60 protein-coding genes and 1 tRNA gene (2 of these 61 cut by a window edge) are annotated in these 57,671 nt (G+C 51.0%); 42 read left to right on the forward strand and 19 right to left on the reverse strand.

Translation table 11 applies throughout. The features are described from left to right. Both P8T57_RS05330 and P8T57_RS05335 read left to right on the forward strand, forming a co-directional pair. Positions 1-467 carry the 3' portion of a GntR family transcriptional regulator gene (locus P8T57_RS05330; RefSeq protein ID WP_341364817.1) on the forward strand. The gene continues 217 nt to the left of window position 1, outside the view, so 467 of the gene's 684 nt are visible here — the last part of the coding sequence; the start codon falls outside the window, past its left edge; it ends in the stop codon at positions 465-467. Positions 468-673: 206 nt separating this feature from the next. Continuing rightward, a complete protein-coding gene (locus P8T57_RS05335; protein WP_007090100.1) occupies positions 674-1,369 on the forward strand; it encodes a nitroreductase family protein in 696 nt (231 codons plus the stop codon). Positions 1,370-1,445: 76 nt separating this feature from the next. Here the strand turns inward: P8T57_RS05335 and P8T57_RS05340 are convergent, their stop codons facing one another. The 3 genes from P8T57_RS05340 to P8T57_RS05350 all read right to left on the reverse strand — a co-directional run bounded on the left by P8T57_RS05340 (position 1,446) and on the right by P8T57_RS05350 (position 4,232). Next, entirely contained in the window at positions 1,446-2,744 is a 1,299-nt protein-coding gene (locus tag P8T57_RS05340; protein ID WP_341364818.1) for an ATP-binding protein, read from the reverse strand. An 88-nt stretch (positions 2,745-2,832) separates the two neighbouring features. Then, complete coding sequence (locus tag P8T57_RS05345) at positions 2,833-3,561, reverse strand: response regulator (RefSeq protein WP_065701715.1); 729 nt, start codon at positions 3,559-3,561, stop codon at positions 2,833-2,835. A gap of 155 nt (positions 3,562-3,716) precedes the next feature. After that, positions 3,717-4,232 carry a MarR family transcriptional regulator gene (locus P8T57_RS05350; RefSeq protein ID WP_007090103.1) on the reverse strand — a complete coding sequence of 172 codons (516 nt, stop codon included), beginning with the start codon at positions 4,230-4,232 and terminating at the stop codon, positions 3,717-3,719. Between the two features lie 113 nt (positions 4,233-4,345). Between P8T57_RS05350 and P8T57_RS05355 the strand changes: the two genes are divergently transcribed. Continuing rightward, positions 4,346-5,242 carry a branched-chain amino acid aminotransferase gene (locus P8T57_RS05355; protein WP_341364819.1) on the forward strand — a complete coding sequence of 299 codons (897 nt, stop codon included), beginning with the start codon at positions 4,346-4,348 and terminating at the stop codon, positions 5,240-5,242. A gap of 96 nt (positions 5,243-5,338) precedes the next feature. Continuing rightward, complete coding sequence (locus P8T57_RS05360; protein WP_341364820.1) at positions 5,339-6,022, forward strand: glutathione S-transferase; 684 nt, start codon at positions 5,339-5,341, stop codon at positions 6,020-6,022. Between the two features lie 41 nt (positions 6,023-6,063). Here the strand turns inward: P8T57_RS05360 and betC are convergent, their stop codons facing one another. Further along, complete coding sequence (gene betC, locus P8T57_RS05365; protein WP_341364821.1) at positions 6,064-7,578, reverse strand: choline-sulfatase; 1,515 nt, start codon at positions 7,576-7,578, stop codon at positions 6,064-6,066. A gap of 223 nt (positions 7,579-7,801) precedes the next feature. Between betC and P8T57_RS05370 the strand changes: the two genes are divergently transcribed. Then, the gene (locus P8T57_RS05370; RefSeq protein ID WP_341364822.1) at positions 7,802-8,689 is read left to right on the forward strand and encodes a LysR substrate-binding domain-containing protein; all 888 of its coding nucleotides are present in this window, start codon (positions 7,802-7,804) and stop codon (positions 8,687-8,689) included. A 320-nt stretch (positions 8,690-9,009) separates the two neighbouring features. After that, complete coding sequence (locus tag P8T57_RS05375) at positions 9,010-9,723, forward strand: hypothetical protein (protein ID WP_341364823.1); 714 nt, start codon at positions 9,010-9,012, stop codon at positions 9,721-9,723. A gap of 19 nt (positions 9,724-9,742) precedes the next feature. Here P8T57_RS05375 and hemF read toward each other — a convergent pair whose 3' ends face one another. Together hemF and P8T57_RS05385 are read right to left on the reverse strand one after the other, a co-directional pair. Continuing rightward, entirely contained in the window at positions 9,743-10,633 is an 891-nt protein-coding gene (hemF, locus tag P8T57_RS05380) for an oxygen-dependent coproporphyrinogen oxidase (protein WP_341364824.1), read from the reverse strand. Beyond that, entirely contained in the window at positions 10,633-11,103 is a 471-nt protein-coding gene (locus P8T57_RS05385; RefSeq protein ID WP_007090110.1) for a tRNA (cytidine(34)-2'-O)-methyltransferase, read from the reverse strand. Before P8T57_RS05385 ends, hemF begins: the two co-directional genes overlap by 1 nt. A 394-nt stretch (positions 11,104-11,497) precedes the next feature. Here P8T57_RS05385 and petA point away from each other — a divergent pair, with 394 nt between their 5' ends. The 3 genes from petA to P8T57_RS05400 are packed head-to-tail and all read left to right on the forward strand — an operon-like array spanning position 11,498 to position 14,098. Then, entirely contained in the window at positions 11,498-12,049 is a 552-nt protein-coding gene (gene petA, locus P8T57_RS05390; protein ID WP_007090111.1) for a ubiquinol-cytochrome c reductase iron-sulfur subunit, read from the forward strand. A gap of 11 nt (positions 12,050-12,060) precedes the next feature. Then, positions 12,061-13,329 carry a cytochrome b N-terminal domain-containing protein gene (locus P8T57_RS05395; RefSeq protein WP_007090112.1) on the forward strand — a complete coding sequence of 423 codons (1,269 nt, stop codon included), beginning with the start codon at positions 12,061-12,063 and terminating at the stop codon, positions 13,327-13,329. Beyond that, positions 13,322-14,098 carry a cytochrome c1 gene (locus tag P8T57_RS05400; RefSeq protein WP_007090113.1) on the forward strand — a complete coding sequence of 259 codons (777 nt, stop codon included), beginning with the start codon at positions 13,322-13,324 and terminating at the stop codon, positions 14,096-14,098. Before P8T57_RS05395 ends, P8T57_RS05400 begins: the two co-directional genes overlap by 8 nt. Before the next feature lie 100 nt (positions 14,099-14,198). On the opposite strand, the gene P8T57_RS05405 is transcribed toward P8T57_RS05400, so the two are convergent. Next, positions 14,199-15,032, reverse strand: a complete 834-nt coding sequence (locus P8T57_RS05405; RefSeq protein WP_341364825.1) for a class I SAM-dependent methyltransferase — start codon at positions 15,030-15,032, stop codon at positions 14,199-14,201. A 126-nt stretch (positions 15,033-15,158) separates the two neighbouring features. Here P8T57_RS05405 and gloB point away from each other — a divergent pair, with 126 nt between their 5' ends. Beyond that, positions 15,159-15,929, forward strand: a complete 771-nt coding sequence (gene gloB, locus P8T57_RS05410; RefSeq protein WP_341364826.1) for a hydroxyacylglutathione hydrolase — start codon at positions 15,159-15,161, stop codon at positions 15,927-15,929. Positions 15,930-15,943: 14 nt separating this feature from the next. On the opposite strand, the gene P8T57_RS05415 is transcribed toward gloB, so the two are convergent. Further along, positions 15,944-17,191: an ROK family transcriptional regulator gene (locus P8T57_RS05415; protein ID WP_139189971.1), complete on the reverse strand. Its 1,248-nt coding sequence runs from the start codon at positions 17,189-17,191 to the stop codon at positions 15,944-15,946. A 223-nt stretch (positions 17,192-17,414) separates the two neighbouring features. Between P8T57_RS05415 and P8T57_RS05420 the strand changes: the two genes are divergently transcribed. From P8T57_RS05420 to P8T57_RS05435, 4 genes are all read left to right on the forward strand, one after another. After that, a complete protein-coding gene (locus tag P8T57_RS05420; RefSeq protein ID WP_037987330.1) occupies positions 17,415-18,443 on the forward strand; it encodes a sugar ABC transporter substrate-binding protein in 1,029 nt (342 codons plus the stop codon). Between the two features lie 190 nt (positions 18,444-18,633). Further along, entirely contained in the window at positions 18,634-19,716 is a 1,083-nt protein-coding gene (locus tag P8T57_RS05425; protein WP_037987328.1) for an ABC transporter permease, read from the forward strand. After that, positions 19,713-20,501, forward strand: a complete 789-nt coding sequence (locus P8T57_RS05430) for an ATP-binding cassette domain-containing protein (protein WP_341364827.1) — start codon at positions 19,713-19,715, stop codon at positions 20,499-20,501. Before P8T57_RS05425 ends, P8T57_RS05430 begins: the two co-directional genes overlap by 4 nt. A 4-nt stretch (positions 20,502-20,505) precedes the next feature. Then, entirely contained in the window at positions 20,506-21,135 is a 630-nt protein-coding gene (locus tag P8T57_RS05435) for a nucleoside triphosphate hydrolase (protein ID WP_341364828.1), read from the forward strand. A gap of 14 nt (positions 21,136-21,149) precedes the next feature. Here the strand turns inward: P8T57_RS05435 and P8T57_RS05440 are convergent, their stop codons facing one another. Next, positions 21,150-21,953 carry a class I SAM-dependent methyltransferase gene (locus P8T57_RS05440; protein ID WP_341364829.1) on the reverse strand — a complete coding sequence of 268 codons (804 nt, stop codon included), beginning with the start codon at positions 21,951-21,953 and terminating at the stop codon, positions 21,150-21,152. A gap of 82 nt (positions 21,954-22,035) precedes the next feature. Then, the gene (locus tag P8T57_RS05445; protein ID WP_063093169.1) at positions 22,036-22,905 is read right to left on the reverse strand and encodes a LysR family transcriptional regulator; all 870 of its coding nucleotides are present in this window, start codon (positions 22,903-22,905) and stop codon (positions 22,036-22,038) included. Positions 22,906-23,028: 123 nt separating this feature from the next. Here P8T57_RS05445 and P8T57_RS05450 point away from each other — a divergent pair, with 123 nt between their 5' ends. Then, positions 23,029-23,622, forward strand: a complete 594-nt coding sequence (locus tag P8T57_RS05450; protein ID WP_063093170.1) for a cysteine hydrolase family protein — start codon at positions 23,029-23,031, stop codon at positions 23,620-23,622. A gap of 69 nt (positions 23,623-23,691) precedes the next feature. On the opposite strand, the gene phbB is transcribed toward P8T57_RS05450, so the two are convergent. The 3 genes from phbB to P8T57_RS05465 form a co-directional block, all read right to left on the reverse strand. Next, complete coding sequence (gene phbB, locus P8T57_RS05455; RefSeq protein ID WP_037987321.1) at positions 23,692-24,414, reverse strand: acetoacetyl-CoA reductase; 723 nt, start codon at positions 24,412-24,414, stop codon at positions 23,692-23,694. Between the two features lie 248 nt (positions 24,415-24,662). Next, positions 24,663-25,835, reverse strand: coding sequence for an acetyl-CoA C-acetyltransferase (locus P8T57_RS05460; RefSeq protein WP_341364830.1), 1,173 nt, complete (start codon positions 25,833-25,835; stop codon positions 24,663-24,665). A gap of 204 nt (positions 25,836-26,039) precedes the next feature. Then, positions 26,040-26,501, reverse strand: a complete 462-nt coding sequence (locus P8T57_RS05465) for an Lrp/AsnC family transcriptional regulator (RefSeq protein ID WP_037987319.1) — start codon at positions 26,499-26,501, stop codon at positions 26,040-26,042. Positions 26,502-26,612: 111 nt separating this feature from the next. Between P8T57_RS05465 and P8T57_RS05470 the strand changes: the two genes are divergently transcribed. Next, positions 26,613-27,638: a nucleoside recognition domain-containing protein gene (locus P8T57_RS05470; protein ID WP_240478716.1), complete on the forward strand. Its 1,026-nt coding sequence runs from the start codon at positions 26,613-26,615 to the stop codon at positions 27,636-27,638. Here P8T57_RS05470 and P8T57_RS05475 read toward each other — a convergent pair whose 3' ends face one another. Beyond that, on the reverse strand, positions 27,639-28,715 hold the full coding sequence (locus tag P8T57_RS05475; RefSeq protein WP_341364831.1) for an alpha/beta fold hydrolase: 1,077 nt from the start codon (positions 28,713-28,715) through the stop codon (positions 27,639-27,641). After that, positions 28,696-29,499, reverse strand: a complete 804-nt coding sequence (locus tag P8T57_RS05480) for a hypothetical protein (RefSeq protein ID WP_341364832.1) — start codon at positions 29,497-29,499, stop codon at positions 28,696-28,698. Before P8T57_RS05480 ends, P8T57_RS05475 begins: the two co-directional genes overlap by 20 nt. 323 nt (positions 29,500-29,822) lie before the next feature. Here P8T57_RS05480 and phaR point away from each other — a divergent pair, with 323 nt between their 5' ends. The 5 genes from phaR (at position 29,823) to P8T57_RS05505 (ending at position 32,379) form a co-directional block, all read left to right on the forward strand. Then, a complete protein-coding gene (gene phaR, locus P8T57_RS05485; RefSeq protein WP_007090134.1) occupies positions 29,823-30,437 on the forward strand; it encodes a polyhydroxyalkanoate synthesis repressor PhaR in 615 nt (204 codons plus the stop codon). A 332-nt stretch (positions 30,438-30,769) separates the two neighbouring features. Next, positions 30,770-31,039, forward strand: a complete 270-nt coding sequence (locus P8T57_RS05490; RefSeq protein WP_063093177.1) for a hypothetical protein — start codon at positions 30,770-30,772, stop codon at positions 31,037-31,039. Positions 31,040-31,209: 170 nt separating this feature from the next. Then, positions 31,210-31,605, forward strand: coding sequence for a helix-turn-helix transcriptional regulator (locus P8T57_RS05495; protein WP_007090137.1), 396 nt, complete (start codon positions 31,210-31,212; stop codon positions 31,603-31,605). A 135-nt stretch (positions 31,606-31,740) separates the two neighbouring features. Then, positions 31,741-32,052 carry a hypothetical protein gene (locus P8T57_RS05500; RefSeq protein WP_341364833.1) on the forward strand — a complete coding sequence of 104 codons (312 nt, stop codon included), beginning with the start codon at positions 31,741-31,743 and terminating at the stop codon, positions 32,050-32,052. Between the two features lie 144 nt (positions 32,053-32,196). Then, complete coding sequence (locus tag P8T57_RS05505; protein WP_341364834.1) at positions 32,197-32,379, forward strand: hypothetical protein; 183 nt, start codon at positions 32,197-32,199, stop codon at positions 32,377-32,379. 46 nt (positions 32,380-32,425) lie between these two features. Here P8T57_RS05505 and proB read toward each other — a convergent pair whose 3' ends face one another. The 4 genes from proB to rplU form a co-directional block, all read right to left on the reverse strand. Beyond that, positions 32,426-33,541, reverse strand: coding sequence for a glutamate 5-kinase (gene proB, locus P8T57_RS05510; RefSeq protein WP_110252801.1), 1,116 nt, complete (start codon positions 33,539-33,541; stop codon positions 32,426-32,428). Continuing rightward, positions 33,538-34,575: a GTPase ObgE gene (gene obgE, locus P8T57_RS05515; protein ID WP_007090140.1), complete on the reverse strand. Its 1,038-nt coding sequence runs from the start codon at positions 34,573-34,575 to the stop codon at positions 33,538-33,540. Before obgE ends, proB begins: the two co-directional genes overlap by 4 nt. Before the next feature lie 179 nt (positions 34,576-34,754). Continuing rightward, entirely contained in the window at positions 34,755-35,015 is a 261-nt protein-coding gene (gene rpmA, locus P8T57_RS05520) for a 50S ribosomal protein L27 (protein ID WP_007090141.1), read from the reverse strand. Positions 35,016-35,045: 30 nt separating this feature from the next. After that, on the reverse strand, positions 35,046-35,357 hold the full coding sequence (gene rplU / locus P8T57_RS05525; RefSeq protein WP_341364835.1) for a 50S ribosomal protein L21: 312 nt from the start codon (positions 35,355-35,357) through the stop codon (positions 35,046-35,048). A 293-nt stretch (positions 35,358-35,650) separates the two neighbouring features. On the opposite strand from rplU, the gene P8T57_RS05530 reads away from it, so the two are divergent. From P8T57_RS05530 to P8T57_RS05630, 21 genes are all read left to right on the forward strand, one after another. After that, positions 35,651-35,740 (forward strand) — tRNA-Ser (locus P8T57_RS05530). Between the two features lie 282 nt (positions 35,741-36,022). Further along, on the forward strand, positions 36,023-37,327 hold the full coding sequence (locus P8T57_RS05535; RefSeq protein WP_341364836.1) for a nucleotide sugar dehydrogenase: 1,305 nt from the start codon (positions 36,023-36,025) through the stop codon (positions 37,325-37,327). 2 nt (positions 37,328-37,329) lie between these two features. After that, complete coding sequence (locus tag P8T57_RS05540) at positions 37,330-38,379, forward strand: Gfo/Idh/MocA family oxidoreductase (RefSeq protein ID WP_341364837.1); 1,050 nt, start codon at positions 37,330-37,332, stop codon at positions 38,377-38,379. 1 nt (position 38,380) lies between these two features. Continuing rightward, a complete protein-coding gene (locus tag P8T57_RS05545; RefSeq protein WP_341364838.1) occupies positions 38,381-38,962 on the forward strand; it encodes an acyltransferase in 582 nt (193 codons plus the stop codon). Next, a complete protein-coding gene (locus P8T57_RS05550; protein WP_341364839.1) occupies positions 38,959-40,053 on the forward strand; it encodes a DegT/DnrJ/EryC1/StrS family aminotransferase in 1,095 nt (364 codons plus the stop codon). Before P8T57_RS05545 ends, P8T57_RS05550 begins: the two co-directional genes overlap by 4 nt. After that, entirely contained in the window at positions 40,031-41,842 is a 1,812-nt protein-coding gene (locus P8T57_RS05555; protein ID WP_341364840.1) for an ABC transporter ATP-binding protein, read from the forward strand. Before P8T57_RS05550 ends, P8T57_RS05555 begins: the two co-directional genes overlap by 23 nt. A gap of 29 nt (positions 41,843-41,871) precedes the next feature. Beyond that, the gene (gene pseB, locus P8T57_RS05560) at positions 41,872-42,873 is read left to right on the forward strand and encodes a UDP-N-acetylglucosamine 4,6-dehydratase (inverting) (RefSeq protein WP_341364841.1); all 1,002 of its coding nucleotides are present in this window, start codon (positions 41,872-41,874) and stop codon (positions 42,871-42,873) included. A gap of 4 nt (positions 42,874-42,877) precedes the next feature. After that, the gene (gene pseC, locus P8T57_RS05565) at positions 42,878-44,029 is read left to right on the forward strand and encodes a UDP-4-amino-4,6-dideoxy-N-acetyl-beta-L-altrosamine transaminase (RefSeq protein WP_341365364.1); all 1,152 of its coding nucleotides are present in this window, start codon (positions 42,878-42,880) and stop codon (positions 44,027-44,029) included. Positions 44,030-44,044: 15 nt separating this feature from the next. Beyond that, positions 44,045-44,770 (forward strand): hypothetical protein, encoded by a 726-nt coding sequence (locus P8T57_RS05570; RefSeq protein WP_341364842.1) that lies wholly within the window; start codon positions 44,045-44,047, stop codon positions 44,768-44,770. 55 nt (positions 44,771-44,825) lie between these two features. Then, positions 44,826-45,428 carry a pseudaminic acid biosynthesis-associated methylase gene (locus tag P8T57_RS05575; protein WP_341364843.1) on the forward strand — a complete coding sequence of 201 codons (603 nt, stop codon included), beginning with the start codon at positions 44,826-44,828 and terminating at the stop codon, positions 45,426-45,428. Positions 45,429-45,609: 181 nt separating this feature from the next. After that, positions 45,610-46,542, forward strand: a complete 933-nt coding sequence (locus P8T57_RS05580) for a hypothetical protein (RefSeq protein WP_341364844.1) — start codon at positions 45,610-45,612, stop codon at positions 46,540-46,542. A gap of 661 nt (positions 46,543-47,203) precedes the next feature. Next, entirely contained in the window at positions 47,204-47,701 is a 498-nt protein-coding gene (locus tag P8T57_RS05585) for a hypothetical protein (RefSeq protein ID WP_341364845.1), read from the forward strand. Positions 47,702-47,889: 188 nt separating this feature from the next. After that, on the forward strand, positions 47,890-48,831 hold the full coding sequence (locus tag P8T57_RS05590; RefSeq protein ID WP_341364846.1) for a hypothetical protein: 942 nt from the start codon (positions 47,890-47,892) through the stop codon (positions 48,829-48,831). 100 nt (positions 48,832-48,931) lie between these two features. Further along, positions 48,932-49,954, forward strand: a complete 1,023-nt coding sequence (locus P8T57_RS05595; RefSeq protein WP_341364847.1) for an N-acetylneuraminate synthase family protein — start codon at positions 48,932-48,934, stop codon at positions 49,952-49,954. 208 nt (positions 49,955-50,162) lie between these two features. Next, positions 50,163-51,446: a hypothetical protein gene (locus P8T57_RS05600; protein WP_341364848.1), complete on the forward strand. Its 1,284-nt coding sequence runs from the start codon at positions 50,163-50,165 to the stop codon at positions 51,444-51,446. A 25-nt stretch (positions 51,447-51,471) separates the two neighbouring features. Then, a complete protein-coding gene (gene hisH, locus P8T57_RS05605) occupies positions 51,472-52,083 on the forward strand; it encodes an imidazole glycerol phosphate synthase subunit HisH (RefSeq protein WP_341364849.1) in 612 nt (203 codons plus the stop codon). Positions 52,084-52,086: 3 nt separating this feature from the next. Next, a complete protein-coding gene (locus P8T57_RS05610) occupies positions 52,087-52,842 on the forward strand; it encodes an AglZ/HisF2 family acetamidino modification protein (RefSeq protein WP_341364850.1) in 756 nt (251 codons plus the stop codon). Positions 52,843-52,850: 8 nt separating this feature from the next. Continuing rightward, positions 52,851-54,014, forward strand: coding sequence for an N-acetyl sugar amidotransferase (locus P8T57_RS05615; RefSeq protein ID WP_341364851.1), 1,164 nt, complete (start codon positions 52,851-52,853; stop codon positions 54,012-54,014). Between the two features lie 26 nt (positions 54,015-54,040). After that, positions 54,041-55,630, forward strand: a complete 1,590-nt coding sequence (locus P8T57_RS05620; protein WP_341364852.1) for a hypothetical protein — start codon at positions 54,041-54,043, stop codon at positions 55,628-55,630. Then, entirely contained in the window at positions 55,620-56,753 is a 1,134-nt protein-coding gene (locus tag P8T57_RS05625) for a glycosyltransferase (protein WP_341364853.1), read from the forward strand. Before P8T57_RS05620 ends, P8T57_RS05625 begins: the two co-directional genes overlap by 11 nt. A gap of 24 nt (positions 56,754-56,777) precedes the next feature. Continuing rightward, positions 56,778-57,671 carry the start of a hypothetical protein gene (locus P8T57_RS05630; RefSeq protein WP_341364854.1) on the forward strand. 918 nt of this gene lie beyond the right edge of the window, so only the first 894 of its 1,812 coding nucleotides appear in the window; the start codon lies at positions 56,778-56,780; its stop codon lies beyond the right edge, outside the window.

Raw genomic sequence — 57,671 nt, forward strand, 5'->3', positions numbered from 1 at the left:
TCAGCGTGCGCCACATGACACGACGCGAAGTCGATGATCTGTTTATCGTGCGGGGTGCGCTTGAAGGCCTTGCCGTGCGGCTGGCAACCCCGACACTTCAAAACGATGCGTCGAAATTGCTTGCCATCCAGGCCGAGCTGGACACTGCCGAAACCCGCAACGACCTTGCCGCCATGTCGCGCCACAACCTTGCCTTCCATATGCTGTTTGCCGATGTCACCGGCAACGCGCTTTTATGTGAACAGTTGCGACGGATTTCCAACAGTGTTTATTGGCTGCAATTCCGCGTTCTGGTCGCTGATGACAAGGTCCTGCAAACCAATACCCGGCATCGCGACATTGTTGATGCAGTTCGCAGCGGGGATGCCGCCAAAGCCGAGGCCATCATGATTGATCATGTCGATCATTCGCGCCAATTGGTGCAATCGCTGCCTGACAATCATTTCGCCGAAAGCCCGGCAGACTGACGGCTATTCCCCCTGCCAACCCGATCCCTTGCCGGATGTGCGACCGCATAGAACCCCACCTCACGGCACATCTCCGAACCAGATTACCAGTCTATCGTGGGTCCTTCATCAACTCCCTCATCGGCGCTGGACATGAAACTTGCATCCCCGAATTCCCTCGATTACAATTGTCTGACAATTTAAACAAACAAATATTAGAGAGCACCATGACAACCCGCCCCACCCCGACCACCGAATTTTTGCCAATCCCGTTGCCCGATTATCAGGAACGACCGCTTGACGAGATGCGCCTTGGTGCGCAGGCATTTTATGATGAAATCCGTACACGCCACACGGTACGTGAATTTTCGGATCGGCCGGTGCCACGCGACATCATCGAAACATGCATTCGCGCGGCGGGTACGGCCCCCAATGGCGCCAACCATCAGCCATGGCATTTTTCGGTTATCGGCGATCCGGCGATGAAAAAGAAAATCCGCACCGCCGCCGAGGAAGAAGAACGCGCATTTTATGCCGGCCGCGCTGGCGAAGAATGGATCGAAGCTCTTCGCCCCTTGGGCACGGATGACAGCAAACCGTTTCTGGAAATCGCACCATGGCTGATTTGCATTTTCGGCGAACGTAAAAGTGCGTCGGCTGACGGGAAGTTGCGCAAAAACTATTACGTGCCGGAATCCGTTTCCATCGCAACCGGCTTTCTGATTGCCGCCCTGCATCGTGCGGGGCTTGCGACACTGACACATACGCCAAACCCGATGAGCTTCCTGACCGAAATCTGCCAACGCCCGGACCACAACAAGCCCTATATCCTTCTGGTCACCGGATATCCGGCAGCGGATGCAACGATCCCGAAACACGCGACCGAGAAAAAAGACCTTTCAGAAATCGCGACTTTCTTCTGAAACACCTCAACCCCAAAACAAGAAGCCCCGCGGCACGGCGGGGCTTGGAACTTTCTGCTTACCATTCCAAAGACGCTTAATGCCCGATCGGCAGGACAAGACGGACGCGAAGCCCACCGCCCGGCGCATCTTCAAGGTAGACATCACCGCCATGGCCACGCGCTGAATCGCGCGCAATTGTCATGCCAAGACCGACCCCCCCCGTCGCCTGATTACGCGATTCCTCAAGACGATAGAACGGCTTGAAAACGTCTTCGCGCTTGTCAACCGGAATACCCGGACCATCATCGTCAAAGACAATTTCATAATCCTGCCCGCGACGTCCGGCGCGAACCGACAGGTTATTGGCATAGCGCCCGGCATTGGACATGATATTGGCAAGACAACGCCGCACGGATTGCGGACGCAGTTCCATTTCCAGACTATCGGCGATATGCAGATCAATCTGCTGACCATCGCGCAGTGCTTCCCCAACCTGATCGGTAATCAGCTTGCCAATATCGGTTGGCACGGCCTTTTCGCCTTCTTCGCCGCGCGCAAACGCAAGATAGGCATCGACCATACGTTCCATGTCGACAACATCCTGCTTAAGCGCGTCAACACCGGGCAACGAACCCTGCATCGCCAGTTCCAGCTTCATGCGCGTCAGCGGCGTGCGAAGATCATGCGACACCCCGGCCAGCAAAGCGGTCCGTTGCGACAAGTGCCGTGCAATACGATCACGCATCGAAATGAAGGAAGATGCCGCCAATCGCACCTCGGCCGCACCTTCGGGTTTGAAGGTGTCAACTTCCACACCGCGACCAAACTGATCGGCGGCCTTGGCAAGACGACGGATCGGGCGGACCTGATTGCGCATGAACATCACGGCAACGCCATACAGGATCAGAGCGGAACCCGCGATCCACATAAAGAAGATATAAGTCGTCGAAGAATAAAGACGCTTTCGCGGGGCAATGATGGAAATGACTCCGTCCTTCAATTGTACCCGAATTTCAAGCTGGCGATTATCGATATCAAGATCAAAGAAGAATGGGCGCTCCAGACGCTCATCCAACGCGGTGAACAGCTCCTGCGACACCAGCCCGAAAGGCGGTTGGGTAATCTGCTGCTCAAGGATTTCATCGGGCTCAAACAGGATATCAAGCTGCAAACGCATGCGTGCGGAATGCTGCAGCCACTCAAAATGCTCCGCATCCGGATATTCGCCAAGATAATCAATGACGAAAACAACATCACCGGCAAGACCACGGCTTAGCTGGCGCGCGACCGTATCCCAATGCCGTTCGAAAAAGATCAGCACGGTGACGATCTGCAACAGCAGCATCGGCGTCATCAGGATCAGAAGCGACCGGCCCAAAAGACCTTTCGGCATAAGTGACTTGATCCATCCTGCGTTTTCGCTGCCCAAAGCCCTTAATCCCTATCCGTCACTGGCCAGTCGGCGGTTCGGCCAATCTGTGTTAATCAACATACAGGACATAGCCCCGTCCGCGTACCGTCTGCAAGTATCTTGGTTGTTTCGGGTCTTCCTCGAACTTGCGCCGAAGGCGCGTCACCTGCACATCAATGCTGCGCGATGCGCCGGGATCAACGGCATTTCCGCCCATCATCTGGTGAAGGTCTTCACGCGTTGTTGTTTCACCGCGCCTGCGGACAAGAGCGGCCAGAAGCGCCTGCTCGGCACTTGTCAGATAGATATGCTCCGATCCGCGCTGCAACGTCATCCGACTGAGGTCAAAGGTGAAGTTGCCAAACTGCGCCATGGTGGATTTGTCATCGCGCGCGTTCTCATCTGACGGCGCTGGTACTTGGGCATAGCGACGCAAAATGGCTTCGATCCGAAGGACAAGCTCACGGGGCTCGAACGGTTTGGCAAGGTAATCATCCGCCCCCGCCTCAAGCCCGGAAATGCGGTCTTCGGTTTCCGAAAGTGCTGTCAGCAGAAGGATCGGCACCTTCGTCCCCTCGCCGCGTAAGCTACGCGCAAGGTCAACCCCCTTCTCTCCGGGCATCAGAACATCCAGCACCAGAAGATCAAACTGCATGCCGGCAAGGCTGGATCGCGCTTCAGCAGCATTTCGCGCGGCCGAAACCACAAAGCCGTTTTCGCCCAGATAACGGGTCAGCAAATCCCGCAGACGGTCATCGTCATCGACCACAAGAATGTGCGGCTGATCGTGACGGCTCATACACGGCTCTCCTGAAACCTGAACATCTGAAACGCTTTATCCTATGCGAGTTAGGCAAAAAAAAGTTTCAAAATTGTATCTGTCCAAAAGACACCGGATCAGGTCAGCATCCTGATCCGGTGATTATCGCGATAAAAAATTTTAACGAAACATCGCTAACTCGCCCGCCGGCGCATACCGGGCGGGCTGTCATCGGTGAAACGGGCCCGGTCGGGTTCTTCGAGCATGCCCAGCATCACCTTGCGAAAACCCTCAACCGCTTCGGCCCCGGCTTCGCGATAGGCGGCCGCGATCAGGCTGCGCTGATTTTCGGTCAGTTCACGTTCCAGCGCTTCGCCCTTTTCCGTCAGGGTCAAAAGCCGCTGGCGACGATCCTGCACACCGGTTTTCTGATCGATGAAGCCTTCGCGCACCAGTTGGCCCAAAACACGCGACAGGGACTGTTTGGTAATTTTAAGAATCGACAGAAGCTCGCTTACCGTAATGCCGGGGTTGCGGCTGACGAAATAAATGACCCGGTGGTGGGCGCGACCGAAATTATATTGCTCAAGTATCTGATCTGCCACTGCCGTGAAATCGCGATAGGCATAGAACAGCAGTTCAATACCTTGCCTAAGCTCTTCTTCCCGCAGAAAAAGCGGGTTTACCTTGCGTGTTGAGATATCAGCCATGCTTTTCCGTTATGTCAGTTATATTGACATATTAATCGATGAATGTTACTCCGGCCAGACAATTAAGGACATAAAGTTACGTCCAAGTGCCCTTTTGAATTGGAATCTGGCAAATGATCACTCCGACCTTCGACAACCGTGATGGTTTTATCTGGTATAATGGCGAACTTAAACCCTGGCGTGAAAGCACCCTCCATGTGCTGAGCCATGCGGTCCATTATGGCAGTGCTGTCTTCGAAGGGGAACGGGCTTATAACGGCAAAGTGTTCAAACTTGCCGAACATGGCCAGCGTCTGATCAAATCGGGTGAGATTCTCGATATGAAAGTGCCTTACAGCGCGGCCGAACTTGATGATGCGGTCATTGAAACGCTTGCGGCCAACAATATCACCGATGGCTATATCCGTCGTATAGCATGGCGCGGCAGTGAAATGATGGGCGTTTCAGCCCAGACCACGCGCATCAATGTCGCGATTGCCACATGGGAATGGCCCAGCTATTTCAAACCGGAAGAACGCCTGAAAGGCATCCGTCTGGCGCTTTCGAAATGGGCCCGTCCGGCCCCGAATACCGCGCCGACTTCGGCCAAGGCAGCCGGTCTTTACATGATCTGCACCCTGTCGAAACATGAAGCGGAACGCAACGGTTTTGCCGATGCGCTGATGCTTGACTACCGCGGTCAGATTGCCGAGGCGACCGGGGCGAACGTGTTCTTTGTCAAGGACGGCAAAATCCATACCCCGACCCCGGATTGCTTCCTGGATGGTATTACGCGCCGCACCGTGATCGGGCTTGCCAAAGCGCGCGGTTTCGAGGTGATTGAACGGGCGATCATGCCCGAAGAAATGGCCGAATTCGAGGAATGCTTCCTCACCGGGACGGCAGCCGAAGTGACCCCGGTGGCCTCCATCGCCGATTACACCTTCACCCCGGCCCATGTCTGCAAGACGCTGATGGAAGACTATATGGCGCTGGTGCGCGGTGAAAAAGAAACTGTTGCCGCCGAGTAGTAAAATTCAATAATCAGCCCGATTATTCACTTTTAATGAAAAATAGCCTGGCATCCGTTTGCCGGGCTATTTTTTGATCCAGGGACAAAACGCATCATGACGACGCCATTTTCACAAAAGTCTGATGATATACAAAACGGCAATCATACCCTGCTGTATCAGACCCATTCCCCATTTGCGCGCAAGGCACTGGTCTTTGCCCTTGAATGCGGATTGGGCGACCGGATCGAGGTCATCCATCAGGAAACCAGCCCGACCAATCGCAATGACCGGGTTTTTAGAGCCAATCCGCTGGGCAAGGTCCCGGTTCTGATCCTGCCAGATGGCATGGCCCTGTTTGATTCGGACGTGATCTGCGAGTATCTTGATAGCCTGCATACCGGTCGGAAGCTGATCCCGGTGGCGGGCACGGAACGCTGGCAGGTGCTGCGTTTGCAGGCATTGGCGCAGGGTATCTGTGATGCCGGTGTGGCTTATCGCTGGGAAACCAATCGTCGCCCGGAAAACCTGCGGCACCCGCCGCTGGCCGAGGGACAGAAAACCAAGCTGATCGAAGCATTTGACTATCTGGAAAACGAACTTGATCCCAAAGCGCCGCTCAATGGAGGTCATATCGCGCTCGCGACCGGGCTTGACTGGATCGCGTTTCGCGAACTGGCCGATTTCAGAACCGGTCGCCCGAGGCTGAGCCAATGGTATGAGGATTTCTGCGCCCGTCCATCGATGGCGCAAACCGGCTATAGCGGTCAAACCCATGACCAGGGTCAGCCGTCTCCTTAAGCCGGATCATCCCCAAGGCAGTTCTGGTATATCGCAGATATCTATTCCCCACGCGGGAAGCGTTGGCTCTCTTCCAGCTGATTGAGGTCCATGTGATTGCGCATATAGCGTTCGGATGCCTTTTGCAGGGGCTGGTAATCCCACGGGAAATAGGCGCCGTTGCGAAGCGATTGATAAACGATCCAGCGCCGGGCCTGACTTTCACGAACCGCACTGTCAAATGCCGCCATGTCCCAGCGCGCATCGCGCTGCTTGCGGAACGCATCAATCTGCCGGGCATATGCCGGATCGGGGGCCAGATTGCGCAATTCGTCCGGATCGGTTTCAAGATCGAAAAGCTGTTCGGGATCGAGTTCGCAATAAACGTATTTCCAGCGCCCGTCGCGAATGCAGACCAGCGGGGCGTTTGATCCCTCGGCGGCGTATTCCATCAGAACGGGTTCGCTACGCCGGGTGCCGAAAAAGCCGGGCACGAGGCTGATGCCATCGGTCCAGGGCATGACATCGTCAAGCGAGATACCGGCCAGTTCGGCAAGGGTCGGAGTGACATCAAGGGTCGATACCGGATCGGTGTAGCTGCCCGGTGTGATGTTCGGCCCCGCCATCATCAAGGGCACACGTGCCGAACCTTCGAAGAAGCTCATTTTAAACCAAAGACCGCGATCACCCAGCATATCACCATGATCGGACAGGAACAGAATGATGGTGTTATCCACCTGCCGGGTGCGTTCGAGCACATCGATGATGTCGCCGATCTTGTCATCAATATAGGAAATATTGGCGAAATAGGCGCGGCGCGACCGGCGGATATTGTCATCGGTAATGTCAAAGGCGGTATGGTCGCACGCCGCCATCAGCCGTTTTGAATGGGCATCCTGTTCATCAAACGGGATCGCCGAAACGGAGGGTTCCAGCGCCGGGCAGTCTTCGTAAAGGTCCCAGAATTTCCTGCGCGCGACGTAAGGATCATGGGGATGGGTGAAGCTGACGGTCAGGCACCATGGGCGGTCATCCTTGCCCCGGGCCAGGTCATACAGCTTGTGGGTGGCGTGATAGGCGACCTCGTCATCATATTCCATCTGGTTGGAAATCTCGCCCACGCCGGCCCCGGTGACAGAACCCAGATTATGATACCACCAGTCGATGCGTTCGCCCGGCTTGCGATAATCGGGCGTCCAGCCGAAATCGGCGGGATAAATATCGGTGGTCAGACGTTCTTCGAAGCCATGCAACTGATCGGGGCCGACAAAATGCATCTTGCCCGACAGGCAGGTGTGATATCCCGCGCGGCGCAAATGATGGGCGTAGGTCGGAATGTCGGAACAGAATTCGGCTGCGTTGTCATAGACCCGGGTGCGACTGGGCAATTGTCCGGCCATGAAGGATGCCCGCCCCGGCGCACACAGCGGAGATGCGGTATAGCAATTGCGAAACCGCGCAGACCGGGCCGCAAGCGCGGAAAGATGCGGGGTATGGAGGAATTCAGCCGGGCCATCGGGGAAAAGCGTTCCGTTTAGCTGGTCGGCCATCACGATAAGGATATTCGGGCGTTTCATTTAATGTACTGCTTTTTAACGGGTATCACGCGGAAAAAGACGGACAGCACCAGCCAGAACGATCCGACACCGCAAGGAACTGCGTGATGGCAGGGAAGTGGTCCGACATTCTGGCGAAGCTCCGCTTATTCTTTTTGATGCTGATCTGATATGCTCCATTAAATTCACAAATCGACCCATGGCGAAAGCCGGTGTTTTTTAATTGCTATTATAAAGATTCTTTATGGCCCAGCGACATCTTGACCTTGGATGGCTTCGGACTTTTGACGCGGTTGGCCGACTGGGCAGCCTGACACGGGCCGCACAGGAACTTGGCCTGACACAGCCCGCCGTGACCTATCAGATCCGGCGGGTGGAGGAGCAGCTTGGCCTGTCGCTTTTCCACCGATCACAGGGCGGCAGCCGGTTGACCGAAGCGGGCGAGGTTCTGTTTCGGGCGGTGCGGGCAAGTGTGGAACGCATCGATGACGCGGCACAGGAAACGTTGCGCAAGGCGCGCGATCCGGCGATCCGGATTTTTACCGATTATGGTTTTGCCGCCTTCTGGCTGATGCCGCGCGTGGCGGATTTCCGTCGCCGGCATCCCAAGGCCGAAGTGCATATCGTGGCGTCGCAAAGTCTTGAGGACGAACTGGAACGCGATACCGATGCGGCGATGGTGTTCGGCGCCAGGGGCGATTTTCCGCCAAGCGCAAAGCTTCTGATTCCCGAACGCGTCGTGCCGGTCTGCGCACCCGGTTTCCTTGAACGATATGGCCCGTTCGACGATCCGGCACAATGTGCCAATGTGCCGTTGCTGCATCTTGAAACTACGGAAAAGGCCCGCTGGCTGACATGGGCGACGTGGCTGGCGGCACACGGGGTTGCCCGCGAACCCGAACAGGGCGATCTGGGCCTGAACACATACGGCTTTGTCATTCAGGCAGCCCTTGCCGAACAGGGACTGGCACTGGGCTGGATCGGGCTTGTCGATCATCATCTGGCGCAGGGCAGCCTGATACAGGTAGGCCCCGAAATCAGCCGCCATGATCGGGGATACTGGCTGGTGCCAAGCCCGTCGGCCCACGGCACAACCGCCGCCCTTCTGGATTGGCTGATCAACGAAACCTGAGACGCTGACATGCCGATTGAAAAGCGCCCCTTAAAACTAATACTTTTGGATAGTTTTTTACTTTTTCCTGCGGTAAAACAGAAAACACATAAGAATAAATGTGAATGAGGAACGTCATGCGGATCATGCAATCTGTGATGACAATCGCCGCGTCGTTCATGCTTCTCGCCACCAGCGCCAGTACGGCGCCCTTGAAGCAGGACCAGATTATCCGGCTTCCGGTAAGGCAGGCGGATATTGAGGGTGTTGACGCATGCATTCGCAGCCCATCAGATGATTGCCGAAAATGTCGGGAAAGCAATCAATCGAACCTTTCGCTGATGAATTATACTCTGCTGCACGAAGCCCTGCATGCGGGCGGCATCAAGGCCGAGGTCGAACCCGTCATATCCCCCAATTCCGAGCGCAGCCGGAAAATGATTGCATCGGGGATGGCCGATATCAAAACAGACTGGGCCTTCAACATTTCCGGAAATGCCGATTTCCTTAAAACTGATCCGCTTTTAAAAGCAGGCGAGATCGAGAAAGGCCTTTATGCACCGCGCGGATTTATGGATGGCAAAGCCGATAACGCCCTGCCAGATATTCACACACTCCGGGCGGTGGGCATCCGCAACTGGCGGCTGGACTGGCAGGTTCTTGAAAGTCTGCCACTGGCAAGCCTGACCAATGCGGCGACAGTCAAACAAATGTTTTCGATCATCAATGCCGGTCGTGCCGATTTCACGTTGCTTGAATTTTCATCCCGGCCGGATATGGGCCGGGAAGTCGACGGTATATGGCTTTACCCAATTCCCGGCATAAAGGTATCCCTGCCCGAAACGCAGCATTTCATGGTTTCGCGAAAACTGAAAGATGCCGACAAGGTGATCGAAGCCCTGAACCGCGGTATCAAGACATTGCGCGACAATGGTTTTATAAGGCTTTGCCTGATGAATAATGGCGTCATCCATCCCAAAGTCGAGGACTGGCACACATTGAACGCGACGGCAGAAACAATCGATAGGGATCATCCGACCGTTTCATCGCAGTAACAGACCCAAGCCCTCTGGCTTATGGCCAGTTGGCTTCGGGCGGCAGGGACATCAGGATCGCCTCGGTATTGCCGCCGGTCATCAGACCAAAGCGCGTGCCGCGATCATGGAGTAGGTTGAATTCGACGTAGCGTCCGCGCTTGATCAATTGGGCACGGCGTTCATCGTCGGTCCAGGATTTGTTGTAATGGCGTTTGACCAGTTCGGGATAGATGTCGCGAAAGGCGCGGCCGACATCCTGTGTGAAGGCAAAATCCGCATCCCAGTCGGCATCGAGATAATCATAGAAAATCCCGCCCACCCCGCGCGGTTCGTTCCGGTGCGGCAGGAAGAAATATTCATCGCACCATTTTTTGAACCGGTCGTAATAATCATCGTCATGCGCGTCACAGGCCGCCTTCAGCGCGCCGTGAAAATCCGCCGTGTCGGCATCCTGCGGGAATACCGGGGTCAGGTCAGCCCCACCGCCGAACCATGCCTTGGTGGTCACGATATGACGGGTATTCATATGAACCGCCGGGACATGGGGCGAACAGGGATGGGCGACCAGTGAAATGCCCGCTGCCCAGAAATTCGGATTTTTATCCGCACCGGGAATTTCAGCGCGGAATTTTTCGGAAAATTCGCCATATACGGTCGAAATATTGACCCCGACCTTTTCAAACACGCGGCCCTTCATGACCGACATTTCACCGCCGCCCTGATCTTCGCCATTCTGATCTTTGCCACGTTCCCAGCTTTTGCGTTCAAACCGCCCGGCCGGTTGATCGGCGAGCGGTCCGGTATAGCTGTCTTCGAGCGCCTCGAAACTGGCACAGATTTCGTCGCGCAACTGTCGGAACCAGTTCCGCGCCGTTTCCTTGTGCTCTTCGATCTTTTGGACGATCAGATCGTTATCGGTGCTGGTCATCAGGCCTTCTCCGGGAAGCTGTTGGTTTGGCGCAGGGCTTCGCCCAATGTCATTGCCGTAGCCATCGCGACGTTAAGCGACCGCATTCCGGGTTTAAGCGGAATAACGACGCGGGCATCGACATAATCATGCACCTGATCGGGCACGCCACTGCTTTCGGAGCCCAGCATCAGAATATCATCGGGTCGATAGTCAAAATCGCAATAAGGCACCGCCCCCTTGGTCGTCAGCAATACCAGACGCCCGGGAACGGTTCCATCATTACGCGCCTGCACAAAGCCGCGCCAATCGGCATGGCGTGTATAATCCGCCGCCCCCAGATAATCCATCCCCGCACGCTTGAGCGCCGCCGAGGTCAGAAGAAAACCGCAGGGTTCGATAATGTCGACGGGAACCCCGAGACATGCCGCCATGCGCAGGATGGTACCGGTGTTTTGTGGAATGTCGGGTTCGAACAGACAGATTCTCATAAGGCTTTATAGACTCGCAACATTTTCGATCTGAAATCCGGGCGCAAAAACTTACAAAATTACGCCGATATATCGCCATTAGACTTATTTGGAATAAGACGAGACAAGGATATAACCACTTGGTTGTGAATACGCCAGTCTGTTAGAAAACGCTACGTTCGCTTCGATTGTGCACCGCAAAACCAAATAGGCAAATCGAATGCGAACAATTTGCAACTCCAAGTTCCCCTTAACAAACCCCCTTTTTGTTAGTATACGAACCCGGTTTCAGGCCTGAAGGCTTTGGGGCAAAAGCATTGTTTGATTTCCATCAATGGAAATTAAAGGTCTTTGCCCTAAGTGTGCAGTTGGGCATTCCGCATGCCTGTTTTGGGGGCAGAAAGAGGAATACATTATGTCGCAAACGGTGCAATCATCCGGGGACCACACTCCGGACGAGAACCGCAGGGATTTTCTGACCCTGGCGACCACGGCAGTCGGTGTTGTTGGCACCGGCATGGCGCTGTGGCCGTTCGTGGACAGCATGAACCCGTCCAAGGACGTTCTTGCGCTGGCCTCGGTCGAAGTTAACCTGTCAAATATTCCGGTCGGTCAGGCCGTCAAGGTCATGTGGCGCGGTAAACCCGTATTCATCCGCCACCGTACCGAACGTGAAATCAATGAAGCCGAAGAGGTTTCCTTGAACGAGCTGGTCGATCCGCAATCCGATGAAGCCCGTGTCCAGAAAAAGGAATGGCTGATCGTGGTCGGTGTCTGCACCCATCTGGGCTGCATTCCGATGGGCACGGCAACCGGTGAGACACGCGGTGATTATGACGGATGGTATTGTCCGTGCCACGGGTCGCACTACGACACGTCCGGTCGTATCCGCAAAGGTCCGGCACCGCTGAACCTTGTCGTGCCGACCTACACCTTCCTCACCGACACGTCGGTTCAGATCGGCTAAGGAGCAGGTAGATGAGTGCACCCGTTTGGAATAACAAGGTAGTGAAATGGGTCGATGACCGTCTTCCGGTCTTCTCCATGTTGCATCACTCCGCTTATGAATATCCGACCCCGAAGAACCTGTCCTATATGTGGAACTTCGGTTCTTTGGCCGGTTTTGTTCTGGTGACGATGATTCTCTCCGGGATTTTCCTGGTGATGAATTACACCCCGCATGCCGATATGGCGTTCTGGTCGGTCGAGCGCATCATGCGTGATGTGAACTATGGCTGGCTGATCCGCTATATCCACATGAACGGCGCATCGATGTTCTTCATCTGCGTCTATATCCATATTTTCCGTGGCCTGTATTACGGGTCTTACAAAGCACCGCGTGAAATGCTGTGGTGGATTGGTATCCTGATCCTTCTGGCGATGATGGCGACCGCGTTCATGGGCTATGTCCTGCCGTGGGGCCAGATGTCATTCTGGGGGGCGACGGTTATTACCAACCTGTTCTCGGCCTTCCCGATCATTGGCGACCCGCTGGTGACATGGCTTTGGGGCGGTTTCTCGGTTGATAACCCGACTCTCAACCGGTTCTTCTCGCTGCATTACCTGATGCCGTTCGTGATCCTTGGCCTTGTGGTCCTGCATGTCTGGGCCCTGCACACCGTACGGTCGAACAACCCGACCGGCGTCGAAATCAAGACACCGCAGGATGCGATCGCGTTCCACCCGTACTATACGATCAAGGATCTGTTCGGTATGGGCGTGTTCCTGATCTTCTTCCTGTTCTTCGTGTTCTTTGCGCCCGACTTCTTTGGCGAGCCGGATAACTATATCCCGGCGAACCCGCTGGTAACCCCGCCGCATATCGTGCCGGAATGGTACTTCCTGCCGTTCTATGCGATCCTGCGGTCCATCGACTTCACCATCTTCGGTATTCCGGCAAAGCTGCTTGGCGTGCTTGCGATGTTTGCATCCATCATCGTTCTGTTCGTCATTCCGTGGCTTGATACCTCGAAGGTGCGCAGCTCGAAGTTCCGCCCGGTTTACAAGTGGTTCTTCCTGATCCTGTTCATTGACTGCTTTATCCTTGGATATTGCGGCAAGAAGGCCCCGGATGACTACTTCTTGGGGATCGAAGGGCTTAAAGTGATCACCGTTGGCCAGCTGGCAACGCTTTACTACTTCGCGCATTTCCTTCTGGTCATGCCGATTGTCGGTAAACTGGAACGGCCCAAACCGCTTCCGGCCAGCATCAGCGAATCCGTACTCAAGGGAGGCGCAAATGCGTAAGTTTGCATTGACCGCCATTGCTGCGGCATTCGCACTGAGCGCCTTTGCCGGCACATCGGCAAAGGCCGCAGGCAACGCTCCGGTTCCGGAAGCACAGGAATGGAGCTGGCAGGGGCTTTTTGGCACCTATGATCGGGCGCAGATGCAGCGCGGTTTCCAGGTTTACAAAAACGTGTGTGCCGGTTGCCACAGTCTTCGTTTCATAGCGTTCCGTAACCTGGAAGGCATCGGGTTTAACGAAGACCAGATCAAGGCCATCGCGGCGGAATACGATATTGAAGACGGCCCGAACGATGATGGTGACATGTTCACCCGTCCGGGTATTGCGTCGGACTATTTCCCGTCACCTTTCCCGAACGACAAAGCTGCCGCTGCGTCGAACGGGGGTGCGATTCCGCCCGATCTGTCATTGATGACGAAGGCACGCCTGCATGGTCCGGATTATGTTTATGCCCTGCTGACCGGTTACGAGGAAGAAGCACCTGAGGGCTTCGACCTTGCGGAAGGCAAGTATTACAACCACTACTTCCCGGGTCATCAGATTTCGATGGCACCGCCGCTTTATGATGAAGCGGTCGAGTACACCGATGGCACACCGATGACCATGGAACAGCACGCGCATGACGTGGTTGCGTTCCTGAACTGGACGGCACAGCCGGAACTTGAAGCCCGCAAATCAATGGGCATGAAAGTTCTGCTGTTCCTGATCGTTCTGACAGCGATGCTCTATGCGGTGAAACGTAAAATCTGGCGCGATATCGAACATTAAGCGTTCGCGATATCGTCAAAAATCAAAGGCCGTCGGGAAACCGGCGGCCTTATTTGTTGGCGCATCGCAAAGCGTCGTCGCACGGAACTGCCGCCTGTGATCAGGATTTGGGGTTGGCGGGCAGAGGTTCGGTACAAGGCAATGCGGTTTCGCACGCAATGTCAGCGTGATTTCCGCTGGAATGGTTGCCACTCGAATGATTGCCGTCCGCCGGGCGCAGGGGCGGAACAGTCACAGGGATATGTACCAGCCTGCGTTTACGCGCCGGGGTGCCCGTGCTGGCGTAAAGCTGTTTTCCCGCTTCGACAATCGAAACCCCGGCAAAGGCCTTGAACAGACGCGATCCGACATTTTCGAATGCCTGCGACCAGCGCAGCAGAAACCGGCTTTGGGTCGGGGGCAGGAAAAGGGCGCGGCTGTGCTGCACGGGCAGGAACATGTTTTCGCGCATCAGGTTCTGAAGCTGTGACACGCTATAGGGATGGCCAAAGCCAAAGGGCGTATTTTCCGACCAGGACCAGAGCGAGCTTCGGTTGGGTGTGACCACCACGATCCGGCCGTTGGGGGTCAATACCCGCCAGCATTCGCGCATCAGGCGGCGCATGGAATCGGAATGTTCGACCAGATGCACCAGCAGGATGCGGTCGACCGAGCTATCGGGCAGCGGCAGCATGGTTTCTTCGGTAAGGGCGACATGATTGGGATCGCCCACGGGCCAAGGAACACAACCCTGCTGGCCGGGCATGAAAGCCAGCACGCGTTCTGCCTCGCCCATGAAGGGGCGCAGATAGGGCGTGGCATAACCAAAACCCAGCACGCGCATGCCGCGGACATCCGACCACATCACGCGCAAGCGGCGACGGATCAGGCGGCGAGCAGCCTGCCCGAGGCTTCCGGCATAAAAACGGTGAAGATCAACAACATCCTGACGCATGAAAATAGCCTAGAGCCTTTTCTGATTGGATTGAAGCGCAAAAACCTTGCACGATGCGTGATTGTTTTAAGAAGCCGCAAGCTGATAGGCTTGGCGCATATTCCATTCACACACGCGAGGTCGGCCATGTCCGCAGGCGATGTCTTTGTCATTCCGTGCCTTTCCGATAATTACACCTATCTTGTGCGCTGCCACGAAACAGGTACGACCGCGATTGTCGATCCGGGCGAGGCAGGCCCGGTGATAAGCGCGCTTGAAGATCGTGGCTGGCCGCTTGATATCGTGATCAATACCCATCATCACAATGACCATATCGGCGGCAATGCCGAACTGATCACCAGATATGGCGCGAAACTGATTGGCCCCAAGGCCGAAACCATGCGCATTCCCGGCATGGATCAGACGGTCGCCGAGGGGGATGAGGTGATGATTGGTGCGCTTTCCGGGCAGGTCTTTGACGTGCCGGGCCATACCAGCGGCCATATTGCGTTTTATTTTCCGGCGGTATCGGCCATGTTTTCCGGTGACAGCCTGTTTGCACTGGGTTGCGGGCGGTTGTTTGAAGGAACGCCAGCCCAGATGTGGCAGTCCCTGCAAAAATTTCGCAACCTTCCGGGCGAGACGCTGGTGTATTGCGGGCATGAATATACCCAGTCCAATGCCCGGTTTGCCGCAACGATTGAAACCGGCAATGTGGCGCTTAAGGCGCGCTGCGCGGAAATTGACGATCTGCGCGCACGCGGTATTCCAACCATTCCGTCACGCTTGGACAAGGAACTGGCAACCAACCCGTTCCTGCGCGCCGATCATGCATCGGTTGCCAGCGACCTTGGAATGGAAGACGCAACCGCCACCGAGATTTTTGCCGAAATCCGCGGGCGGAAGGATCGGTTCTGACGATCCGGTCCTGATCAGGCCATCTGCTTGAACAGGACGTTCTGATCAAGCAGATAGCGCGAAAACAGTGGCAGGCTGGCGGCACCGATGGCACGTGCGGCACTGCCGACCGCACCCTGTTCGATATGCGGGGGGGCGATGCCTTGCAGGTCGAGTTTGAGGGTGGCCTTGCGCGTGGCATCGACGATTCTGGCACAGACATCTTTGGGGAAGCCGCCATCGACAATGACGGCTTCGAAATCAATCACCGAACAGACCGAGGTAATGGCGATTGCCAGGCCCCGTGCGGTATGGTCAATCCAGAGGTCAAGGGTTGCGCCAAGCTGATGCCAGTAATCGGGATCCTTCCAAAGCAGGGCGGGATCACGGCCTTCGCGGGTCAGCATTTCTTCGAGCACGAAGATGGATGCCTGATCGATCAACTGGCTGGGATGACCGGATCGCGACGGGACAGGCATCGAGCCAAAGGCCCCGGCATTGCCGGTTTTACCAGCATAAAGCGCCTGATTGAGCACCACCCCGCCACCAATGAACGATCCGATAAAGAAATAGGCGAAGTCGGAATAATTCGGCCCTGCCCCAAATACCAGTTCCGCCCCGCAGGCCGCCGTGGCGTCATTCTGCTGAAAGACCGGGAACGGCACGATTTCGCCGATGATGTCGATCAGATCGACTTCACGCCAGGCACTCATATCTTCGGGTGGGGCTCCGACTTCTTCGACCCAGTTCCATAATTCGAATGGGGCGGCAATGCCGATCCCGGCGATGCGTTGGCGATGCATGGTTGACAGGCCGCGCGACAATTGTTCGACCGAGGCGCGCACGAATTTGCGGATGCCGTCCGGGGTCGGGTATTTATAGGCTTCGTTCAGGCTGGCGCGGACAGTCCCGACAAAATCCATCAGGATCAGTTCAGCGCTGCGTCGCCCGATTTTAAGGCCGAAGGAGAAAACACCATCGGGATCAAGTGCCATCGGGATTGATGGTTTGCCAACCTTGCCGCGCACCGGATCGCCGCGTTTGAGCAAGCCATCCTTTTCCAGCGCACGCATGATCACGGAAACGGTTTGCGCCGAAAGTCCGGAAAGACGGGCAATATCGGCCTTCGACAATCCGACATTGCGTCGCACCAGTGACAGGACCAGCCGTTCATTATAGGCGCGCACGCGTAACTGGTTCGCACCCCCGCCCGGATGAAGCGGACGCGCTCCCTGTCCCTCATCCCCGGCAATGTCCGGGTTGATATACAGTGAAGGTGTCATTTTTATCCTCCCACTCGGGTTCTTTATTGCCCGAATAGGTTTGAGAGTGACAGGATTAATTAATAAATCAATCGGATTTATTAATTGACAGCCCCGAGCATTTGGTGTGTCGTAGGCAACAGACAGGCACAAAAGACGTGCGTAACGATACGTTCCACCTGTCGCAAAATGAACAAATCCGGCCCAAAGGGCTGAATATCAGGTTATTCCTGGGAGGAAACAGATGAAGAAGACTCTTGTTGGCGCCACCCTTGGGGCGCTTGCGCTTGGCCTTGCCGCTGCACCGCATGCTGCCAAAGCCGATGAAATCGGTGCCTGCCTTATCACCAAAACCGACATCAACCCATTCTTTGTGAAAATGAAGGAAGGCGCGCAGGCCGCGTCGGTTGCCAATGGTGTCAACCTTTCGACTTTTGCCGGTAAAATCGATGGGGACCATGAAACCCAGGTGCAGGCGATTGAATCCTGCATCGCATCGGGTGCGAAGGGTATCCTTCTGACCGCATCGGACACCAAGGCGATTGTGCCGGTTGTCAAAAAGGCGCGTGATGCCGGATTGCTCGTCATTGCACTTGATACCCCGCTTGAGCCAATCGACTCCGCCGATGCGACCTTTGCCACCGATAACTTCAAGGCGGGCGAATTGATCGGCCAATGGGCCGCTGCCAAGCTCGGCGACAAGGCCTCGGATGCGAAAATCGCGTTTCTTGACCTGACGCCAAGTGCCCCATCGGTTGACGTTCTGCGTGATCAGGGCTTCATGAAAGGGTTCGGGATCGACATCAAGGACCCGAACAAAATCGGTGACGAAGATGATCCCCGCATCGTTGGCCATGACATCACTAACGGCAACGAGGAAGGCGGCCGCAAGGCGATGGAAAACCTGTTACAGCAGGATTCCGAAATCAATGTCGTCTATACCATCAACGAACCGGCAGCCGCCGGTGCCTATGAGGCGCTGAAATCGTTTGGCATGGAAGACGGCGTTCTGATCGTGTCGGTCGATGGCGGTTGCCCGGGCGTTCTGAACGTTCAGGATGGCGTGATTGGCGCAACATCGCAGCAATATCCGCTTGATATGGCCTATAAGGGTATCGAGGCGATCAAGGCCTGGGCCGAAAGCGGTGAAAAACCAGCCAATACCGAAGGTCTTAACTTCTATGATACCGGGGTCAACCTTGTGACCGGTGATCCAGCCGAAGGTGTTCCGTCGATTGATATCGATGAAGGCATGAAACGCTGCTGGGGCTAAGCCCCTTAGCGTGACGATCTGATATTCGAGGAGGGCGGTCATAAACGCCGCCCTCTTGTCCCACAAAAAGGTTACACTTGGTCTGCCCCTACCCGATCCAAGCCGGTCATCAGAACCGGCGGGGGCATTTGATGAACTGTTGTGCATGATTTTTCGCAACCCATGTTCACGACCAAGCCGGGAGGAAGCGATGAGCGAACCTGCTCGCACATCTCGCACGAAACAGGAATACGAACAGACGCTTGACGCCAGCGACAAGGCGGTTGCGCAGTTCGACCATAAAAGCCGGAACTTTCTGGATGCCACGCAACATTTCCTGCATGGCAATCCGACGATGGTGCCGGTGATCGTCCTTGTCATTTCGATTATCATCTTTGGTGCACTGGCGGGACCGAAGTTCTTTTCGCCGTTCAACCTGTCGCTGATTGTGCAGCAGGTTTCGATCATCGGCATTCTGGCCGCCGCACAAAGCCTTGTGATCCTGACCGCCGGGATTGATCTTTCGGTCGGTGCGATCATGGTTTTGATGTCGGTCATTATGGGGCAACTTGCGATCACGCTTGGCGTCCCCGCACCGCTTGCCATCCTGATCGGGTTTGTCGGCGGCATTCTGGCCGGGATGCTGAACGGGTTTCTCGTCACCCGCATCAAGTTACCGCCCTTTATCGTGACATTGGGCACGTGGAATATTTTCTTTGCGCTGAACCTTTGGCTTTCGGGCGCGCAGTCGATCCGTAGCCAGACACTGGATGAAATCGCACCGCTTTTGAAATTCTTTGGCGAAAGCATCGCGATTGGCGGGGCGCGGATCACCTATGGCTCGGTCCTGATGCTCGTCATCTTTGCCGTCCTTTGGTACATCCTGAACCATACCAGTTGGGGCCGGCATGTTTATGCCATCGGCGATGACAAGGAAGCCGCCGAACTTTCAGGCATTCGCACCAACCGCACGCTTATCATGGTTTATGGCCTTGCCGGGCTTGTCTGTGGCATTGGTGCGTGGGCATCGATCGGGCGTGTTGGCTCGGTCTCGCCGCAAAGTTTTCAGGAAGCAAACCTGCAATCGATTACCGCAGTTGTGATTGGCGGCATTTCGCTGTTTGGCGGGCGCGGGTCGATCATCGGGCCGCTGATTGGGGCGCTGATCGTTGGGGTGTTCAATTCGGGGCTTCGGCTTGTCGGGGTTGATGTTCTTTGGCAGGTGTTTGCGATTGGCTGGCTGACGATTATCGCCGTTGCAATCGACCAGTGGATCAGAAAGGTATCGTCATGAGCACGGATAAAAAACCTGTCCTGACCGCACGCGGTATCGTTAAACGCTATGGCCGGGTGACCGCACTTGATCACGCGGATTTTGACCTTTATCCCGGTGAAGTCCTTGCGGTGATCGGCGATAACGGTGCGGGAAAATCATCCCTGATCAAGGCGCTTTCGGGGGCGATCACGGTGGACGAAGGCGTGATCGAGCTTGATGGCAGGCCGGTGCGTTTTTCATCACCGATGGAAGCCCGCGAAGCCGGGATCGAGACAGTTTATCAGAACCTTGCGCTTTCGCCGGCCCTGTCGATTGCGGATAACATGTTCATGGGGCGCGAGCTGCGCAAACCGGGTTTTATGGGCAAATATTTCGGGGCCCTTGACCATAAAGGAATGCAACGCATCGCACGCGAAAAGCTTTCCGAGCTTGGCCTGATGACGATCCAAAACATCAATCAGGCGGTCGAAACGCTTTCGGGCGGGCAGCGGCAGGGGGTTGCGGTTGCCCGTGCGGCGGCCTTCGGATCTCGCGTCGTGATCATGGATGAACCGACCGCGGCCCTTGGGGTCAAGGAAAGCCGCCGGGTGCTGGAACTGATTGCCGATGTCAAATCGCGCGGCATGCCGATTGTGCTGATTTCGCACAATATGCCCCATGTGTTCGAGGTGGCGGATCGCATCCATGTTCATCGTTTGGGCAAGCGGCTTTGCACGATCAATCCTGATGATTACAGCATGTCGGACGCGGTCGCCTTTATGACCGGAGCAAAGGAGCCGCCAGAAATATCTGCGGCGGCCTGAATTCATGGTGCCGGATATCGACACCCTGACGGCGATGATCAGGGACAGACAGATTGGTGATCGACGCCTCCTTGTCGCGATCGCCGGAGCACCAGCCTCGGGCAAATCGACTTTGTCCGAACGGCTTCATCACCATCTGGGGGGTGATGAAGCCGGGGCTGTTGTCGTGCCGATGGATGGCTATCATTTCGATGATGCCATCCTTTCTGCGCGGGGACTGCTGCCGCGTAAAGGTGCGCCGGAAACGTTTGATACCGGCGGCTTCAAACGCACGCTTGAAGCGATCCGTACCGATGATGACGATGTTTATGTCCCGGTATTCGACCGCCATCTGGAACTGTCACGCGGATCGGCCCGATGCGTTTCAAAACGCCATCGCATTGTGCTGGTCGAAGGCAATTATCTTTTGCTCAACCAGTCGCCGTGGAACCAGTTGGCAGGCCTGTTCGACCTGACCCTGTTCATCGACACACCGCTTGCGGTTTTGGAAAAGCGTCTTGTTCAGCGGTGGCTTGACCACGGACATGACCAGCCTTCAGCGCGGCAGAAAGCATTGGATAATGATATCCCCAATGCCAGAACTGTTGCCGAGTACAGCAAGTTCGGCACAGCCATTATTATAAATAACGCCTGATAGGATGTTTTGAATTACCGTTCTTTTCGCAACACCAGCGTATAGCACATCGGGATCTGGACTTTCCTGTCTTCATAGATATCAAATTCAGTTTCCCGATTTGAATGCGGATATTCGTTAAAACGTTCCAGTTTTAATCCGGCAGCGACAGCCGCAGACACGATTTCGCCCATCGTGTGGGAAAACCACCATGAAACCGGCCCCTGCCCGCCATCAGATCCGTCATAGGTGATGCTATCTTCGTTTGCGTGCGGTCCACGCTCAAAATATGATTGCGACGGTGAAAACGGATCGGCAGAAGTCGGATCAAACATTTCAAGAAACGGGTGGGTTTCATAGATAACGAGCACCCCATCCCGAGCCAGCAGCCCTGAGACGGCATAGAAGAAACGTTTCAAATCCGGCATCCAGTTCAGAACACCAATGGTAATCAAACCAAGGTCAAAATCGCCCGGCGTATCTTCCGGCAATTCGTAAATGTCAGCACTGAGAAAATCACATTTCCGTCCCGATAGATGCGCCAGTTTCCGGGCTTGCGCGAGAAATGCATCGGATTGATCAATCCCAAGCACAGTTTTTGCGCCCATGGCCGACAAGGACAGCACTTCGCGACCGTTATTGCAGCACACCTGCACGACGCGTTTTCCCACGACACCGACATCCTCCAACGTTTCCCGCAAGGTTTCGTCGAACGTCGAGAAATCGGCTTTCGCAACCTCGGCCAAAAGTCGTTGCCAGGTTTCACCGGCTTCATGCAATGGTGCAGAGGCATCCCATGCGGCACGGTTGGCCGATGTGTATTTTTTGTTCTCGTCCATGGCCCGCCCCACTAATATCATAAGTTGTAGCACTTCAACAATCACAACCAATACAGCGGACTGTCAAACGAACAATGCAGGATCACACGGATTTAATTGCCGGATTGCCAATCAGCACATCAGACACCCATTCGGCAACAACCCGCACACGCGGCACATGGCGCATGTCCTGATGGATCAGGAGCCAGATTTCGCGTCCCTCCGGCTCGATATCGGGTTTGCGCGTCAGCCCCGCGAGGCGATCTCCCAAACATCTTGGCAACAGGGCAAAGGCATTGGCCGAACATGCCATCGTCGCCATGATGGATCCGCGATTGGAACGGCTGATGGTGTGGCGATTGGGGAAATGGCGGTTGAGCCATATCTGTTCGGGCTTGTCGGCAAATGCGTCGTCAAGATCGACCCATGGTGCAGTGGTCGGGTCATCCATCCCGGCGGGACCATAAATACCGTATTCCATCACACCGATTTTCCGGATGTGAAATGCCCCGGTTTGAGGCCTGGCAAGGCGTAGCGCAATATCGGTTTCACGTTGCGGCAAACTTAGATTGCGGTTGCCGCCAATCAGTTCGACGCAAAGGGACGGATGATTTGATGTCAGTTCCCCCAGACGCGGGGCAATGCAGTTTTCAAAAATCACATCCACCCCGGCAACGCGAACAACACCCGATATTTCCGGACGGGCTACCTTTTCCGACAGAGTGCCATTTGCTTCGAGCAAGGTACTGACTTCGGCCTCCATCGCCCTTGCGGTTTTCAGAAGGCTTTGTGCGCGCAATGTCGGGCGCATCTGGCCATCCCGACGCAGCAGAACGGGAAAGCCGGTGGTTTCTTCAAGCCGGGCAATACGACGCGCGATTGTCGTCTGGTTCACGCCAAGCTCGCGTGCGGCGGCACTCATGGTATTTGCGCGGCAAACGACGGCGAATGTCCGCAAGGCTTCCCAATCCATGGATCATCACCCGGTTATAATTTCTGCATATGCGCAGATCATATCTGCGAATTGACGGATTTAAACTGCAAACATGCAGATACATGATCAGGCCATTCAAATGACTTTGAAAGGACAGCCACCATGAGTGCACAATCCATCTTTGAAATTCTTGGCGTTGAACTTCCGACCGGATCGGCGCGGGATGCTGCATTGATCGTGATCGATGCCCAGGAAGAATATCGCAGTGGCAGGTTGAAGCTATCAGGGCTTGAACCTGCACTGGACAATGTGGCCCGCCTGATCGCCCATTGGCGCGCGCAGAACGGCACCTTGATCCATATCCAGCATCACGGGCAGGGTCTGTTTGATCCCGAAGGTCCGTATGCCAAGATCATGGATGAAGTCGCCCCGCGCGACGGCGAGCCGGTTCTGACAAAGAATGTACCCAATGCCTTTGGCGGGACTAATCTGCGCGACCTGATTGATCAGGCCGGATTGAAACATGTCGTGCTGGCCGGTTTCATGACACATGTCTGCGTGTCGACCACCGCACGTTCCGCCAACGAACAGGGATTGCAGGTCACCATCGCGGGGGATGCAGCAACCACACGCGACCTGCCCGCAACATCCGACCACGCTACTATCCCGGCCAAGGAATTGCACCGCGCCGAACTGGCCATTCTGGCCGATGCGTTTGCCAAGATTGTGCCGACCGGGGATGTTCTAAAAGCGTGATTGTAAATGCAAAACACCCCGCAGGATTGCTGCGGGGTGTTTTGATGAGAGTGAGCGCAAGAAGTACGATCAGAACATATGCTGCCCGCCATTGAGCGACAGACAGGAACCGGTGATGAAGCCGGAATTCGGGCCACACAGGAACAGCACGGCCTGCGCGATTTCCTCGGCCTCGCCAAGACGACCAACCGGGATTTTCGCGATGATGCCCTCAAGAACCTTTTCCGGAACGGCGGCGACCATGTCGGTATTGATGTAACCCGGCGCGATGGTATTGACCGTAATACCTTTGCGCGCGACTTCCTGTGCCAGTGCCTTGGTAAAACCATGCACCCCAGCCTTGGCGGCGGAATAGTTGGTCTGGCCGAGCTGACCGGCCTGACCGTTGATCGACGAAATATTGACGACCCGCCCGAACCCGCGTTCGCGCATGCCTTCAAGCACCGGCTTGGTCATATAGAACAGCGAACTTAAATTCGTTTCGATCACCGATTGCCAATGGTCAACCGACATCTTGTGCATGAAGCCGTCCCGCGTAATCCCCGCGTTATTGACCAGAATATCAACCGGCCCGAGTTCGGATTCCACCTGTCGAATGCCATCCGCACAGGCATCGGCATCGGCAACACTCCATTTGAAGGTCGCAATGCCGGTTTCTTCGGTGAAAGCGCGGGCAGCGTCATCATTGCCTGCATAGTTTGCAACAACCGTATGGCCCGCTTCCTTGAGCGCCAGGCTGATCGCCTTGCCAATTCCGCGTGTGCCACCGGTTACCAGTGCCGTTTTTGTCATGGTCGCCTCCCTAAACTTCAGTCATCCAATTCATGTATCGGTATCCCGTAGTTTGCCCTTCTACGACATGCGAAATTTTAATCCACAAAATCAATTATAAATGTAACTTTATTTCCCATCCATGATTCATGTCACGTAAAATGCGTAAACTCTGGTCGAATTTCATCTGCATCCTCGGGTAAACAAACAGGGCAGCCCCCAAAGGAGGCCGCCCTGCACGTTTCATCCAATCAGATGGTTCGAAGCGATCAGCGTTCGACGCACAGTGCGACCCCCATGCCCCCACCAATGCACAATGTCGCAAGGCCCTTTTTGGCATCGCGTTTCTGCATTTCGTAAAGCAGGGTGGTAAAGACGCGTGCGCCCGATGCACCAATCGGATGGCCAAGGGCAATCGCCCCGCCATTGACATTAACCTTGTCGGTATCCCAGCCCATGTCACGGTTCACCGCAATCGCCTGTGCGGCAAAGGCTTCGTTGGCTTCGATCAGGTCAAGATCACCAACCGACCAACCGGCTTTTTCAAGTGCCTTGCGCGATGCCGGGATCGGGCCGGAGCCCATAACAGCCGGATCAACACCGGCGGTCGCCCAGCTTTTGATCGTAGCAAGCGGGGTCAGGCCGCGTTTAGCGGCTTCGTCGGCGGACATCACGATCAGGGCAGCGGCCCCGTCATTGATGCCCGATGCGTTACCGGCGGTTACCGTGCCTTCCTTATCAAAGGCCGGGCGTAGTTTCGCCATGCCTTCGAGGCTGGCACCAGGACGCGGATATTCATCGGCATCAAAGACCACATCGCCCTTGCGCGAGGAAAGGGTAACAGGGGCGATTTCATCATTGAAGCGGCCGGATTTCTGGGCGGCTTCGGCCTTGTTTTGTGACGCGGTCGCGAAGGCATCCTGTTCTTCGCGGGTGATCTGCCATTTAGTGGCAATGTTTTCCGCGGTGTTGCCCATGTGATAGCCATTGAAAGCGCACCACAGGCCATCCTTGATCATGCTGTCGATGAATTTGACATCACCCATCTTGTGACCGGCACGCAGATTGGCAACGTGCGGCGACATGGACATGTTTTCCTGACCACCGGCAACGACGATTTTAGCGTCACCCGCCATGATCTGCTGGGCAGCAAGGGCAACGGTGCGAAGGCCCGATCCACAGACTTGGTTGATGACAAAGGCGGTGGCAGTATCGGGGATGCCAGCAGCGATTGCCGCCTGGCGTGCCGGATTCTGTCCGGCCCCGCCGGTCAGGACCTGACCGAAAATAACCTCGTTTACGGCATCCGCCTCGACACCGGAACGTTCCAGAGCCGCCCTGATGGCAACAGCGCCAAGCTCGTGTGCTGGGGTATTGGCCAGCGAACCGCTAAAAGCGCCGATCGGTGTGCGTGCGGCACCCACAATTACGACGTCTGTCATGAAACCCTCCGATTATATCTTGAATACGTTTTTCCCCGGACCTTTACGATCCTGATGATCGGACCTGCAATCCACCTACGATCTTATCGCGACGCAACAAAAAGCCAAGCATTGATACGCACCACTTTCGGACAGTTTTGTTTCCGGGTGTATGGGCCGGGCAAATCCGCGCAGATCGTTATCCTCATAGTTTGCCTGAAACGGCTATAACGCAACCCCGACTTCATCCTTTAATACCTCTGTCGCGATATAGGTGCGGTACCAGACGATGTTGTCGTCCGCGTCAAACAGGGTTTCGCATAGGGCGGTATATTCCGCCATGTCGCGCATATGCAGGACCAGAACACCGGTGACCTCGCCAGTGACAAGGTAGCATTGCCGAACGGCTTCAAGGGTGCGGACTTTTTTGATGAAGTCCTGCCGGTAGCGGTTGCCATGGCGATGAAATTCCAGATTGATCACCGCAATTAATGGCCGTCCGACCAGCGCGGGATCAATCACCGCCACGGTTTTGCGAATGACGCCAGCCTCGCGCAGCTTGGCAACACGGCGCAAGCAGGCCGATGGTGACAGGCCAACATGATCGGCAAGCGTTGCATTCGCGATATCCGCGCTTTCCTGCAATATCCGAAGGATTTTGGTATCGATACGGTCAAGGTCGGCCAATATATGCAACTCCGAAGCGCGGTATGATGAAAGTACGCTTTATTATTGCACGGAAACACGTGATTTCGCCGCACAATAATATATCGACTGTGCGAGGATGCGCATCGTTAAATGACTGCCCCACATATGCCCTTCGTACCACCCAAGAAGCCCGGAACCTCGCGCCCCATGCATCGCTATTTCCTGAATTTGCTAAACCGCAGCCAGCGTTTGTTCATCACCCTGATCAAGGTCATGTTACCCGTCATGATCATTGTGCGGATTGCCGATGAATTCGGCGCGGTTGCCTTTGCATCCGACCTGCTGTCCCCCATCATGAGCCTGATCGGATTACCGCCCGAAGCCGGTCTGATCTGGGCAACATGTGCGCTGGTCAGCATGTATGGCGCGGTCGGGGCGTTTATCGGGTTATCCGCCCATCTGGATATGACAGCCGCCCAGCTAAGCGCGCTTTGCGCGATGATGCTGTTTGCCCATGGGCTTCCAGTCGAACAGGCGATTGTCAAACGCGCCGGGGCCAGCCTGATCACGACCACGGCCCTTCGGCTTGGCGCGGCGGTGTTCTACGCCGCACTGGTCACATGGATCAGCAATACCACCGGCTGGCTTTCCGAGCCGGTTGATTTTTCTTGGATGGCGGGCGGCGAGACGGCTGTGGTCGCCACCGGTATGGATGGCTGGGTCGAATGGACCATCCAGACGATAAAATCGCTTGTCGTGACCTTTGGCGTGATTGTCGGATTGCTGGTGTTGCTCGATATCCTTGATAAAACCGGCATTACCGAGCGCATCACGCGCGGCATGATGCCGATCCTGCGGGTTTCGGGATTATCGCGCGACGTCGCCCCGGTAACGACCATCGGTGTGTTGCTGGGCCTGACTTATGGCGGGGCGCTGATCATTGACGAGGCGCGTAAAAAGAACTTCCCGCCGCGCACGCTTTTCCTCTCGCTCAGTTGGCTGTCGCTGTCGCATTCCCTGATTGAGGATACGGCGATCATGCTGGCCCTTGGTGCGGATATCTGGGTCGTTCTGGTCGGGCGGGTGATCCTGACATTGCTGATCATTGCCGCCCTTGCGCGCCTGACGCTACGTTGGCAAACCAAGCCGACGGTGGCGCCCGAAACCGGCTTCTGATTATTGCGTTTCCGCCAGCCAGTCGAGCACCGGTCCCCAGGTTGATTTTTCCGCGCGCGATCCGACCATCATGCCGATATGACCTGCCGATGGGTGCAGTTCGGTTCGCACATCTTCCGGCAAGCTTGCGAAAAGGGCCTGTGCACTTTCAGGCGGGACGATCCGGTCATTTTCGGGGATCACGGCCAAGGTCGGGCAACTGATATCAGCCGGGTTGATATCAATGCCGTCGATCTGCCATTCGCCCTTGGCCGGTTTGTTTTCAACATACCAGCCAATCAGGCAATCAATCGCCACCCGGCGGGTCAGCGGCACACCGTCATTCAGCCAGTCTTCAAGCGCGACGAAATCATCGGCCTTGGCCGAATTGGCGGGGATGGAGGCAAAGCGGCGGAACTTTTCCCCGATCATAAAGGGATCGAGGCTGGCAAACAGGCTTTGCAGCACATCGACCGGCAGGCTGTCATGGATCGATAGCATATGGGGCAAAGAGGGCGCGAAGGCCGCGGCAATCCTGCCCTGCGTCGGGCCAGCCGCCATGAAATCCCAGGGGGTTGCCAGCAGGACCAGACGCGATACCTGTGCGGGGTCAAGCAAGGTCGCGGCCAGCGTGAGCACGCCCCCCATGCAATAACCGATCATCGGCACCGGCCCGCCATTCATATCGGCGATGTCCTGAAGGGCGGTGACCAGACGGCCCGCGATGTAATCATCAAGGCCGTAATGGGTTTCTTCTTCGCCGGGATAGCCCCAATCGACCAGAAGCGGCCGATATCCGGCCTTGGCCAGAAAACGTGCGAAGCTTCGTTTTTTATTCAGATCAAGGATATAGCCACGGTTCACCAGAGACGGCACCAGCACAACAATGCCAAGCGGGCTTTTGGGCTTGGCTTCTTCGACTGCGCCGTAATCGCGGATGCGGGTTGCGCCGTCTTCCCAGATTACGGGCGCATCATCGGTCCCGCGTTTATAGCCATGTTTTTGATAGGCGCGAACACCGTCATGAAACGCTGACTGACTGGCAAAGGCGACGCGATCAAGGGCCTGCGCGATATCGTCAGGATAATGGTTTTCCATCTCGCTCAGGAGCTTCTTCGCCCGATCCTGCAGTTCCGGCCTCCAGGGCAGATATTGTTTCCTGAAGATCGGCAAGGCGGCGCGCGAGCTCAACCAACTCGTCATCTCGACTGCCAGATGCATCGCCAGCGGCCTTGGCCCGGCGCGACGATTGCTTGCCCTTTTCGGCGGGTTTGTCTGCTGTCGGTTTTGCGCGCTCATTTTTTCCCTGCCCCGATTTATTGCTTTTGCCTGTCTTGCCTTTGGTCGCTTCAGCCTTACCAGCCTCTTTGACGGTCGTGCCCGGATCGGCCTTTTTATCGACATTGGCCTTGCTGGTCGTGCCGGTCATTCCGGGCATCGCCATTTTTGACATCTGATGGATCATGGCCGCCATGGGATTGGCCGCCGGGTCCATCGGTGTGCCCTTCATCATTTCCGGAAGCGTTTCGGGCGTCATACCGGGTATCATTCCGGACATCATTCCGGGGACCCCACCCGGCACAGGCCCCGAAAGAGCACCGGGAAAAGCCCCGGGTTTCTGGCCGGTCGCCAGTTGCCCGATCAGCTTGCCCCATGCCTCGAACCCCTCGCCGATGCGCGAAGTATCGGCCCCGAGCGATGCATAAAGCCGACCGATGGCACTTGCTGCGTCGGCACCATCGGCCGTTGCGGCGACCTGTTCGCGCCAGAGATCCATGAACTGCCGGGCCAGATGATCAAGGCGATCATCAAGTTCATCATCGAGGTTGTCATTGGGCAGATCGTCGGGATCCTGATCCTTTTTCGCCCCTGTTTCGGACACGGCTGCTTCCCCCGGTTCTGGTTCGGATCACGCAGATGAAATGCGCCTTGTGACTTTCGATCACTATAGGCGGTTCGGACGCGTGCGAAAACGAAATCCATTGCTGCGCGGCAACAACAGGGACCAGAGGTTGTTTTTCGCAGCGCACATCGCGTTGAACACTGGACACATTGGAATTTACACGGCACTCTTGTGCACGCTTGAGCAGACGCAAAATTCAAAATGCTGCGCAACATTCAGATTTGTGCAAACGCAAACAAGGTATTTCATACCGCACTGCCCAAGCCAGACGTCCGGGAAACAGGGAAGCAGGGAATAACGTCATGACCACGAAAAAATCAGATGATCAGGATCGCGTCGTTATCAAGAAATACGCGAACCGCCGCCTTTATAACACTGCGACCAGTTCGTATGTGACGCTTGACCACCTCTCGCAGATGGTCAAGGACAATACCGATTTCGTCGTTTATGACGCCAAGACCGGAGAGGATATCACCCGTCCGGTCCTGACACAGATCATTGTCGAGGAAGAAAACAAGGGGCAGAATCTTTTGCCGATCAGCTTCCTGCGTCAATTGATCGGATTCTATGGCGACAGCCTTCAGGGTCTGGTGCCAAGCTATCTGGAACAGGCCATGCGGTCGTTTGCGCATAATCAGGAACAGATGCGCGAATATATGCAGGGCACGATGCAGGGCATTTTCCCGTTCGGCCAGTTCGAGGAAATGAACAAGCAGAACATGGCGCTGTTTGAACAGACCATGAAGATGTTTTCGCCCTTCCTTCAGGAAGAGGCAGACAAGGCCAATGCGAGTGCCGAGGCAGCCAAAAACGGCAAACCGGCAAAAAATGACGCATCCCTTGATGACCTGAAAAGCCAGCTTGAAGCCATGCAGGCGCAGCTCAACAGTCTGGTCAACAACAAGGCCAGCAAGTAAACGGCCCCAAACCCTTTCATTTCAAAGCATCACGCAGAAAGCTCCGGATTTTCCGGGGCTTTTTTTTTGTTTTTGCCCGCATGTGTTGCGGCATCATTCCTGCATAAACTTTTCATTAACGTTTTTCACCGCCCGGCACCTGTCGCAAGGCGGCAATTTTTGCCGGGTTCACGCCCCTTTGAACGGAGTCCCTTGCATAAGGCCAGTTAAATACCCCGGTTGAACGCACAAAACCGCAAAATGACATGACAGCGATAACGCCGATCCCCTTGCCCCCGGCCCGCAGGCCCGACGCTGCAAGTAGTGGAACAGACGGCCCTGCCGGGATCGGGATGGATGTCACTGCACTGGTTTCGCCTGTACGGGAAATCGCGCAGAACGGCGGCGCATGGCTTGAACCCCATGATCCTGGGGGCAGTGCAGCATTTTGGGCGCAGCTTTTGGGACAGCTCCTACCTCAGGAAAACCTTTTGCAACCTGCGGTCATTCAGGAATTGCATGCCAGCTATGCACGTCATTCCACACCTTACGGCTCAGAAAGCCATGTCTTTTTTTCGCCTAACGCACTAGACAACGACAGGCGAATTGACCTATATAGCTAGCTTCTGGCGGATCGCTGAGACTTCTATCTGACCAAAGTTCAGATATTTCTTGCAAGCAGACAACCTTCAAACCGGGTCAACCTGCTTGTAATAAATAGGCGAAATTAACAAGCCTGACAGCGTCCCGAGTGGGAATCAATAACTGGCGGTTGATAACGGAAAAATATGCAATGACTGAGATTGTATCAAACGAAGAACCGAAACGTGCTAATCGCGCAACCGATACGGACCGTTATGTCGGTCAGCGTATTCGCGAACGTCGCATCATGCTGGGTCTGTCCCAGCAGCAGATGGCCGATCTGATCGGCGTCACCTACCAGCAGGCTCACAAATACGAGCGCGGCATCAACCGCATTTCTGCCGGTCGTCTTTACGAAATCTCCCAGGTCCTGGGCGTTCCCGTCAGCTACTTCTATGAAGGTCTCGACGGCAACCAGGAAACCGAGCTTAATGCGCGTCAGCGCATGTGCCTTGAACTGGCGCGCAACTTTGCCAGCATCAAGCACGAAAAACACCAGGAAGCGCTGAGCCAGATGGCACGCGCACTGGCCGATCAGGCTGCCTAAGCCTGATCACTGCGATCTTCAGCATTGCTGCAAAAATCAGGCTGCCTTCCTTCGATGGCAGCCTTTTTTTGTGGCTGATCACAGGCACGATTTTTGTGATAGCGTCACGGCAAGACCGAGACAGGGACAAACCGCATGACAGGCGATATCACACAATCCGGCCTGATCGATTTGATCGACCAGCAACGCAGCAAACTTGGCTATCTGTCGATATCGGCCCTTATGGCGCTGACAAGGACCGGCAATGTCATCCTCGATCCGTTTTCAACCCTGATCAGCATCCATGCCGGGATCGGGCGCGACAATATTTTCTATCCTGCCGTCCGGCTTGATGCCACCTCCCCGGAGATGCTTGAAATTGGCAGCCGAAATACGTTCTACGGCAACACGGTGATTGATGCCCAGACAGGACTGATCACGATCGGCAATGGCAATCTGTTTGGCTAGGGATGCGTCCATGTTGCCACCAACCAGCCCGGTGCAACGATCATTATCGGATCAGATGGCCGTTATCGCGGGTCAATCCATATTTCCGGCTTATCCGTTCTGGGTGATGGCAGCCAGATCCTTGGCAATATCATTGTCCGCGATGTGCAGCTTGGCGCGGGCGGATCATTTCGCCACCCGATTGCCGATGAACGCGGCGCGGTTTTAAAGGGGATTGGCGAGGGACGGGGGATTATCCTTGAAACAGGTCAGGTGATTGCCGGAAACGGCACCCTCGCCCCCGAAAACGTCCGCATGCAGTCCTTTTATCATCCGGATGCAAAATAGGGGCAGCCGATGGCTACCCCTTTGTCGCAAAACCCATGTCCGGCATCTATTGGTCGGCAATCACCAGATCATCGGAATGGATGACCGCGTTGCCACGGCTATATCCCAATGCGGTTTCGATTTCCTGAGAAGAATGCCCCTTGATCATGCGGGTTTCCTCGGCCGAATAGGACGAGATGCCGCGTCCGATTTCGGCACCATCCGCATCAAGGATGCGTACCGCATCGCCGTGCTTGAAGCTGCCATCAACACCGGAAATCCCCGCCGCCAGCAGATTTTTACCCGCACGCAACGCCTTGGCCGCACCACCATCAACGATGATCGCCCCACGGGCCGAAAGCGACGTTGCGATCCAGTGGCGACGTGCCGCAAGCGGGCTTTCGCTGGGCAGAAAGAGGGTATGGGGGCCGCCATCAAGCTGCGCCTTTAGCGGATGATAGATCGTGCCGCGCGCGATCATCATGCGGCACCCGGCTTTCATCGCGATTTCGGCGGCCTGCAACTTTGTCACCATCCCGCCGGAGCTGTACATCGTCGGCGCAGCACCGGCCATGCCCATGATTTCAGGTGTCAGTTCGCGCACGGTCGGGATCAGGGTCGCATCCGGGTTCTTGCGCGGATCGGCGGTATAGAGGCCATCAATATCGGAAAGCAATACCAGCGTATCAGCCGAAATCATGTGCGCGACCTTGGCCCCAAGACGGTCATTATCGCCAAAGCGGATTTCTTCGGTCGCAACCGTATCGTTTTCATTGATCAACGGTACCGCACCGCGTGCCAGCAACGCATTCAATGTCCCACGCGCATTAAGGTAACGGCGGCGGCTTTCCATATCCTCAAGGGTCACCAGAACCTGCGCCATGATCAGGCCATTGCGGCCCAGTGCTTCCTGCCAGACCTGCGACAGGCTGATCTGGCCTGTCGCGGCAGCGGCCTGTTTGTCGGCCAGGCTGATGGTGCGGTGATCAAGCCCGAGCAAACGCCGCCCCATGGCGATCGCACCACTTGATACGACAATGACCTCGACCCCGCGTTCACGCAGAAGGGCGACGTCATCGGCAAGTGCTTCGAGCCAGGCGCGGCGAAGCTTGCCTGTATTTTCATCGACCAGAAGGGCCGATCCAACCTTGATGATCAGGCGTTTTGCATCTGCAAGGCTCACGGTTGGAAGCCCTCGTCTTCGCGGCCCTCCATCGCGCGGCGTTCGCGTTCACCGATGATGTGGCGACGCAATTCGCGATGGACTTCCTTGACCCCCTGCTGGGTGGCACCGGACACGATAAAGACTTTCTTTCCGATCCCCTTTTCAAGGATTTCGCGCTGTTCCTCGACCATTTCCGGCAGAAGCTGATCGGCCTTGGAAAGGGCGACGACTTCGGGTTTGTCGATCAGGATATCGGCGTAACCTTCAAGCTCCTCGCGCACCGTGCGATAGGTTCCGACCGGGTCTTCGTCAGCACAATCGATCAGATGCAGCAGGACTTCGCAACGTTCTATATGACCGAGGAACCGGGTCCCGATGCCCTTGCCCTCGGATGCACCTTCGATCAGACCGGGGATATCGGCCAGAACAAACTCGTGATCATCGATCTCGACCACACCCAGCTGCGGATGCAGGGTGGTAAAGGGATAATCGGCGATTTTCGGACGTGCGCTTGACGATGCGGCAAGGAAGGTGGATTTCCCCGCATTGGGTAAGCCGACCAGACCAGCATCGGCAATCAGTTTAAGGCGCAGCCAGACCGACATTTCCTCGTTCGGCCAGCCTTCTTCCGCACGGCGCGGGGCCTGGTTGGTGGAGGATTTGAAATGGGTGTTCCCCCGGCCTCCATCACCACCCCGGCACAGCACAAAGGTCTGCCCGGGTTCAAGCATATCGACAATCAGGGTTTCGCGGTCTTCTTCAAGGATCTGCGTTCCGACCGGCACCTTGATGGTGATTGAGTTGCCCGACCGGCCGGTACGGTTGCGGCCCATGCCATGCATGCCGATTTCGGCCTTGAAATGCTGCTGATAACGGAAATCGATCAGGGTGTTGAGGTTTTCGACCGCTTCGACAATCACGTCACCGCCGCGTCCGCCATCGCCGCCATCCGGGCCACCATATTCGATGAATTTTTCGCGCCGGAAGCTGACCGCACCGGCACCGCCGCGGCCACTGCGTACGTGGATTTTTGCTTCGTCGAGAAACTTCATAACCGGTCCTTTGGGCGATGCCCGTCAATCATTCCGCCCGGCCGGATCGCGATTTCGAAACAGATCGCCTCGCATCGACGGCTCGGGAAATTTTCATATAACACATAAAACAAGGGAGGAATGATTGCTCATTCCTCCCTCGAAATCTTTGCTACGGATGAGCGCAGCCGACGGGAGGCTTACGCCTCGGCCGGAACGACACATACATAGGTACGACCCTTGAAGCCCGACTTGAACTGGACGTTGCCGCCAGCCGTCGCAAACAGGGTGTGGTCTTTGGCCAGGCCAACATTGTCGCCGGCATGGAACTTGGTGCCACGCTGACGAACGAGAATGTTACCTGCAACAACCGTCTGGCCGCCGAATTTCTTGACGCCGAGGCGCCGACCTTCGGAGTCGCGACCGTTACGGGAGCTACCACCAGCTTTCTTATGAGCCATGAAACTCTCCTAAAACTGCATCCCGGCCGATCAGGCCGTGATGTCCGTGATGCGCAGAACAGTCAGGTTCTGGCGATGACCATTTTTGCGACGGTAGTTGTGCCGGCGCTTTTTCTTGAAAACGATCACCTTGTCGCCCTTGGTCTGTTCGAGAACTTCTGCATTCACAAAAGCCCCCTTGACCAACGGAGCACCAACCTTCGGCGCACCGTCGCCAGCAACCATGAGAACTTCTTCAAGTTTCACGGTGTCACCAGTCTGGGCAGCGATCTTTTCGACTTTGATAACGTCGTTGGCAGCAACTTTATACTGTTTGCCGCCAGTTTTGATGATTGCATACATCGATATAGTTCCTGAAAAATCATTCTGGAAACGCACACGCGCGCTTCGGTGTCGCTGCTAACTGAAACCGAACCGCTGCGAGAGACGGCTGAGATACCTTTTTCGCCCGCCAGAGTCAACCGCAAAGCGCGCCGTTTCCGGGCTTTGGCCACCGCAAAAGCGCATGGCAGAACTTTGATCCCGCACACCGGCCCGACCCGGCCGACAAAAGAGTTCCCGGAAAATACGTTTTCCCTCTTGCATTCTGGCTTAAGGATCGTTAAACAGCGCCTCGAACGCCAGACCACACATGCGGAGAGGTGCCGGAGTGGTCGAACGGGGCGGTCTCGAAAACCGTTGTACTAGCAATAGTACCGTGGGTTCGAATCCCACCCTCTCCGCCATTCAGCGAATGTACTCGCTCTTCAGCTGTTTATAGCCCACGAGTTCGCTGTGCGAAACACTCATTGAGCAAAACACCTAACTCCCTTCCGAAGCAATAACCAAGTGTTAGAAAACCCGAATGCTAGTAGCACATTTCGAGTTGCAAATTATTCTTGACGAATGCTATAGCCGCTGGGTTGAATCGTTTACTAGCCATAATATAAACGACCCACCCAGAACAAGAACATAACGTGAACCGCTCCATTTAAATTCACACACTTTGTAGAAGCGAACTTAGAAGAATGAAAAAACTACTGATCAATAAACTCAGTGATAAGTCAGCAAAGATTGGTGTATTTGGACTTGGTTACGTTGGACTCCCATTGGTGCTTCGTTACTCTCAAATTGGATTTAAGGTAATAGGTTTTGACGTAGACTCGGATAAAGTTAGAAAACTCAATAAAAATGAGAGCTACATTGAACATATTGAATCAAAAAAAATATCTGACGCATATTTAAACGGGTTTGAGGCTACGGAAGATTTCTCAAGAGCAGATGAAGTGGATGCTCTTATTCTTTGCGTACCCACTCCATTGAACAAATACCGCGAGCCTGACTTAAGTTTTGTTACCAACACTACTGACATGATCCTTCCTTATTTGCGCGCAGGGCAAGTTCTCTCACTCGAGAGCACAACTTACCCAGGCACGACAGAGGAGGAATTGGTGCCGCGTGTGACATCCAGAGGCTTATCAGTTGGGATCGATTTTTTCGTGGTTTATTCCCCTGAAAGAGAAGACCCAGGGAACTCACAGTTCGAAACTAAAACCATCCCCAAAGTTGTTGGAGGGCACACTGCCTCATGCTTGGAAGTGGGAAAAGCACTGTACCAACCAGCAATAGACAAAATCGTGCCCGTATCTTCCACAAAAGCTGCTGAAATGACCAAGCTGCTCGAAAACATTCACCGAGCTGTCAATATCGGGCTCGTCAACGAAATGAAAATAGTGGCGGATCGGATGGGGATTGACATACATGAGGTAATAAGAGCTGCTTCAACAAAACCATTTGGTTTCACACCGTATTATCCAGGCCCTGGACTCGGTGGTCATTGCATTCCAATTGACCCCTTCTACCTGACGTGGAAGGCAAGAGAATATGATCTGAACACCAGATTTATCGAACTTGCCGGTGAAGTGAACACGAGCATGCCACGTTGGGTTGTAAGTAAGACCATGGATGCGCTCAACGAGCGCGGAAAGTCTCTTAAAGGCGCAAAGATTCTTGTGCTTGGCATTGCTTACAAGAAGAACGTGGATGATATGCGCGAATCCCCAGCCGTTGTTATTATGGAGCTTCTACAAGAGAAAGGAGCGGATATCGAATACTCAGACCCGCACGTTCCTTCCTTCCCGCATATGCGGGAGCACAATTTTGATCTGAGTAGCGTCGCTTTATCCCCTGATATTATTTCTAGTTACGATGCACTCATTCTCACAACGGACCATCACAAGTTCGATTATCCCATGCTCCAAGAGAATGCGAAACTTATTGTGGACACCCGCGGAATTTATCTAGAACCTTGCGAAAATATAGTGAAAGCTTGAGCATGCTCCCTGTCATAAATGATAGAAAAATTCGGACCGCAGTCGTTGGATGCGGTCGTATTTCCCGAAATCATTTCGGCTCAATCGAGAAATATCCGAATGACATAGAGTTGGCCGCTATTTGCGACAGTGACCCCGTTGTTCTGCGGCAACACTCTGAAAAATTGTGTGTGCCTGCATATCGCTCGATGGAAGAGCTGCTTACGGGAGAGGAAATCGACCTGGTGGTGCTTTGCACTCCGAGTGGAGTTCACGCCAACCAAGCAGAACTGGCAGCTAAATTTGGCGTGAACGTCATGACTGAAAAACCGATGGCAACACGTTGGCAAGATGGTGTTCGCATGGTTCGAGCATGCGACAACGCAAATGTTCACCTGTTTGTCGTAAAGCAAAACCGTCTGAACACCACTTTACAACTCCTCAAACGGGCTGTTGATAAAAAGCGGTTTGGAAAAATTCACATGGTACATCTGAATGTATTCTGGACCCGCCCCCAATCTTATTACGATCAAGGTAAATGGCGTGGCACTTGGGAGTTCGACGGCGGAGCATTTATGAACCAGGCAAGCCACTACGTGGATTTGCTTGATTGGCTGATTGGTCCCGTTGATAAGGTCCAGGCCATGATGAGCACCACTCGCGACATCGAAGTCGAGGATACAGGTGTCTTGAACGTAAAATGGCGAAATGGTGCGCTAGGATCTATGAGCGTAACAATGCTCACCTACCCGGAGAACCTAGAAGGAAGTATTACAATTCTAGGTGAAAAAGGATCTGTGCGCGTCGGTGGCGTAGCGGTAAACGATATCCAACTTTGGAAATTTGACGAACCAGAGGATTATGACAAGGATATCCAACAAGCAAATTATGAGACAACCTCAGTTTACGGCTTTGGGCACCCTTCATATTATAAAAACGTTATTGAAACACTCAGAGGAGAAGCCGAAGCCGAGACAGATGGACGAGAAGGCCTGAAATCTCTAGAACTTCTCATCGCTGCATATCTTTCGGCACGTGACGGAAAGACAATATCTTTACCGCTGGAATACTGAAATGAATACTCAAATACACTCAACAGCTATCGTAGATCACGGCGCACAGATCGGTGACGGTAGCAGAGTTTGGCATTGGACTCACGTGTGTAGCGGAGCAAAAATTGGGTGTGAAACATCTCTTGGGCAGAATGTCTTTGTTGGTAACAATGTTGCAATCGGGGATAATTGCAAAATCCAGAATAATGTAAGCATCTATGACAATGTTTTCATCGAAAATGATGTCTTTTGCGGCCCAAGCATGGTTTTCACAAATGTTTACAACCCACGGGCAAAAATTAATCGAAAAGACCAGTATCTCAGCACTTCAGTAAAGAAAGGCGCTACGCTTGGCGCTAACTGCACAATCGTTTGCGGTATCACAATAGGTGAGCACGCATTTGTGGCAGCAGGTGCAGTGGTAAACAAAGATGTACAGCCCTACGCTCTTATGGCAGGGGTCCCAGCTCGGCAAATAGGCTGGATGAGCCAGTATGGCGAACAAATCCCATTACCTCTTGAAGGTGAAGGGACCTTTAAATGTCCTCACATGAACCTAGAGTACAAGCTGACAGGATCCGAATTGAAAGCCTACGAAGTATGAGTATACGTTTTATTGATTTGCAAACGCAATATCATCAACTTCGCGATCAAATCGCAGACCGAATAAACTCTGTTCTGGAACACGGCCAGTACATAATGGGTCCAGAAGTCTTGGAACTTGAGAACAAGTTAACTGCGTACTCTGGTGCAAAGCACTGTATTACCGTTGCCAGTGGTACAGAGGCATTATTAATCAGCCTAATGGCTATAGGGGTTTGCCCGGGCGACGAGATTATCACGACGCCGTTCACGTTTGTCGCAACAGCAGAAACAATCGTTCTCCTAGGTGCAACGCCCGTGTTTGTCGATATTGAGCCGGATACGTGCAACATGGATGCGGCTCTAATTGAAAACAAGATTACAGAAAAAACGAAAGCTATAATGCCGGTCAGCTTGTACGGGCAGCCATGTGACATGGATGCAATTAATGCGATTGCTGCGCGAAACGGCAACATCCCTGTTATTGAAGATGCAGCCCAAAGTTTTGGCTCGACTTACAAGGGTAAAAAAAGCTGCAATCTAAGCACAATTGGTTGCACAAGCTTTTTCCCCAGCAAACCCCTTGGGTGTTACGGAGATGGCGGCGCGATTTTTACGAACGACGACTCAATAGCTCAAGCCTGCCGTGAGATCCGTGTTCATGGACAAAGTAGACGCTATCATCACACACGTATTGGTGTCGGCGGTCGCATGGACACGTTACAGTGTGCAATTGTGCTTGCAAAGCTGGAAAGATTTAATTGGGAAGTCGACCGTCGAATGGAGATTGGAAACAGATACAATTCTCTACTCGACTTAGCAAAAATCGACCGAGTGCAACAAAGATCGGACAGGACCAGTGTCTTCGCACAGTACACCGTACTTTTAAAAGATCGGGAAGTCGCTCAAGAAAAGCTGAAAGGTCACGGAATCCCAACTGCAATCCACTACCCAGTGCCTCTAAACCAGCAACCTGCATATAGCCACCATGATAATTCGACAGCTACACCTATCTCGGAAAGGGCCTCTCAAGAAGTGCTGAGTCTTCCCATGGGCCCAGACCTAACAGAAAGTGATCAGATGTACATCGTTGAAAAACTTCAATTTAGGTAAGAAATTGAGCTCTTTAAAAAAGATTCTTGCGCTACTAACAACAAGTGAGCGTAGAAAAGCGCTCCTCCTTCTGGGCATGGTGTTTTTGATGGCATTGATAGACGCCGTTGGTGTTGCATCAATTATGCCGTTTATTGCTGTGTTAGCAAACCCAAGCCTTGTGGAAACGAATAATATATTCTCATCCATATATTCCTATTTTGAATTTTCTGATACGCAGTCTTTTCTTTTCTACTTAGGTGTTTTTGTTTTTGCACTTCTAATTATATCACTCTCATTTAAATCCATCACAACATACCTACAACTTCGATTTACTTTAGCAACGGAGTATAGCCTAAGTAAACGACTTGTAGAGGGATACCTACGACAACCGTACAGTTGGTTCCTCAACCATCACAGTGCTGATTTGGGGAAAACTGTATTATCTGAGGTTGGCGATGTTATTAATTATGGCATGATGCCTCTGATGACTTTTATTACTCAGGGGGTTCTCGCAGTATCATTACTTGCACTTTTGATGATTGTTGACCCAAAAGTCTCAATTATTGCGGGGACCACCCTTGGCGTGATCTACGGCCTAATATACATGATCGTCAATAACTTCTTGTCGCGTATTGGATCAGAACGAGTAGAAGCGAATAAGGCACGCTTCATGGTTTTGAATGAAGCATTCAGCGCTATCAAAGAAGTAAAAATACGTAACTTGGAAAACACGTACACTCAGCGATTTTCTGTCCCGGCAAAGAAATACTCAGTCAACCAAGCCTCTGTTCAGATCATAGCTCAACTTCCGCGCTTTGTGCTCGAAATGATAGCGTTTGGTGGAATGATTCTGCTGGTGCTAGCCCTAATGGCAAGGAGCGGCGATTTTAGTACTGCGATACCTTTAATCGCTCTTTATGCGTTTGCGGGGTATCGCCTGATGCCTGCACTGCAGCAGGTATACGGAAGCTTTTCCCAACTGCGCTTCTCCAGTCCGGCTATCGAACTGGTGCATAGTGAGCTAACGAGCTTAGCTAGCAAACCTCCATCAGGAACCGACACGAGTTCATTCTGCCCAATTAACGACATTAAGTTGACCAATGTAAGCTACAGGTACCCAAAAGCAGGACGCACCGCACTTACCAACATTAATATCAAGATTGTGGCAAATAGCATTGTAGGATTAGTTGGCACCACCGGCGGCGGAAAGACAACAACAATTGATATCATTCTTGGCCTACTTGAACCTCAAGAAGGCAGACTAAGTGTTAATGGCAAAGCTATAACTGATATCAATCGCCTGCAGTGGCAAAAAAGTATTGGTTACGTACCACAACAGATTTATCTCGCTGATGACACCATAAGTGCTAATATTGCTTTTGGCATTCCAGCCGCCAATGTAGACCACTCCAAAGTTGAGAGAGCGGCTAAAATTGCTAACTTGCATCAGTTTGTTACTACCGAACTACCTGAGGGATATTTAACCTATGTAGGCGAGAGTGGCGTGCGCCTCTCTGGTGGTCAGCGTCAGCGGATTGGGATTGCACGTGCGCTTTACCACAACCCAAGAGTGTTGATCTTGGATGAAGCCACAAGCGCGTTAGACAATCTAACTGAACAGGCTGTGATGGAAGCAGTAAACAATCTGGGGCATGAAATCATAATCATTCTGATCGCACACAGATTAACAACTGTTCGCAATTGCGACCAAATTTATCTTCTGGATAAAGGGCAAGTAAAAGCCCATGGTACTTATGATGACCTCATTCGACGTAGTGAGATATTCCGCTCAATGGCGACTAAATAACCAGATTACCCGAACCAACGGCTAATATTATGCTTAAAAACTCAACTATTCTTGTTACTGGTGGCACAGGTTCGTTTGGACACGCTTTCATCCCGATGACGTTAGCCAAATACAATCCCAAGAAGATAATTGTCCTCTCTCGCGATGAAATGAAGCAATGGGAGATGGCAAAGTTATTCTCAAATGATCAGCGCATCCGTTTTTTCATCGGTGACGTTAGAGACAAGGATCGACTGTATAGAGCTCTGGATGGTGTGGATTTTGTAGTCCATGCCGCAGCGACAAAAATTGTTCCGACGGCCGAATACAACCCCTTTGAATGTATTAAAACTAACATTAACGGGGCGATGAACCTAATTGATGCATGCATAGACCAAGGCGTGAAACGTGTTGTTGCGCTGTCAACTGACAAAGCGAGTAGCCCAGTTAATTTGTATGGCGCAACCAAACTAGCATCAGACAAACTCTTTGTCGCAAGCAATAGTTCATACGCCTTAGGCCACAACACCAGCTTTTCAGTTGTTCGTTATGGAAATGTTATGGGCTCTCGTGGCTCAGTAATCCCATACTTCATGTCCATCCGAGACTCTGGCGTATTGCCGATCACTGACCCTCGAATGACTCGTTTCATGATAACCTTGGAACAGGGTGTTGAACTAGTATGGCATGCATTTGAAGATATGGTCGGCGGCGAAATCTATGTAAAAAAGATCCCTTCGATGACTGTTGTCGACATTGCAAAAGCAGTAGCTCCTTCAGCGAAGCACGAGATTATCGGCATTCGCCCCGGTGAGAAATTGCATGAGCAAATGATCAGCTCCGAAGATTCACATTTCACTTATGAATACCCGGAGCACTACAAAATTCTCCCCCAAATCAACGATTGGGGAAATGATGCGAAACGCATAAAAGATGGCAAAAGGGTTCCTGAAGACTTCATATATGCCAGCGATACCAATACCGAATGGATGAGTGAACAATCACTAAAGTCTTGGGTGAATGCCCATCACGACACAATCGGAAAGATCTAACTTGATGATCCCATATGGCCGTCAGGATATATCAGAAGAAGACATTAACGCTGTCGTGAACGTGCTGCGCTCTGACTGGCTGACGCAGGGTCCATGCGTGCCGCGATTTGAAGCCGCTTTAGCCGAATACACAGGCGCCTCACACGCAATTGCGGTAAACAGTGCGACCAGTGCACTCCATATCGCTTGCTTGGCCTTGGGAGTTGGCCCCGGGGATTGGGTCTGGACAAGCCCGAACACCTTTGTAGCAAGTGCAAACTGCGCAGAATACTGCGGAGCAAACGTCGACTTTGTCGATATAGACCCCGAAACCTACAATATGAGTGTCACCAAGCTAGAAGATAAGTTGAAACATGCTAGAGAAACAAAAACTCTCCCCAAGGTAGTAATTCCCGTTCATTTCTCGGGACAGTCTTGTGATATGGAAGCAATACATGAACTATCCCAACAATACAGTTTTCGTATTATAGAGGACGCTTCCCACGCTATCGGTGGCCGATATAAAGGTGAACATGTCGGTTGTTGCAGGTTCAGTGACATCTCCGTCTTCAGCTTTCACCCGGTAAAAATTATAACGACGGCAGAAGGCGGCGCTGCTCTCACAAACGACCCGCAATTAGCTTCCCAATTGAACCTTTATCGTAGTCACGGAATAATTCGAGAAAACGCAGATAGAAGAACAGATGGTCCTTGGCAGTACGAGCAAATTGCTCTTGGCTACAACTACCGGATGACAGACCTACAGGCCGCTTTAGGGATTAGCCAAGTTAACCGTCTGGATTATTATATAGACGTTCGCAAGGCCCTTGCCAAACGTTACGATGAAAAGCTTGCTGGTACCAATTGGCGCTTACCAAAACAACAAATTTTTCAAACATCAGCACATCACCTTTACGTGCTCAGACTTCCAAATGATAATATTGAAGAGAAAGCACAATGTTTTGCTTATCTTCACGACAATGGAATTGGAGTGAATGTTCATTACATTCCCGTTCACACGCAACCCTACTACAAAGAAAAGAACATTAACTATGGACAATTAAAAAATTCGGAACAGTACTATAAAAGCGCGATCACAATCCCCCTTCACCCACGCCTTACTCATGATGAACAAGATTATATTATTCAACACTTAAAGCTAGCATTACAACTGTAAACAGTGAACAAATAGATGATAATTATTCCCGCAAAATATTCGTCATCCCGAGCCCCACAGAAAAACTTTAGACCATTCTACAATGGATTATCACTTCTACAGATCTCAGTTATTAGAAGCGTAACTGCGGATATTGGACCAGTTTTAGTGAGCACTGAAAATATCGATTTTGCGCGAGAGCAGATAAATCCCTTGCCGGCAGCAGTAAAAAAGAGCGTATCTCTTCACAAGCGCCCCCTGTCATTGGCTCACGATCCTGCTACTATTCTAGACGTTCTCGTTGACTGCTTGTTAACATCCAACACGAATCTTCCTAATTATATTTCTGTTGTACTACCAACATCCCCTTTCAACAGTGTAAGTTCGATACAAAACGCACATGAAAAGTTTATTAGCACCGCCAACGCAGAGAAACTAATTAGCGTATCACCATCTTCTAAGCCGCCATACAATGCGTGGGTTGATGCCCCCAGCACCGATCCCGACCGACTAGAACATGCATTTCCCGACAGTCCATACGCTCTTAGACAATCCACTTCATGTCCTATGACATATTTTTCTAACGGCTGTATTTCAATTTATTCTGTGGCCCCTCTACTAACAGACAAACAATTTAATTCAACAATTGGATACAAAATGCCAATTTTATCTGGAATAGATATTGATTTTGAACATGAATTCGATACAGCTCGACTTTTATTTCCAGATTGGTCTGAAGATTTGAATCTATTCACCTCTTAACCTTTTCCTCCCTGCCCCTAGCTAATAACCTGATCACTTTTAAAGGACCCCTCAAATGAATGACCAAGAACTGTTTTGGATAGGAGAATTCGGAGATGAATATGCTGAACGCAACAATGGCCTGGAACTCGTCGCAGCCAAGATTGATATGTTCAATAAATCACTCAAATCAGCCGGCGAAATAAATACGATAATAGAGCTGGGAGCCAACAGAGGATTGAATGCTGATGCGCTAAAGAGCCTATTCCCCAACTCCAATTATACTGGTGTTGAAATTGGAGAAAAAGCGTTTTCATTACTAAAAAAAAACATAAATGTGGACCAGTGTCACCATCGGTCAATACATGATTTTACAGCAAATCAGCAGTATGATTTAGCGTTAATATCTGGCGTAATGATACACTTGAATCCAGATGCCCTTTCAAGTGTTTATAAGCTTCTAGACACTCTTTCACAGCGATACGTCCTTATATCCGAATATTATAACCCTACTCCGGTAGAGGTTACTTATCGCGGACACCAGGGAAAACTCTTCAAACGAGATTTTGCTAAGGAATTCATGGATCAAAGTGGAAGAAAACTAATTGACTACGGTTTTGTCTACCGTAACGATCCAAAGTATAAACATGATGACATGACATGGTTCCTTTTTGAGTAGTATAATGATTTACCGGTGCTCAACATGCCTAAACCTCTCAACCCGGCCCAACTCTAATTTTGCTATAGGCGAACAGTGCGCTCCGTGTAGGTACTCTAAAAACACTGAAGGTAGTGATTTTACACAAAACCTTGATGCCTTTTGGACTCATATACAATCACTCTACCCATCGCGAGATGTAATGTCTCTTCGATATGTCCTTGGTGTATCCGGAGGAAAAGATAGCTTGCGACAAGCTGAGTTCTGTCGGCAGGTACTCGGCATAGAGCCAGTACTAGTGAGCGTTGGCCTACCACCATCTCAGACAAGCGAGACAGGAGTTTTGAACATTCAAAACCTATATGATCGCAACTATGAGGTTTTAATGGCCTACCCAGCCACAGAAACCCTAAAACGATTAACCAGATATTGCTTCTTTACCCTTGGAAACCTCAAGGTCGCATCAGAAGTTGCACTATTTAACGGGGCCGCGCGAATGGCCGACTTTGCTTCGGCCGACGTTATACTGTGGGGTGAAAATCCGGCATACTCGGTTGGCGACACAGCTTCCGCCGGTCGATCCTATTTCGATGGCGCATCAATATACCAAATTAATACACTATCTCAGTGCAAACAATTGCCAAAAGAGACTGTTGCTCTTCACGATTTCTTTTATGATATTGAAGATGGACTACGCAAGATAGCTCCCAAAATTGTATTTATGGGAGGGATTATCCCCAGATGGTCGAACCTCAGCAATGGACTCTTCTCACTTCTAAGCGGCTTCGGCGCCAGAAATGAGACTGAAGCTGACTATCTAAATATTAGCGCTGTTGATGAAGACTTCGTTTTAATAAACCAGTATATAAAATATTTGAAATTTGGTTTTGGCAGAACAACAGATATCCTTAATGAGATGATCAGGAACAACACTATCTCCAGAAAATATGCTCTTGAATTACTACCAAAACATGAACCTTATATTCCCATAAGTGAAATACGCCGTTTTGCTAAATTTATAGGGGTAGACGAGCACTCTGTATGGGTTGAAATCCTCAAAAACACAAATAACGATTTGTTTTTTACTCAAGACTCTCGGCCAGTTGCAAAACCACTGTTAGCTCAAGCTCGATGAAAATACTAAATATCCCAGGAAACATCGGCGCATTGCGATCTTGGCTGAGTCAGTTTACAAATATCGAGGTTATCCATACCAATCAAATCTCCCAAGTTGGCGCTGGTGAGCTTCTTGTATTACCAGGTGGAAATGTTGGGGGATTTAGCAAGAGGATTTCGGATGCAATACGAGAATCAATCGACAGAGATTGTAGAATTTTAGCAGTATGCGGCAGCTTCCAGTCGCTGTTTACTGGCACCGAAGAAACCAACAATCAGTTTTGCCTACAACTTTTCTCTGGGTATACTACTAAATTACCCTCTCCTAGAATTGGCCCCATCGAGGTTAAAAGCCATTGGTTCAGCGGGTCACCCTACTTCAATCACAGCTACGCAGTTTGCGTGCCTGAAACAAGCAAAGAATTAATGCATTTTGCATTGGACGACTCCGGAATGTGCTGGGGTATCAAAACCAGGCAAATTCTAGGTGTTCAGTTTCATCCCGAACTATCCCGAAATACCTTTGACATGGCGTTCACTGAATGGCTTCGAGACGACTAGCTAGTATTCTAATAATAGACGGCACTACCTGCATAAAGACAGGGGAGACAATATTCCCGTTATGGAGACCACAACCCCATATCGATTATATGCTGTCGGGAAGCTACACAGATCTAATCGTGGCGAGTAACGATGCAAATACTTTGATTAATTTGGATATTGACTGCAGAATAAATATGATTGCCGCCCTCGGTTGGTCCGGTGTCGCTCACATAGAACGGCTGTTCAATGCCGGATACTCTAAAGTGTTTTTCGGAGGAGCCCGAAGGGCTGTCCCGTCGGAGAGGGAAGAGCAGATTTTTCGCGAAATGGTTCGTATTTATGGCGCCTCTAGTTTCGGCTATTCTATGCACTTTCCCTGTCCGGAACCATATATCCCAAAGCATCTGTCTGATAGCTTTAATGAGGTTCTAATTATCGATAGCGAGCTTCAGCTGCTTCCTGATCCCGATCGTACAGCGCATATTGCCCACAGCATCTCCAGAAATATGCCCACCAAGGGCAAAGAAATAAACTTCTCTGCGCCGCACATCAATTATGAGCATTTTGAAAAGTGTGTTAATTTTCCGGTAAACTATGTGAATTACTGCGAGCACGGAATTGCCAAGTACAGATGAACTACTGTCAGAAATGTATATTAAGCAAAGACCACCCATTCGGAATATACAAGAGCAATAAATTTTGCTCCGGATGTATTTCTTTTAACTTAAGAAAAAATACTCTTCCACTCTGGAACGACGTTAATGAAAATACTCTTGCGTCCGAGTTAGAGAAAACTTTGGGATCGCTACCGGATAGAATTTTGGTGCCGTTCGATGCTGACGGAGAAACTTGGTTTGTACTGGACACCCTCACTAAACTCGGCACTAAACCGACTGTAGTATATTTCAATGCTCAGTATCACGACGAGGTGTTTTTTAACATCTTAAGCGCGTGCCAAGAACATTTTAATGTCGATTTCATTGGTTTTTCCTTACCCAAGAATATAATTCAGACCGCGATCGCTGAGGAGTTCAGCGTAGGGAATGGCCATTGTAGAAATCTAGAAATATTTGGCACCCATGCTGCTGCCTTATTTGCAGCGAAGCAGCTTGGCATTAAGCATGTTTTTGCAGGGCCCAACCAACAATCTGAAGTTGTTGGAAATCACTCCTTTGTCATAAGAAACCAACTCAAATCACCAGCATTTAATGACATAGTGATAGGCAAGAACCTACTTCCCCAAGTAAGAAATATGATCGCCAACACTGGATCGAAATTTGCTGAGATGTTTAAATTAGGAGCAATTGAAAGCCTGCTGGAAGAGGTTCACTGGCACTTTCTCAGTGACTATATTTTTTGGGATAGTGTGAATATAAACGAACACTATGGGAAGAAATTTACCATAAGTCCGCGTACAGTGTCCGGTTTTGGACCAAACTGGCAATCGTCCAGTTCATCTTTAAAGCTTGAATTCTTTGATCTTGTTCGATTGATCACTACTGGAACAAGTAAAATTGATTCTTTGCTTAGTCGTGACTTGAGATTTAATCGCATCTCAAAAATGTCGGCCCTAAAAGTTAGGGAAAAATACCTTGAGAAATCTTGGGATATAGAGACAATATCTCAATTCCAAGGAATCTCGACAGTAAACATGAAAAAAGCAATCGACTTGTACCAGAAGAAAAAGTCTCCTTTGTACACCCCCTTATCGCTAACAGGAAACTGCAATTACCAAGTACATTCTCACTATCAAAAATTATACTAGCTAAAATGAAAAGTAATTTCATTTCTGACGAACGAAGTGCCCTTCTATTTCGGCTTTAATACATACCTAATTTCCCGACGTTTCCTCGCGGAGTGAACCAATGCACCACTTATTTGAGCGCCCACAAAAGAAAGACCTTTTTGTTATGGCAGACCTCGGCTTAACCTGCGGTGGCGACATTGATCGCTCCCTTGAGCTGATTGAAACCGCTGCCGAAATGGGGGTTCACGCTGTTAAATTTCAGATGTTAGACGCTAACGAGCTTCTAGGCGACAAGTCGATTGAATATACATATCCGACTTTGGCAAAGGGCAACATAACCGAAAACATGTACGAAATGTTTTTAAAGCTAGAATTCTCTGACGCGGACTGGGCTCTGATCAAGAGTCACTGTGACAAATATAACATTGGTCTCATTGTTACGTGCCATGTAGAAAGCGCAGTTCAACGCGTCAACAAGCTCAATCTTCCCGTAAATAAAATTTGCACATGGAGCTTGAGCCACTACCGGATGATCGAAGCATTAGCCAAGAACGGAAAACCGTTAATTATTGATACCGGAACCATTGATATTGATGATCTTGAGGACCTTAGGAAGTTTTATCACAGCTCCGGAGGAGGAGAGCTCATCATTCTTCATGATTTTCACACTTCAGTCCCTGAAGAAATGAACTTTCGGGCAATAAAGACGCTGATTGAAGCTGGGTATAAGGTTGGCTACACTCCACAAGGACGAAGGGATTGGCTTGATTATATGGCCGTCGGTCTCGGCGCAACCTTCGTTGAAAAACGGTTAACTTTGTCAAGGGAGATCCCAGAAAATGGCCACTGGAAAGCCCACGACCCCCAGGACTTTAAAAAGTGGATTGAAAACATACAGGAATGCTACACATCACTTGGCGATGGAATATTGCAACCGACGAAACAAGATATAATTGATAGCAAAAAATACTATAAATCTGCTTGGCTAGCAAAAACTGTGAAAGCTGGCGACATTATCCAATCCGAGGATTTTGCATTTAAACGTCCGGGCACCGGAGTTTCCTCTAAAGATATATACTACAATTACCTTGGAAAACGTTTTGCCAACAACTATGAGAAAGATGATTTTTTCCGCGGATAGTGAACAATTATTTCAAAACAAAAATGTTAGTGGGCGATATACTGGTGCTTATACTCGGAACTTTATTATCGCCCATTTTTTTAAAAAAAATAGCGCCGGAACAATAAATATGTACGAATTTTGAAATTAATATTTTTTAGAAGTTCTAATCATCGCTAAATCATATAAATCGTGTTTTGTAAGCTAATCTTTGCATGAGAACATGTTGATGTCCCTGTCAAGTCTAACCAAAACATTACTGAATTTTATTAAAAATACTTATAGTAAGATAAATACATATACTGGAGACGACAGGAACCAATTACAAGATTCTGACATTCTGTTTTTCTGTCACGATGTCGACCGTGGAGTCACTTTAGGAAACAAGGCTTACTCACCTCTTGTTGATAGCTTGAAAGATTTTTTTGAGGAAGAAGGAATAAGATGCATTACAATTGCTCACCCTTTCTCACGCCTGACAAGCGAGTATGCACATGGTTCACCTATTTCGATTAACAAACCATACTTGATTTCCAGAATACTTACAAAATTTTTACCACGCACAGCTCGCTTTCTATCTTTAACCCCCACCGATCTCTACAAAAAAATACTACAAAAAACTAGGGCCAAGGTTGTAGTATCTATAGATATTCGAAGGGAATTGTGTGCCGCGGCACACGATTTGGAAATCTTTTCCATCGAATTATTACATGGCGTATCTCACACCTGCCTCCCCGCAGGCTGGGACGTCGCAACGTCAAAAGAGCTACCTAACGGCATCCTATCTTTAAGCTCGCAGTCCTCACTTCTATTTTCCAGCCAGACTTCCCCTCAGATAGAAGTAAAAACTATCCCACATCCGTTTCTTAGACGCTTTACTCCTGCACGCTTATCATGCCTTCCAGAAGAATGGGCACTTCCCCGGACAGACCGAAAGAAGTTCCAGAAAGAGATACTCATCTCCCTAATGTGGGGATATGCCGGAGACCATGGTCCCAATTCACCGTTTGAAGGGATTCTTGCTAACGGTTTGTTCCCAGAGGATTTGTCTTGGGCCATAGCAAATAGACAGGACATATTCTGGCGATTTAGATTGCATCCGGTTCAATTGCGGGGCTCCAAGTATGCTAAGCTGCGTCAGTTCATACGGAATTACGTTGCTTGCCACCCCAATACAGAGTGGGAGCAATCTTCAACACTTCCACTGCCAAGCATAGCATTGCACTGCGCTGGTAATATCTCTATGGCTTCGAGCGCTTGCTATGACGCGGCGGCAATGGGGCTAAAATCTCTGATGCTGTGCCCCACGCTACAGAGTGGCGGGATTAATGAATTACTATTCGAAGATTTGCTTCAAGAAGGTTATATCGAGAAACATACGTCGTCTAAGAAGCTGATATTGGATTGGGTCGACAAGGTGAAAAAGACAACACCAAGATTGCTAAACATAGAAGACGACGCAGCATGGGATGAAGCAACAAGTTGGGTACTAAAAGCCGGAAAACTATCCTAAACGAAACAGCGAGCAGGTTAATTTTGTGACTATTGGTATACTAGACGCAGGAATGGGTAATATCGGTTCGATCCAACGGATGATCTCAAAAGTTGGTGGTAAATCAACGTTTCTATCGTCAAAAAAAGAATTGTTCAGTGCTTCAAAAATCATTTTACCTGGCGTCGGACACTTCGACGAAGGGATACGCTCACTTGCCAGATGTGGACTAGTGGAACCTTTAATGAGCGCGGCACGATCAGGAACTCCTATCCTTGGCATCTGCTTGGGGATGCAGCTACTATGTAGAACAAGCGAAGAAGGAGACGAAAGAGGCCTCGGACTAGTAGACGGTAACGTTAAAAAATTTAATTTTCCCGACGAGACTCATCTGAAGATTCCTCATATGGGATGGAACAATGTAACTGTTGCACGCCCCAATTCGCTTATACTGGCGGAAGAACGTGACTTAAGATTCTATTTTGTTCATTCATATTATGTAGAGCTAGATGATCCGAGCTTGGTGATTGCCACAGCCTTTCACGGTCGCGAATTTTGCGCTGCATTTCAAAAAGACGCAATCTTTGGTGCCCAGTTTCACCCCGAAAAGAGCCACAAGTTTGGCATGGCACTCATGAAACGGTTTTGGGAAATTTAGACTATGTTGCGTAACAGAGTCATTCCAGCACTTCTGCTGCAGAATGAAGGACTAGTTAAAACAACTAAATTTAAGAACCCCAAGTATGTCGGCGACCCTATCAATGCTATTCGCATATTCAACGACAAGGAAGTCGATGAATTAATGGTGCTTGATATAGCGGCAAGCCAAACTGGGTCTGAACCGAACTATCAGCTAATTGAGGAACTGGCAGGCGAGTGCTTTATGCCACTGGCTTATGGAGGCGGAATCTCAACAGTTGAGCAAGCTGGTCGTATCCTTGCCTGCGGCGTTGAGAAAATTTGCCTACAAACAGCCGCTTTAAATAAGCCGCAATTAGTAAGTGATTTGGCCCAAAAGTTCGGGAGCCAGAGCATCGTAGTGTCGGCCGATGTAAAAAAGAATTGGTTTAACAAGCCAAAGCTTTTCAAAGCGGCTGAGCGGAAGATCGTTGACTCTGATTGGATAGAATATCTACAACAGCAAGTTCGAGCTGGTGCAGGAGAAATCTTACTTAACTCGGTTGACCAAGATGGAACTTTATCTGGGCCAGACTTGGACTTAATTCACACAGCAAGCGAGGCGATAGAAGTGCCACTAATTGCATTGGGAGGTATTTCAAGCTTGGCTGACATTAAAGCCGCTATAGAAGCAGGTGCAAGCGCGGTCGCAGCTGGATCTTTTTTCGTGTTTCACGGCCCTCATCGAGCAGTGTTGATCACGTATCCCAAATACAGTGATCTTGAACAACTATTTTGAAGTTTATTATGGATACCATACTGTTGGCGCAATCTCAAAATGACTACCAGCGATGCACTCGGTGCGTAATGGACACCAGCGACCCTGAAATATGGTTTAATGAACGCGGAGAGTGTAACCACTGCACTGAATTCTTTGAGACCACCAGCAAAAACTGGTTTCCGAATTCAGAAGGACGACAAAAGCTTACACAGCTGGTTCAAACAATCCGAGCCACCGGCAAAAACAACGAATACGATTGCATCCTTGGGCTCAGCGGGGGCGTAGACAGCTCATATCTTGCGTTAAAAGTGAAAGAAATGGGCTTAAGGCCCTTAGTAGTCCATATTGATGCTGGATGGAACAGTGAGTTAGCTGTCGCAAACATAGAAGCGATAGTAAAATACTGTAATTACGACCTTTACACGCATGTCGTAAATTGGGAAGAGATGAGAGACTTGCAGCTAGCATACTTCCGTTCAGGCGTTGCAAATCAAGATGTACCGCAAGATCATGTTTTCTTTGCTATGCTTTACCATCTCGCGAACACTCATGGGATACGCTATGTTTTATCCGGCGGAAACTTAGCAACTGAAAGTATATTTCCTGCTTCATGGCACGGAAGTGCTATGGACTCTATAAATCTTGTATCAATACATAAGACCTTTGGACAGAGACAACTCAAGGATTATCGAACCATTAGCTTCTTTGAATACTACTTTTGGTACCCATTCATAAAAAAGATGAGAACAATACGACCGCTTGATTACATGCCGTACGTCAAGGCTGATGCCTTGCGAGAGTTAGAGGCTAGGGTTGGCTATAAATCATACGCTGGTAAGCATGGCGAATCTCAGTTCACGAAATTTTTCCAAAATTACTATTTACCCACAAAGTTTGGGTACGACAAAAGGCTTCCGCACTTATCAAGTATGATCGTATCTAATCAGATCACTAGGGAGGACGCTCTAAAAACTTTAGAAACCCCTCTATACGACGAAGATACAATTGACCAAGATATCAGTTATTTTTGCAAAAAATTACGAATATCACGCGACGAGTTTAATGTATTAATGAACACTCCAAACAGGATTTATCTCGAATTTCCAAACTGGGATAAATATTACAGGCCAATGAAGTCAATTCAACGTTTTGCACAAAAAATATTACAACGACACATCCAAGTTCATTAATCTCAACATACCAAAGCAGACATACCATGACAGAGCTCGGAATATCTTCTTTGCCGATGCTATATCGGCTAGATCTTCTTCCCCCTGAGTTAAACTCCTTTTTCTTTATTCAGTCTTTATTTACATTAGCAAGCATATCATATCTATTTTTAATATTCATAAAAGAAAAATTTGTCTTGGGCAGGCTGTACTATGTATTATCTGCATTTATTTGTATATTTTATCAAATTCCGCTAACATTATTTTCACAGCAAGTCGAACACTCACTAAGTAACCCGTGGTATTTCGCTTTAACAATAAACGGGGCAATATTGATTTTAACTGCATGGGGTCGAATTACTAAGAACATAAGAACTCATCAAAGCATGTCAGAATTTCCAGCAAATATTGCTTCTATATATGTTACGACAGGCCTAATTGGCATTCTGTGCATAATATTTTATTTCTATAATATTCCTTGGAGTTGTACCGGACTTTATGCAATCTTGAATGACCCTTGGCTAACCTTATTAGCTAGGGAATTTAATGTTAAATTGGTTGGCTCATCTCTATCGACCTATGCCATTGGCGCAAACGCGAATGCGATTTCACCGATATTCATTCTTCTTTCTTTTTGGATAGTTATCACTTCTGCAAAGAGAAAAAATATAATTGGAATTATTATTGGTACCGTATGCGGATTTGCGGCAGTGATATCTGTGATAATCACTGGAACGAAAGGCCTTTTAATGCCATCTCTTTTGATGCTGGCGGCAGGATCATACTTTTGGACCAGAACATGGATAAACCGTATACTAGCGATTTCCGCTTCTGTAATGTTTGTTGTTGTGGCAATATTTACATTTGAGATGTTTAAAGACAGGGGGGCGAGCACTAGTGGATCTTATGATTTTGCTTCATGTTCAGCCAAAGCAGGCACATGCGAGCAAAGCCAAGCACTCTTGAAGTCACTACATCATGTTGATTACGCTCTTGGCGTTCCACCTTACATGCTAAAACAAATGGAAAAAAGGCTTAGCTGCCTATGCAGTGGTAAAGAGAACCTGAGCTGCCCAGACGCGGCTCTCACCTCTGGGAACATCCACAATTTGAACGCAGGAATTTCCGTTCCACAGCGGACAGTGATGAACTATGCCACTTCCATTCTTTATCGCGTGTTTGTTACGCCGCTGCAAGTTGCAGTATGGCATTTTATGTATGCAGAAACAGAGAATGTAGATGGCTTTAAAACGCTGCCATTGTCCAATAAAATTTACGGCGAATCCCTAAACATGCCAGAGCTTGTTTATCAAAAATATGCTTCTGTTTTCTTTGAGGGAGATAGAACAGCAACCTCCACCTCGCCCACAAGTTTCTTGCTGACATATTCATCTTATTTAGGGGTGACCGGATTTCTATTATCTATGATACTTGTAATTGGGACTGACCTATTTTTATTAATCATCTCTATGATGTTAGAGAGATCTCTCTTCCCTGTACTGGTAGGGTTAATTGCTATTCTATCAATGAATTTTATTGTATCAGACTTCTTAACAGTGCTGATCTCGCACGGCGGCGCTGCCGGCATTTGTATGATTATATTTTACACGATTCTGAAGAAACAACGTGGCACATAAAACCTTACATATTACACACACCGATATACGTACAGACTCTCGCATCTTAAAGGAAATGGGAGCTCTTGCTGCACATGGCTATGAAGTGAACGGCATCGGTGTTGTTCATGAGGAAGGCGCTAAAGAGTCTGAGATTAACTTCGCAACCACGATAAAATCCGTTAAGTTATTCACCCGACATCTTACTTTAATCCCACGCACCCTAAGACATGCACTGTCCATATGTGAGCTGACTGTCAAGACCCTTCCTGAGGTACTCCGCCAGAAACCCGATGTTGTCCATTGCCACGATACCTTAGCGCTGCCGCTTGGGGTTATTGCAAAACTATTCCACAAGACAAAAGTGATTTATGACGCCCATGAATTAGAATCAAACCGAAACGGAATCACAAAGTTTCAGGGGCTACTTACATCCTGTGCAGAAAAACTCTTGTGGAAGTATATTGATGCGTTAATTGTTGTAAGCCCTTCAATTGCGAATTGGTACAATACCAACATCGGCTTCAAAAAAACTGAAATTATACTTAATTCCCCGTTATTCGAGAAGAATGAAACGGGCAATTCTGATTACTTGAGAACCAATTTTAATATTCCATCGCAGCAAAAAGTTTTTATATACATTGGAATACTAGGGCACGGGCGGGGAATAGAACTTATTACTGAAGCTTTCACACAAACAGGCGTCACATCTCACGTTGTATTTTTAGGATACGGGGAATTAGCTGATAAACTTCATCAGGTATCAAAAGAATACAAAAACGTTCATATTCACTCAGCGGTACCACATTCTAAAGTAGTTGAGATAGCAAAATCTTCAGACTTTGGATTATGCCTTATCGAGAACGTATCTTTGAGCGATTATTATTGCCTGCCAAACAAACTGTTTGAATATTGCTTCTCTGACATACCAGTTTTAGCATCTAATTTTCCTGATATTAAAGAAGTGATCTCACGCTATAACATCGGCGAAACTTGCTCCTTGAATGTAAACTCAATCAAGGAGGCAATTATCCGCTTGGAGTCCTCAACTGGCTCACCTAAATTTAGCAATTTAGATGCTCTAAGTTGGCAGGCTCAGGAACAAAAGCTTATAAGTTTGTATCGAAACATCCTGGAAAAATAACCTCGATTTTTATTGGAATGCAGTATGTGTGGAATTTTTGGGCAAGTTAGCTCTGAAAATGTTAATTGGAAACACCTCGAAGCACTGGTTAATCATGCTCGTCAGCGAGGACGAGACTCCAGCGGACTAATTTATTTCAGTAATAAAGGTTACACTGTAAAACGTGCGGATTACGACATTAAACGCCTGCTCTCCAAACAGGGGCGCTTGAATACCAGCGTTGTGATGGGACATAGCCGCCTCATAACGAACGGACTGGGCGACAATCAGCCTGTGGTAAGAGACGGATTAGCACTGATCCACAACGGTATCATCGTAAATGAGGAAGAAGTTTGGTCCTCCATTTCTCTGAGCCGTCAATTGCAAATTGATTCCGAAGCAATCATTGCTGTTGCTATCGAAGCCCTATCGAGGGGCGACAGCGTGGAAGAGTTACCCAGGCAGATTCTAGATTTATGCAAAGGCACGATCTCTGCTGCGCTGAGCATACCCAAACTCGGAAAGGTCTGCTTGTTTTCAAACAACGGCAGCCTTTATGTCGGAAAGCAGAGTAATACGACTTATTTTTCATCCGAACGCTATCCGCTCGAAGTAATCGGCTGTTTCGATATTGAGCAGGTCTGGCATGATGGACTCGTCTTGGATATTCCAGCGACGGCAGAGATTTCCCTACATGATGATAACATACGCACCGAAAACCTGATCCCAGCATTCCAAACCGTTGCCACTGAAGAAGCAATGCTTGTGTATCCCGAACACGATCTGCGGCGTTGCACAAAGTGTGTGTTACCCGAAACAATGCCTTTCATTTCTTTTGATCACGAAGGCGTATGTAACTATTGCAACAACTATCAACCTCGCAATAATCCAAAGCCGAAGGAAGAGCTGCTTAAACTGGTGGAACCTTACCGGAGAAAG

The organism is Thalassospira sp. SN3W (genome assembly GCF_038070535.1).
Taxonomy (GTDB): Bacteria; Pseudomonadota; Alphaproteobacteria; order Rhodospirillales; family Thalassospiraceae; genus Thalassospira; species Thalassospira xiamenensis.

Bases quoted from the DNA above. Each gene is read 5' to 3' on its own strand.
- P8T57_RS05335 (WP_007090100.1), top strand. From the start codon at position 674: ATGACAACCCGCCCCACCCCGACCACCGAATTTTTGCCAATCCCGTTG.
- P8T57_RS05340 (WP_341364818.1), bottom strand. From the start codon at position 2,744: ATGCCGAAAGGTCTTTTGGGCCGGTCGCTTCTGATCCTGATGACGCCG.
- P8T57_RS05345 (WP_065701715.1), bottom strand. From the start codon at position 3,561: ATGAGCCGTCACGATCAGCCGCACATTCTTGTGGTCGATGACGATGAC.
- P8T57_RS05350 (WP_007090103.1), bottom strand. From the start codon at position 4,232: ATGGCTGATATCTCAACACGCAAGGTAAACCCGCTTTTTCTGCGGGAA.
- P8T57_RS05355 (WP_341364819.1), top strand. From the start codon at position 4,346: ATGATCACTCCGACCTTCGACAACCGTGATGGTTTTATCTGGTATAAT.
- P8T57_RS05360 (WP_341364820.1), top strand. From the start codon at position 5,339: ATGACGACGCCATTTTCACAAAAGTCTGATGATATACAAAACGGCAAT.
- betC (WP_341364821.1), bottom strand. From the start codon at position 7,578: ATGAAACGCCCGAATATCCTTATCGTGATGGCCGACCAGCTAAACGGA.
- P8T57_RS05370 (WP_341364822.1), top strand. From the start codon at position 7,802: ATGGCCCAGCGACATCTTGACCTTGGATGGCTTCGGACTTTTGACGCG.
- P8T57_RS05375 (WP_341364823.1), top strand. From the start codon at position 9,010: ATGAATTATACTCTGCTGCACGAAGCCCTGCATGCGGGCGGCATCAAG.
- hemF (WP_341364824.1), bottom strand. From the start codon at position 10,633: ATGACCAGCACCGATAACGATCTGATCGTCCAAAAGATCGAAGAGCAC.
- P8T57_RS05385 (WP_007090110.1), bottom strand. From the start codon at position 11,103: ATGAGAATCTGTCTGTTCGAACCCGACATTCCACAAAACACCGGTACC.
- petA (WP_007090111.1), top strand. From the start codon at position 11,498: ATGTCGCAAACGGTGCAATCATCCGGGGACCACACTCCGGACGAGAAC.
- P8T57_RS05395 (WP_007090112.1), top strand. From the start codon at position 12,061: ATGAGTGCACCCGTTTGGAATAACAAGGTAGTGAAATGGGTCGATGAC.
- P8T57_RS05400 (WP_007090113.1), top strand. From the start codon at position 13,322: ATGCGTAAGTTTGCATTGACCGCCATTGCTGCGGCATTCGCACTGAGC.
- P8T57_RS05405 (WP_341364825.1), bottom strand. From the start codon at position 15,032: ATGCGTCAGGATGTTGTTGATCTTCACCGTTTTTATGCCGGAAGCCTC.
- gloB (WP_341364826.1), top strand. From the start codon at position 15,159: ATGTCCGCAGGCGATGTCTTTGTCATTCCGTGCCTTTCCGATAATTAC.
- P8T57_RS05415 (WP_139189971.1), bottom strand. From the start codon at position 17,191: ATGACACCTTCACTGTATATCAACCCGGACATTGCCGGGGATGAGGGA.
- P8T57_RS05420 (WP_037987330.1), top strand. From the start codon at position 17,415: ATGAAGAAGACTCTTGTTGGCGCCACCCTTGGGGCGCTTGCGCTTGGC.
- P8T57_RS05425 (WP_037987328.1), top strand. From the start codon at position 18,634: ATGAGCGAACCTGCTCGCACATCTCGCACGAAACAGGAATACGAACAG.
- P8T57_RS05430 (WP_341364827.1), top strand. From the start codon at position 19,713: ATGAGCACGGATAAAAAACCTGTCCTGACCGCACGCGGTATCGTTAAA.
- P8T57_RS05435 (WP_341364828.1), top strand. From the start codon at position 20,506: ATGGTGCCGGATATCGACACCCTGACGGCGATGATCAGGGACAGACAG.
- P8T57_RS05440 (WP_341364829.1), bottom strand. From the start codon at position 21,953: ATGGACGAGAACAAAAAATACACATCGGCCAACCGTGCCGCATGGGAT.
- P8T57_RS05445 (WP_063093169.1), bottom strand. From the start codon at position 22,905: ATGGATTGGGAAGCCTTGCGGACATTCGCCGTCGTTTGCCGCGCAAAT.
- P8T57_RS05450 (WP_063093170.1), top strand. From the start codon at position 23,029: ATGAGTGCACAATCCATCTTTGAAATTCTTGGCGTTGAACTTCCGACC.
- phbB (WP_037987321.1), bottom strand. From the start codon at position 24,414: ATGACAAAAACGGCACTGGTAACCGGTGGCACACGCGGAATTGGCAAG.
- P8T57_RS05460 (WP_341364830.1), bottom strand. From the start codon at position 25,835: ATGACAGACGTCGTAATTGTGGGTGCCGCACGCACACCGATCGGCGCT.
- P8T57_RS05470 (WP_240478716.1), top strand. From the start codon at position 26,613: ATGACTGCCCCACATATGCCCTTCGTACCACCCAAGAAGCCCGGAACC.
- P8T57_RS05475 (WP_341364831.1), bottom strand. From the start codon at position 28,715: ATGGAAAACCATTATCCTGACGATATCGCGCAGGCCCTTGATCGCGTC.
- phaR (WP_007090134.1), top strand. From the start codon at position 29,823: ATGACCACGAAAAAATCAGATGATCAGGATCGCGTCGTTATCAAGAAA.
- P8T57_RS05490 (WP_063093177.1), top strand. From the start codon at position 30,770: ATGGATGTCACTGCACTGGTTTCGCCTGTACGGGAAATCGCGCAGAAC.
- P8T57_RS05495 (WP_007090137.1), top strand. From the start codon at position 31,210: ATGACTGAGATTGTATCAAACGAAGAACCGAAACGTGCTAATCGCGCA.
- P8T57_RS05500 (WP_341364833.1), top strand. From the start codon at position 31,741: ATGACAGGCGATATCACACAATCCGGCCTGATCGATTTGATCGACCAG.
- obgE (WP_007090140.1), bottom strand. From the start codon at position 34,575: ATGAAGTTTCTCGACGAAGCAAAAATCCACGTACGCAGTGGCCGCGGC.
- rpmA (WP_007090141.1), bottom strand. From the start codon at position 35,015: ATGGCTCATAAGAAAGCTGGTGGTAGCTCCCGTAACGGTCGCGACTCC.
- rplU (WP_341364835.1), bottom strand. From the start codon at position 35,357: ATGTATGCAATCATCAAAACTGGCGGCAAACAGTATAAAGTTGCTGCC.
- P8T57_RS05535 (WP_341364836.1), top strand. From the start codon at position 36,023: ATGAAAAAACTACTGATCAATAAACTCAGTGATAAGTCAGCAAAGATT.
- P8T57_RS05540 (WP_341364837.1), top strand. From the start codon at position 37,330: ATGCTCCCTGTCATAAATGATAGAAAAATTCGGACCGCAGTCGTTGGA.
- P8T57_RS05545 (WP_341364838.1), top strand. From the start codon at position 38,381: ATGAATACTCAAATACACTCAACAGCTATCGTAGATCACGGCGCACAG.
- P8T57_RS05550 (WP_341364839.1), top strand. From the start codon at position 38,959: ATGAGTATACGTTTTATTGATTTGCAAACGCAATATCATCAACTTCGC.
- pseB (WP_341364841.1), top strand. From the start codon at position 41,872: ATGCTTAAAAACTCAACTATTCTTGTTACTGGTGGCACAGGTTCGTTT.
- pseC (WP_341365364.1), top strand. From the start codon at position 42,878: ATGATCCCATATGGCCGTCAGGATATATCAGAAGAAGACATTAACGCT.
- P8T57_RS05570 (WP_341364842.1), top strand. From the start codon at position 44,045: ATGATAATTATTCCCGCAAAATATTCGTCATCCCGAGCCCCACAGAAA.
- P8T57_RS05575 (WP_341364843.1), top strand. From the start codon at position 44,826: ATGAATGACCAAGAACTGTTTTGGATAGGAGAATTCGGAGATGAATAT.
- P8T57_RS05580 (WP_341364844.1), top strand. From the start codon at position 45,610: ATGTCTCTTCGATATGTCCTTGGTGTATCCGGAGGAAAAGATAGCTTG.
- P8T57_RS05595 (WP_341364847.1), top strand. From the start codon at position 48,932: ATGCACCACTTATTTGAGCGCCCACAAAAGAAAGACCTTTTTGTTATG.
- P8T57_RS05600 (WP_341364848.1), top strand. From the start codon at position 50,163: ATGTCCCTGTCAAGTCTAACCAAAACATTACTGAATTTTATTAAAAAT.
- P8T57_RS05610 (WP_341364850.1), top strand. From the start codon at position 52,087: ATGTTGCGTAACAGAGTCATTCCAGCACTTCTGCTGCAGAATGAAGGA.
- P8T57_RS05615 (WP_341364851.1), top strand. From the start codon at position 52,851: ATGGATACCATACTGTTGGCGCAATCTCAAAATGACTACCAGCGATGC.
- P8T57_RS05620 (WP_341364852.1), top strand. From the start codon at position 54,041: ATGACAGAGCTCGGAATATCTTCTTTGCCGATGCTATATCGGCTAGAT.